Annotated in this window: 44 protein-coding genes, 1 tRNA gene and 11 pseudogenes (1 of these 56 running past the window's edge); 25 read left to right on the forward strand and 31 right to left on the reverse strand. The window is 57.2% G+C overall.

Features of this window, described 5'->3' with window-relative positions:
* The 11 genes from GHO41_RS07955 to GHO41_RS08005 all read left to right on the forward strand — a co-directional run.
* The coding region (locus GHO41_RS07955) for a DUF3438 family protein (protein WP_153433335.1) at positions 1-393 on the forward strand (393 nt) is incomplete at its 5' end.
* The gene (locus GHO41_RS07960; RefSeq protein WP_153326757.1) at positions 383-1,819 is read left to right on the forward strand and encodes a TIGR03752 family integrating conjugative element protein; all 1,437 of its coding nucleotides are present in this window, start codon (positions 383-385) and stop codon (positions 1,817-1,819) included. The genes GHO41_RS07955 and GHO41_RS07960, both read left to right, overlap by 11 nt.
* Positions 1,800-2,234 (forward strand): TIGR03751 family conjugal transfer lipoprotein, encoded by a 435-nt coding sequence (locus GHO41_RS07965; protein ID WP_028622321.1) that lies wholly within the window; start codon positions 1,800-1,802, stop codon positions 2,232-2,234. Before GHO41_RS07960 ends, GHO41_RS07965 begins: the two co-directional genes overlap by 20 nt.
* A complete protein-coding gene (locus tag GHO41_RS07970) occupies positions 2,234-5,098 on the forward strand; it encodes a conjugative transfer ATPase (RefSeq protein ID WP_153326759.1) in 2,865 nt (954 codons plus the stop codon). The genes GHO41_RS07965 and GHO41_RS07970 overlap by 1 nt, the downstream gene beginning before the upstream one ends.
* A 16-nt stretch (positions 5,099-5,114) precedes the next feature.
* On the forward strand, positions 5,115-5,858 hold the full coding sequence (locus GHO41_RS07975) for a thioredoxin domain-containing protein (protein WP_153326761.1): 744 nt from the start codon (positions 5,115-5,117) through the stop codon (positions 5,856-5,858).
* 193 nt (positions 5,859-6,051) lie between these two features.
* Positions 6,052-6,531, forward strand: coding sequence for a DNA repair protein RadC (gene radC / locus GHO41_RS07980; protein WP_228392643.1), 480 nt, complete (start codon positions 6,052-6,054; stop codon positions 6,529-6,531).
* Between the two features lie 194 nt (positions 6,532-6,725).
* Positions 6,726-7,145, forward strand: a complete 420-nt coding sequence (locus GHO41_RS07985; RefSeq protein WP_153326765.1) for a TIGR03757 family integrating conjugative element protein — start codon at positions 6,726-6,728, stop codon at positions 7,143-7,145.
* Positions 7,142-8,077, forward strand: a complete 936-nt coding sequence (locus GHO41_RS07990; RefSeq protein WP_153326767.1) for a TIGR03756 family integrating conjugative element protein — start codon at positions 7,142-7,144, stop codon at positions 8,075-8,077. The genes GHO41_RS07985 and GHO41_RS07990 overlap by 4 nt, the downstream gene beginning before the upstream one ends.
* A gap of 10 nt (positions 8,078-8,087) precedes the next feature.
* Positions 8,088-9,476, forward strand: coding sequence for an integrating conjugative element protein (locus GHO41_RS07995; RefSeq protein ID WP_153326769.1), 1,389 nt, complete (start codon positions 8,088-8,090; stop codon positions 9,474-9,476).
* Complete coding sequence (locus tag GHO41_RS08000) at positions 9,473-9,823, forward strand: hypothetical protein (RefSeq protein ID WP_153326771.1); 351 nt, start codon at positions 9,473-9,475, stop codon at positions 9,821-9,823. Before GHO41_RS07995 ends, GHO41_RS08000 begins: the two co-directional genes overlap by 4 nt.
* 15 nt (positions 9,824-9,838) lie before the next feature.
* On the forward strand, positions 9,839-11,362 hold the full coding sequence (locus GHO41_RS08005; RefSeq protein WP_153326773.1) for a conjugal transfer protein TraG N-terminal domain-containing protein: 1,524 nt from the start codon (positions 9,839-9,841) through the stop codon (positions 11,360-11,362).
* A gap of 8 nt (positions 11,363-11,370) precedes the next feature.
* Here GHO41_RS08005 and GHO41_RS08010 read toward each other — a convergent pair whose 3' ends face one another.
* Genes GHO41_RS08010 through GHO41_RS08020 form a run of 3 tightly spaced genes read right to left on the reverse strand, consistent with a single transcriptional unit; the run spans position 11,371 to position 12,538 of the window.
* Entirely contained in the window at positions 11,371-11,730 is a 360-nt protein-coding gene (locus tag GHO41_RS08010; protein ID WP_057978241.1) for a DUF3742 family protein, read from the reverse strand.
* A 29-nt stretch (positions 11,731-11,759) separates the two neighbouring features.
* Positions 11,760-12,218: a type II toxin-antitoxin system YhaV family toxin gene (locus GHO41_RS08015; RefSeq protein WP_153326775.1), complete on the reverse strand. Its 459-nt coding sequence runs from the start codon at positions 12,216-12,218 to the stop codon at positions 11,760-11,762.
* Entirely contained in the window at positions 12,218-12,538 is a 321-nt protein-coding gene (locus GHO41_RS08020) for a type II toxin-antitoxin system PrlF family antitoxin (RefSeq protein ID WP_039594001.1), read from the reverse strand. Before GHO41_RS08020 ends, GHO41_RS08015 begins: the two co-directional genes overlap by 1 nt.
* Before the next feature lie 294 nt (positions 12,539-12,832).
* Between GHO41_RS08020 and mobH the strand changes: the two genes are divergently transcribed.
* The 3 genes and pseudogenes from mobH (at position 12,833) to GHO41_RS30285 (ending at position 15,071) form a co-directional block, all read left to right on the forward strand.
* Positions 12,833-14,701 carry a MobH family relaxase gene (mobH, locus tag GHO41_RS08025; RefSeq protein WP_153326840.1) on the forward strand — a complete coding sequence of 623 codons (1,869 nt, stop codon included), beginning with the start codon at positions 12,833-12,835 and terminating at the stop codon, positions 14,699-14,701.
* Positions 14,702-14,744: 43 nt separating this feature from the next.
* Positions 14,745-15,022 (forward strand): annotated as a pseudogene (locus GHO41_RS30280) (transposase); the annotation flags it as partial.
* The gene (locus tag GHO41_RS30285; protein WP_256678701.1) at positions 15,012-15,071 is read left to right on the forward strand and encodes a LysR family transcriptional regulator; all 60 of its coding nucleotides are present in this window, start codon (positions 15,012-15,014) and stop codon (positions 15,069-15,071) included. The pseudogene GHO41_RS30280 and the gene GHO41_RS30285, both read left to right, overlap by 11 nt.
* Before the next feature lie 489 nt (positions 15,072-15,560).
* Here the strand turns inward: GHO41_RS30285 and GHO41_RS08035 are convergent, their stop codons facing one another.
* From GHO41_RS08035 to GHO41_RS08070, 8 genes are all read right to left on the reverse strand, one after another.
* On the reverse strand, positions 15,561-17,318 hold the full coding sequence (locus tag GHO41_RS08035) for an FAD-dependent monooxygenase (protein ID WP_153326780.1): 1,758 nt from the start codon (positions 17,316-17,318) through the stop codon (positions 15,561-15,563).
* Positions 17,319-17,482: 164 nt separating this feature from the next.
* Positions 17,483-18,733: a 3-(3-hydroxy-phenyl)propionate transporter MhpT gene (gene mhpT, locus GHO41_RS08040; protein WP_153326782.1), complete on the reverse strand. Its 1,251-nt coding sequence runs from the start codon at positions 18,731-18,733 to the stop codon at positions 17,483-17,485.
* Between the two features lie 183 nt (positions 18,734-18,916).
* Positions 18,917-19,936 carry a 4-hydroxy-2-oxovalerate aldolase gene (gene dmpG / locus GHO41_RS08045; protein WP_153326784.1) on the reverse strand — a complete coding sequence of 340 codons (1,020 nt, stop codon included), beginning with the start codon at positions 19,934-19,936 and terminating at the stop codon, positions 18,917-18,919.
* Positions 19,937-19,946: 10 nt separating this feature from the next.
* Positions 19,947-20,882, reverse strand: a complete 936-nt coding sequence (locus GHO41_RS08050) for an acetaldehyde dehydrogenase (acetylating) (RefSeq protein WP_153326786.1) — start codon at positions 20,880-20,882, stop codon at positions 19,947-19,949.
* A gap of 33 nt (positions 20,883-20,915) precedes the next feature.
* Complete coding sequence (gene mhpD / locus GHO41_RS08055) at positions 20,916-21,710, reverse strand: 2-keto-4-pentenoate hydratase (protein WP_153326788.1); 795 nt, start codon at positions 21,708-21,710, stop codon at positions 20,916-20,918.
* A 74-nt stretch (positions 21,711-21,784) separates the two neighbouring features.
* Positions 21,785-22,654: an alpha/beta fold hydrolase gene (locus GHO41_RS08060; RefSeq protein ID WP_153326790.1), complete on the reverse strand. Its 870-nt coding sequence runs from the start codon at positions 22,652-22,654 to the stop codon at positions 21,785-21,787.
* Between the two features lie 71 nt (positions 22,655-22,725).
* Positions 22,726-23,673 (reverse strand): 3-carboxyethylcatechol 2,3-dioxygenase, encoded by a 948-nt coding sequence (locus GHO41_RS08065; protein WP_153326792.1) that lies wholly within the window; start codon positions 23,671-23,673, stop codon positions 22,726-22,728.
* A gap of 287 nt (positions 23,674-23,960) precedes the next feature.
* On the reverse strand, positions 23,961-25,235 hold the full coding sequence (locus GHO41_RS08070; RefSeq protein ID WP_153326794.1) for an OprD family porin: 1,275 nt from the start codon (positions 25,233-25,235) through the stop codon (positions 23,961-23,963).
* 497 nt (positions 25,236-25,732) lie between these two features.
* Here GHO41_RS08070 and GHO41_RS08075 point away from each other — a divergent pair, with 497 nt between their 5' ends.
* Positions 25,733-26,410, forward strand: a complete 678-nt coding sequence (locus tag GHO41_RS08075) for a GntR family transcriptional regulator (RefSeq protein ID WP_153326796.1) — start codon at positions 25,733-25,735, stop codon at positions 26,408-26,410.
* Positions 26,411-26,698: 288 nt separating this feature from the next.
* On the opposite strand, the pseudogene GHO41_RS08080 reads toward GHO41_RS08075, so the two are convergent.
* A pseudogene (locus GHO41_RS08080) lies at positions 26,699-27,678 on the reverse strand (IS5 family transposase).
* Between the two features lie 248 nt (positions 27,679-27,926).
* On the opposite strand from GHO41_RS08080, the pseudogene GHO41_RS08085 reads away from it, so the two are divergent.
* Positions 27,927-28,331, forward strand: a pseudogene (locus GHO41_RS08085) (DDE-type integrase/transposase/recombinase); the annotation flags it as partial.
* A gap of 63 nt (positions 28,332-28,394) precedes the next feature.
* Here GHO41_RS08085 and GHO41_RS08090 read toward each other — a convergent pair.
* From GHO41_RS08090 to GHO41_RS08120, 7 genes and pseudogenes are all read right to left on the reverse strand, one after another.
* A pseudogene (locus GHO41_RS08090) lies at positions 28,395-29,146 on the reverse strand (IS5 family transposase).
* Between the two features lie 438 nt (positions 29,147-29,584).
* The gene (locus tag GHO41_RS08095) at positions 29,585-30,937 is read right to left on the reverse strand and encodes an OprD family porin (protein ID WP_153326798.1); all 1,353 of its coding nucleotides are present in this window, start codon (positions 30,935-30,937) and stop codon (positions 29,585-29,587) included.
* 119 nt (positions 30,938-31,056) lie between these two features.
* Positions 31,057-31,878: an ABC transporter ATP-binding protein gene (locus tag GHO41_RS08100; RefSeq protein ID WP_153326799.1), complete on the reverse strand. Its 822-nt coding sequence runs from the start codon at positions 31,876-31,878 to the stop codon at positions 31,057-31,059.
* An 11-nt stretch (positions 31,879-31,889) separates the two neighbouring features.
* On the reverse strand, positions 31,890-32,663 hold the full coding sequence (locus tag GHO41_RS08105; RefSeq protein ID WP_153326801.1) for an ABC transporter permease: 774 nt from the start codon (positions 32,661-32,663) through the stop codon (positions 31,890-31,892).
* Positions 32,664-32,675: 12 nt separating this feature from the next.
* Positions 32,676-33,503 carry an ABC transporter permease gene (locus GHO41_RS08110; RefSeq protein ID WP_153326803.1) on the reverse strand — a complete coding sequence of 276 codons (828 nt, stop codon included), beginning with the start codon at positions 33,501-33,503 and terminating at the stop codon, positions 32,676-32,678.
* Between the two features lie 86 nt (positions 33,504-33,589).
* A complete protein-coding gene (locus GHO41_RS08115; protein WP_153326805.1) occupies positions 33,590-34,660 on the reverse strand; it encodes an ABC transporter substrate-binding protein in 1,071 nt (356 codons plus the stop codon).
* A gap of 418 nt (positions 34,661-35,078) precedes the next feature.
* Entirely contained in the window at positions 35,079-36,194 is a 1,116-nt protein-coding gene (locus GHO41_RS08120; protein ID WP_153326808.1) for a sigma-54-dependent Fis family transcriptional regulator, read from the reverse strand.
* Between the two features lie 325 nt (positions 36,195-36,519).
* Between GHO41_RS08120 and GHO41_RS08125 the strand changes: the two genes are divergently transcribed.
* The 3 genes and pseudogenes from GHO41_RS08125 to GHO41_RS30670 form a co-directional block, all read left to right on the forward strand.
* Positions 36,520-37,893: an LLM class flavin-dependent oxidoreductase gene (locus GHO41_RS08125; RefSeq protein ID WP_153326810.1), complete on the forward strand. Its 1,374-nt coding sequence runs from the start codon at positions 36,520-36,522 to the stop codon at positions 37,891-37,893.
* A 94-nt stretch (positions 37,894-37,987) separates the two neighbouring features.
* On the forward strand, positions 37,988-38,902 hold the full coding sequence (locus tag GHO41_RS08130; RefSeq protein WP_153326812.1) for a TauD/TfdA family dioxygenase: 915 nt from the start codon (positions 37,988-37,990) through the stop codon (positions 38,900-38,902).
* Between the two features lie 131 nt (positions 38,903-39,033).
* Positions 39,034-39,129 (forward strand): annotated as a pseudogene (locus tag GHO41_RS30670) (phosphoribulokinase); the annotation flags it as partial.
* A 113-nt stretch (positions 39,130-39,242) separates the two neighbouring features.
* Here the strand turns inward: GHO41_RS30670 and GHO41_RS08135 are convergent.
* A pseudogene (locus tag GHO41_RS08135) lies at positions 39,243-39,452 on the reverse strand (type II toxin-antitoxin system YafQ family toxin); the annotation flags it as partial.
* A gap of 1,645 nt (positions 39,453-41,097) precedes the next feature.
* On the opposite strand from GHO41_RS08135, the pseudogene GHO41_RS08140 reads away from it, so the two are divergent.
* Positions 41,098-41,709 (forward strand): annotated as a pseudogene (locus GHO41_RS08140) (phage integrase N-terminal domain-containing protein); the annotation flags it as partial.
* A 39-nt stretch (positions 41,710-41,748) separates the two neighbouring features.
* Here GHO41_RS08140 and GHO41_RS08145 read toward each other — a convergent pair.
* The 5 genes and pseudogenes from GHO41_RS08145 to GHO41_RS08165 form a co-directional block, all read right to left on the reverse strand.
* Positions 41,749-42,836 (reverse strand): annotated as a pseudogene (locus GHO41_RS08145) (IS3 family transposase).
* 673 nt (positions 42,837-43,509) lie between these two features.
* Positions 43,510-44,796, reverse strand: coding sequence for an NAD(P)/FAD-dependent oxidoreductase (locus GHO41_RS08150; protein WP_153326818.1), 1,287 nt, complete (start codon positions 44,794-44,796; stop codon positions 43,510-43,512).
* Between the two features lie 309 nt (positions 44,797-45,105).
* Positions 45,106-46,551 carry a coniferyl aldehyde dehydrogenase gene (locus GHO41_RS08155; protein ID WP_153326820.1) on the reverse strand — a complete coding sequence of 482 codons (1,446 nt, stop codon included), beginning with the start codon at positions 46,549-46,551 and terminating at the stop codon, positions 45,106-45,108.
* A 76-nt stretch (positions 46,552-46,627) separates the two neighbouring features.
* Entirely contained in the window at positions 46,628-47,701 is a 1,074-nt protein-coding gene (locus GHO41_RS08160) for a zinc-binding dehydrogenase (RefSeq protein ID WP_178126482.1), read from the reverse strand.
* 185 nt (positions 47,702-47,886) lie between these two features.
* Complete coding sequence (locus tag GHO41_RS08165; RefSeq protein WP_178126483.1) at positions 47,887-48,900, reverse strand: AraC family transcriptional regulator; 1,014 nt, start codon at positions 48,898-48,900, stop codon at positions 47,887-47,889.
* 439 nt (positions 48,901-49,339) lie between these two features.
* Between GHO41_RS08165 and GHO41_RS08170 the strand changes: the two genes are divergently transcribed.
* Together GHO41_RS08170 and GHO41_RS08175 are read left to right on the forward strand one after the other, a co-directional pair.
* Positions 49,340-49,591 (forward strand): winged helix DNA-binding protein, encoded by a 252-nt coding sequence (locus GHO41_RS08170; RefSeq protein WP_228392646.1) that lies wholly within the window; start codon positions 49,340-49,342, stop codon positions 49,589-49,591.
* A gap of 104 nt (positions 49,592-49,695) precedes the next feature.
* Positions 49,696-49,955: pseudogene (locus tag GHO41_RS08175) on the forward strand (transposase); the annotation flags it as partial.
* A gap of 258 nt (positions 49,956-50,213) precedes the next feature.
* Here GHO41_RS08175 and GHO41_RS08180 read toward each other — a convergent pair.
* Positions 50,214-51,239 (reverse strand): IS110 family transposase, encoded by a 1,026-nt coding sequence (locus tag GHO41_RS08180; RefSeq protein WP_153326826.1) that lies wholly within the window; start codon positions 51,237-51,239, stop codon positions 50,214-50,216.
* Positions 51,240-51,311: 72 nt separating this feature from the next.
* Here GHO41_RS08180 and GHO41_RS30675 point away from each other — a divergent pair.
* Both GHO41_RS30675 and GHO41_RS29765 read left to right on the forward strand, forming a co-directional pair.
* Positions 51,312-52,076: pseudogene (locus tag GHO41_RS30675) on the forward strand (IS3 family transposase); the annotation flags it as partial.
* 329 nt (positions 52,077-52,405) lie between these two features.
* Positions 52,406-52,621, forward strand: coding sequence for a hypothetical protein (locus GHO41_RS29765; RefSeq protein ID WP_178126485.1), 216 nt, complete (start codon positions 52,406-52,408; stop codon positions 52,619-52,621).
* Between the two features lie 37 nt (positions 52,622-52,658).
* Here GHO41_RS29765 and GHO41_RS08200 read toward each other — a convergent pair whose 3' ends face one another.
* Positions 52,659-52,892, reverse strand: a complete 234-nt coding sequence (locus tag GHO41_RS08200) for a hypothetical protein (protein ID WP_153326609.1) — start codon at positions 52,890-52,892, stop codon at positions 52,659-52,661.
* 168 nt (positions 52,893-53,060) lie between these two features.
* Here GHO41_RS08200 and GHO41_RS08205 point away from each other — a divergent pair.
* A pseudogene (locus tag GHO41_RS08205) lies at positions 53,061-53,150 on the forward strand (IS5/IS1182 family transposase); the annotation flags it as partial.
* Between the two features lie 245 nt (positions 53,151-53,395).
* Here GHO41_RS08205 and GHO41_RS08210 read toward each other — a convergent pair.
* From GHO41_RS08210 to uvrC, 4 genes are all read right to left on the reverse strand, one after another.
* Entirely contained in the window at positions 53,396-55,207 is a 1,812-nt protein-coding gene (locus tag GHO41_RS08210) for an integrase arm-type DNA-binding domain-containing protein (RefSeq protein ID WP_153326607.1), read from the reverse strand.
* Between the two features lie 226 nt (positions 55,208-55,433).
* Positions 55,434-55,509: transfer RNA gene (locus GHO41_RS08215), tRNA-Gly, on the reverse strand.
* 66 nt (positions 55,510-55,575) lie between these two features.
* On the reverse strand, positions 55,576-56,133 hold the full coding sequence (gene pgsA, locus GHO41_RS08220; protein WP_048370021.1) for a CDP-diacylglycerol--glycerol-3-phosphate 3-phosphatidyltransferase: 558 nt from the start codon (positions 56,131-56,133) through the stop codon (positions 55,576-55,578).
* 32 nt (positions 56,134-56,165) lie between these two features.
* Positions 56,166-57,671: the 3' portion of an excinuclease ABC subunit UvrC gene (gene uvrC, locus GHO41_RS08225; protein ID WP_048370019.1), read on the reverse strand. 318 nt of this gene lie beyond the right edge of the window; only the last 1,506 of its 1,824 coding nucleotides appear in the window; the start codon falls outside the window, past its right edge; its stop codon occupies positions 56,166-56,168.

Consider the following 57,671-nt stretch of genomic DNA (forward strand, 5'->3'; position numbering starts at 1 on the left):
GTCGAATCCGTTCCTGGTGTGACGCGCGTGAACCTGCGCCGCCATCTGCCCCTAGACGCGCTGCTGCCCACCCTGCCCGTTCAGGCCAGAGCCATCGTCGCCTGGCGGCTGGATGATCTGTGGGTGACCGCCGTCAGGCTGGCCAACAGGTCGACCCGCCGGCTCGCCCTGGATCCGCGCGAACTGCAGGGTGATTTCACGACCGCAACGTTTCAGCATTCAGCCCTGGGCCCTGTCGGTACCCCGGAAGACACCTCGGTGGTTTACCTGGTGACCCGAGGGCATGGCCTGGCCGAATCTCTGTTGCCGGCAGTCAGCCCGATCAATGCGGTGCTGAACCTGCCGTCCCCCTCAACGCCAACCCCGAAGGACGGAGCGCGTCATGAAAGGTAATGGCCTGCTGAAGTGGCTGATGGTGCCCATGGCGCTCTTGCTGGTGTTCGTCGGGATCAAGCTGCTTTCTGGCGGTAACGACCAAGCCGCCCATGACGGCACTCCCCGGCTGACGCCGCAAGAGGCAAAGGCATTGGGTATCGAAGGCGATACGCCTCGCGACACCGTGGCGACGCTGGTAGGTCAGGTCAAACAACTGCGTACCGAATTGCAGGGTGCGATGGCGGACAACAAAACGCAGAAGTCTGAAAACGAGCGGTTGCGTCAGCGTGAAGGCTCAATTGACCGGCGCATCCAAAGTGCGCTGGAGACTGAACGCAACCAGTTGCGCAACGACCGTGAGCAGGTCTCCGGCGAGCGGCAGCAAGCTCAGGGCTTGCTGCAAGACCTGCAGCGCCAAATCGAAGGGCTGTCCAGTCAGCGTGGCGATGCCGACCTTCCCATCGGTCTGGGCCTGAAACCCGGGGACGGCGATGGACTCGGCAGTGACGGTATTCACTGGATTGAACCGGACGATGCCAGGCGCGATGGCAAAAGTAGCGCCTCTGGCAAGCGCGACAGCTTCAGCTTCCCCACCCGTTTCGGGCCCGCGCAGAAGACGCTGGAAGCGACCCGGGAGACCGTCGTGGAAGCTGGCAGCAAGGCGGCGGGTGTATCCACCGCGACGCCGGTTTACACCGTACCAACCAACGCGACGCTGATGGGCTCGATTGCGATGACTGCGTTGATCGGGCGTGTGCCGGTGGACGGTACGGTGAATGACCCCTACCCGTTCAAGGTCCTCATTGGTCCCGACAACCTCACCGCCAACGGCATCGACCTCCCCGAGGTGTCCGGCGCGGTGGTCAGCGGTACCGCATCAGGCGACTGGACGCTGTCCTGCGTGCGCGGCCAGATCCGCAGTGTGACGTTCGTGTTCCATGACGGCACCATCCGCACCGTGCCCGAAGAGGGCGAGCGCGGTGGCAACCAGCAGCAGGACAACAGGGGCAGCAACGCTACCCAGGAGGGCCTGGGCTGGATCAGCGATCCCTATGGCATCCCGTGCGTTTCAGGTGAACGCCGCAGCAACGCCCAGCAGTACCTCGGCAGTCAGGCGCTGATTACGGCGGCGGGTGCCGGGGCCGCATCGCTGATCAAATCGGACAATGACAGCGTCGCCGTGGTGGCCAACAACAACGGTTCGATGGGCACCGTCGGTATTACCGGCAACGAAGCGGTGGGCCGCATCCTCGCGGGCGGTGTGCAGGACATGTCGCAGTGGGTGAACAAGCTCTACGGGCAGGCCTTCGCAGCCGTCTACGTCAAGCCCGGCGCCCAGGTCGCCGTCCATCTCGAACACCCCCTCAGCATCGACTACGCCCCCAAAGGTCGTCGCGTCGATCACCGTTTAGGAGGCGCTCCCCATGCGCAGGATCTGGATTAACGGCCTGACGGTCCTCATGGTGGCCGTGGCCTTGGCCGGCTGCTCGACCAGCAAGGAAAAGATGCTGCCGCATGACGGCAACACCATGCTCGATATCTGGAACGAGGAGACCGGCGGTGCCGCGCGTGGCGGGCAGAGTGCCCAGCAGTTGCTGGACGCCCGGCAGTCGCTGCGCCGGTCACTCACGCAAGATGATGTGAACGCGGCGCCGACTGTCAACGCAAGCTATACCCGTACCGCACAGAACGAGATCTACCGGCAGTTCCACCGCCTGCCCAATCCGGACCTTGTGATGTACGTCTTCCCCCATCTGGCAGGCACTGATCCCGCTCCCGTTCCCGGGTACACGACCGTATTTCCCCTGTACCAACGAGTCCAGTACGCCATGCCCGGTGAGCGGGTTGAGGATTACTGATGCGCTGGCCATTCTCCCGCGTACCTGAGGCGGCTCAGGCAGACAGGCCAACACCGGATGCCTGGGAGCGCTATGTTGCCGAACTGCAGGCGCACGGTATTTCGGCGCCGGGCAAGCCCGGTGCAGCGCGGCGGCGTCCTGCAACACAGGCCGACGAGCAGGCGCTTTATGACGTCGCGCCCTCATTCGCTGATCTGTTGCCCTGGGTCGAATACCTGCCCGATTCAAAATGCATGCTGCTCGAAGACGGCGTCTCCGTCGCGGCATTTTTTGAATTGATGCCCGTCGGTACGGAGGGCCGTGAGGCGGCCTGGCTTGCGCAGGCGCGCGACGCCCTGGAAAACGCACTACAGGACAGTTTCGATGAACTGGATGACTCGCCCTGGGTGATGCAGCTCTACGCTCAGGACGAGACCGACTGGAACCCGTACCTTACCTCCCTGCGCAGTTATCTCCAGCCACGGGCACAGGGCAGCGCCTTCAGCGAGTTCTACCTGCGCTTTTTCGGTCACCATCTGCGGGCCGTTGCCAAACAGGGTGGCCTGTTCGAGGACCGCACAGTCACCAAGTTACCTTGGCGCGGCCAAACGCGCCGCGTCCGCCTGGTGGTGTATCGGCGTGCTGGGAGTACGCCCGCCCGACGCGGGCAATCCCCCGAGCAGGCATTGAATGTCATTTGCGACCGGCTGCTCGGCGGCCTGTCCAATGCGGGCATACGCGCCCGTCGCCTGCAGGGGGCAGATATTCATGCCTGGCTGGTGCTCTGGTTCAACCCTCGGCCGACAATGCTCGGCCCCACGTTAGAAGACCGCGAACGCTTCTACCGCCTCACGTCCTATCCGACGGAGTCCGAACCCGGCGAGCTGGAACTGGCCAGTGGTACGGATTTCGCGCAGCGCCTGTTTTTCGGCCAGCCCCGCTCTGACGTCGAAAACGGCCTGTGGTACTTCGACGACCTGCCCCACCGAACCGTTGTTGTCGACCGGTTGCGCACGCCGCCCAACACCGGGCACATCACCGGTGAAACCCCCAAGGGCGGTGATGCGATCAATGCCCTGATGGATCAGATGCCCGAAGACACGGTGATGTGCCTGACGATGGTCGTCACGCCGCAGGACATTCTTGAGGCGCACCTGAATCACCTGGCGAAAAAGGCAGTTGGTGAAACCCTGGCCTCGGAACAGGCATTGAAGGACGTCCAGCAGGCGCGCGGGCTGATTGGAAGTGCACACAAGCTGTATCGCGCCTCGCTGGCGTTCTACCTGCGGGGTCAGGACATGACAGACCTCGATACCCGCGGTCTGCAACTGGGCAACGTCCTGCTCAACGCGGGGCTGCAACCGGTACGCGAAGAGGATGAAGTCGCGCCGCTCAACAGCTACCTGCGCTGGTTGCCCTGTGTCTATGACCCGGGCAAAGACAAGCGTCAGTGGTACACGCAGCTCATGTTCGCGCAGCATGTAGCCAACCTGGCACCGACTTGGGGGCGCAGTGCCGGCACCGGCCGCCCCGGGATCACCTTCTTCAACCGTGGCGGCGGCACCATCACCTTTGATCCGTTGAACCGACTCGACCGCCAGATGAATGCACACCTGTTCCTGTTCGGCCCCACCGGTTCAGGCAAGTCGGCCACGCTCAACAACATCCTCAACCAGATCACCGCCATCTACCGGCCACGGCTGTTCATCGTGGAAGCCGGTAACAGCTTTGGCCTCTACGGTGAGTTCGCCGCGCGCCTGGGGCTGACGGTGCATCGCGTCAGGCTTTCGCCCGGTGCAGGCGTGAGCCTTGCGCCCTTCGCCGACGCCTGGCGCCTGGTCGACACGCCCAGCCAGGTCCAGACACTCGATGCCGACGCGCTCGATGAAGAATCCGCCGAGGGCGATGCCAGTGGTGACGAGCAACGTGATGTGCTGGGTGAACTGGAGATCACCGCACGATTGATGATCACCGGCGGGGAGGACAAAGAGGAAGCAAGGATGACCCGCGCCGATCGCAGCCTGATCCGTCAGTGCATCCTCGAGGCCGCCCATCGCTGCGTGATAGAAAAACGCACGGTACTGACCCGTGATATACGCAATGCGCTGCGCGAACGCGGTTGCGATTCGACGTTACCCGAGACACGTCGTACTCGTCTGCTGGAAATGGCCGATGCGATGGACATGTTTTGCCAGGGCGTCGATGGCGAGATGTTCGACAGGCCGGGTACGCCTTGGCCGGAGGCCGATATCACGGTTGTCGACCTGGCCACGTTCGCGCGCGAGGGCTACAACGCGCAGCTGTCGATTGCCTACATTTCGCTGATCAACACCGTCAACAACATCGCCGAGCGCGACCAGTTCCTCGGCCGCCCGATCATCAATGTCACCGATGAAGGCCACATCATCACCAAGAACCCGCTGCTCGCGCCCTATGTGGTCAAGATCACCAAGATGTGGCGCAAACTGGGCGCCTGGTACTGGCTGGCAACGCAGAACCTGGACGACCTGCCGAAAGCCGCCGAGCCCATGCTCAACATGATCGAGTGGTGGATTTGTCTGAGCATGCCACCCGACGAGGTGGAGAAGATTGCCCGGTTTCGTGAACTGAACGCCTCGCAGAAGGCCCTGATGCTGTCCGCACGCAAGGAAGCCGGAAAATTCACGGAGGGGGTGATTTTGTCAAAATCAATGGAGTTGCTGTTCCGTGCGGTACCGCCCAGCCTGTACCTGGCGCTGGCAATGACGGAACCCGAAGAGAAAGCCGAACGTTTTCAGTTGATGCAGCAGCACGGCATCAGTGAACTGGAAGCCGCGCTACGCGTTGCCGACCAGATCGACCGGGCGCGGGGCATCGAGCCGCTGCGCTACGACCTGTTTGATTGACGTCGAGGATTCCGCCATGCCTTCGCCCACTTTTCTCCTCTACCGTCGGTGGCCGTGCGGCGTCTGGCTGCTGGGGTGCGTGATTGCTGGCCTGCTCGCCCTCTGGCTTTGGGCCGACGAGTCGCATGAGTCAACCCACACGTCGCACGCCACCGCTGCCCAGCACCCGGCCGGCCCACCTTGGCGCTATGGACGCATGAATGCGCGCTTCACCATTGTCGAATACGCCGACCTCGAATGCCCCTACTGCAAGGCCTATGATCCCATCCTGCGGCATTGGATCGACCAGCACCCGGAGGTGAATCTGCAATGGCACCACCTGCCGCTAGCCATGCACGAGCCGGCAGCGACTCGACAGGCGCGTCTGGCCGAATGCATCGGCGAGTCCCACGGCCATGATGCATTCTGGCAAGCCATCACCTGGATCTACCAGCACACCCGCAGCGATGGCCAGGGCCTGCCGCCCGACACCGAGTACCCCGGCCAGGACCCCACCGTGCAAGCCTGCCTCGCCAGTGAGCGGCCCGACACCATCATCCAGCGGCAGGCCAACGAAGCACGCCATGGCGGCGTGAGCGCCACCCCGACCCTGCGTCTGATCGACCACTACAGCGGCCAGTCACTGACCCTGGCCGGCCCGGCCGAAGGCGACGCGTTGCTGTCAGCCTTGGACCTATTGGTGTCCAACGGTGCAGCGCCAAACGCAGCACAACTTCATCACCAAATGCCTGCCGACGTCGTCGGCGACATGCCCAGATAGCCCGCGGTCTTCAAGGCTATGGCGCGGTTTCGACCGCGTTGACTGCACGCCAGTTCGCCACGCATCCCCCGAGCGAACGGTCATCTGCGCAAGCGGTGGCGGATGCCTATCGTCACTGTCTCCGGAGGGTCCGCCCTCCAGGGACGGCTGCCTCCAATTCCTAAAGGAGGTTCCCATGTCCACATCCCTCGCCATGATCAGTGGTAATGCGTCACTCAATCCCGTCGGCACACCGGACGACGACCAAATCATCGAACAGGCGTTGGTCATCCTTGAGCAGCGAGTGTTCACTCGTGGCCCCTCGCTGCAAAGCCCGGAGGATGTGCGCAATTTCCTGCAGCTGAAAATCGCAGCACAGCCGCATGAAGTCTTTGGCGCCGTGTTCCTCGATTCGAAGCATCAGGTGTTGGCCTACGAGCCTTTGTTCCAAGGCACTATCGACAGCGCCAGCGTCTATCCACGGGTGGTGCTCAAGCGCTGCCTGGACCATAACGCCGCCGCTCTGGTGCTCTGCCACAACCACCCTTCCGGCTGCACTGAACCCAGTACGGCGGACGAAATGTTGACCCAGCGATTGAAGGAGATATTGGGACAGGTCGATATCCGTCTGCTGGATCACTTCATCATCGGGAAAGGCGATCCTTATTCGTTCGCCGAACACGGATTGATCTGATCCTCTTCGCGCCAGCTTGCTGACGCTCCAACACCCCATCGGAAGCGATGCTTTCGATGGGGCATCTGCTGTCCACGAAATACCGCGATTCATAGGCGCATGGAAACCGGGCACCTCCCATTTCCGATTGTTTGTTGTCGCGTTAAGCGCGATGCGTTGCACTACCGAGGTCATGAACCACCGGATGCTGCGCCATGTTGTGTTCTCTTTCCCCCGGCCCGATCAGGTGCCTGGCCTTGGCCATTGCGCTGTGTGCCTCTGCGGCCAGTGCAATGGATATCTGGGTCATCACCGACCGCCAACATCCCGTGCAAGGTACACCTGACCGACTGATCGAGCTGGATGCACCCGCGCGTATTGAAGCCGAACTGTCGACCGATCTTCCACGTGACGTCCAGCAAGCGTCACTCTTGATACAGCAGCGCCTCAAGCACGGCGGCCCCGCGCTGGAGCAGCGTCTGGCCAGGACCTACCAGGACGTGACCGATGCCTGGAGCCTGGGCATTACCTTCCTCCCCGCCATCGTCGTGGATCAACGCTACGTAGTTTATGGCGAGCCGGGCGTCGCCAAGGCGATCGCACGCATCGAGGCCTACCGGAGGACTCAACCATGAAGTGTGCCCGCCTCCGGCGTACCGGCATCGCCACCATTTTATTGACGACCGCATCGTCATCGTTCGCGCTCAACACCGCGACCATCGTGTCTTCCACTTTGTCCCCATCGTGCCTGGAATACCGAGTGGTAGGGATCTGCTATTGGCTGTTCTGTACGCCGTTCGGCTGCTCGGTGCGGACGTCCACCAAGGTGCGCCACTACATTCCCGATGCCGTGGTTTCGAATTACTCCAACACCGGTGAGAACCCGTGGATCGAAGTGCGGGCCATGAGCGCCCCCAACGTGACGGCCCAGGCAGGCGGCGACGGCACGACGAACCATGACAATGAAAGCAACATGGCGAAGTTCAAGAACGCCGACGTGATCGGCCATCCCGGCGGTCATGTGTTCGGCCAATTTGCCAGCACCTCAGGTTACGCCTGCAAAGGTGCCGGCACCGCGTTCATGCCATACCTGCTGAGCACGCTCGACACTGTCGCGTGGCGCTACAACATCCCCGAAATGGTGTACCCCGAAGCACTGACGCCCGGCGAGCGCGAGATCGGCACACGCAGCACGTTCAACCTGTGGGGCGCCGTCTATCCGCGCGGCGGATTTCTGCATCAGGTCGACGATTACAAGGCCGGCGCCGTGGTCGCCCAACGCGCCGGGGACATCGTCACCCGGCGGGGGCAATTGCATGTCTATCAGCCATTGCTCGCGAACTCGCAGCCTGGTTACTGGCCGGCCGGCGCGCTGGTGGAAAGCAATGCCTCGACCGGCAAGTGGCAGGAGTTGACACCGCGTCTTTCCAACCGCTGCGTGGTGTTCCCCCACAGCGAACCGCTGGCCCAGGCCCAGCAAGGTGATTATGCCTGGGCGCTTTGGCGCCCATACAGCTGTTGCGAACGCCGCGGGCAGACGTTCCTCGGCAGTACAGACTTCAACTGAGGGGAAAACAATGAAGCGTCCTGTCACCCTCTTCCAATTGCCGTTGCGGTGGCAGGTAACCCTTCTGGCCAGCGCGCTGGTGCTGGTCAGCAACCTGGTATCGGCCCAACCCGACGGTTTCCAGAACAGCGGCAGCGTGATTGGCGACGACCTCATGTATTCGATTGGTGGCGGCAGCGCGGTGTCCATGAGCCGCGCGGCCGGCATGCATTCTCTCGGTGTGGGCGCGGGCTGGAACAGCAACCTGATGTGCGGTGACATGAACATCAGCACCACAATCCAGAATCAGCTCAACGGCCTCACCAATGGCTTTCAGAACATCATGAGCAGCGTGATCCAGAACGCGACGAGCGCGGTCGCGTCGTTGCCGGCGCTGATCATTCAGCGGGCAGACCCCGGCCTCTACAACCTGTTGACCAACGGTATTCTTCAGGCCAGGCTCGATTTTGATCGTTCCAAACTGACCTGTCGCGCGATGGCCGAGAAGATGGCCGACACGGCAGGCGGACAGATGAGCTGGAGCCAGCTCGCCGAGGGCATGGCGTTGCGCCAGGCGGTGGCGAGCACTGACGCGGTGTCGGCCATCGAACAGGCGGAGACCAGCCGGGGCAAGGATGGCGTGCCTTGGGTGGGCGGCGGCAATGCTGGCGGTGCCGGCCAGCCGTCGATCAAAGTGATCGGCGATGTAACGCGTGCCGGCTACAACCTGGTCAATGCCCGCAGTGCAACCGACCCAACATCCATCGACCCGACGAGCTGTAATAGCCTGGCCTGTCAGACCTGGTCGTCGCCGCAAGCGGCCACCGACTGGGCCACACGCGTGCTCGGCGAACAGGAGCAGCGCACCTGCGAGACCTGCACCAAGACCCAAACCGTGCCAGGCGTCGGGTTGACGCCGCTGATTCAGGAGGAGTACGAGACCAAGCTGCAGCGCCTTCAGGAACTGATCACCGGCGCCCGCAACACGACCAACGAGCATCTGCGCGAGGCCGGTAGCACGTCGCTGCCGATCACCCGCGGTGTTATCGAAGCGCTGCGCGATGAACCCGACCAGGACATCCTGGCCAGACGTCTGGCCTCGGAGGTCGCGTTGTCCTCCGTACTGGAGAAAGCTCTGCTGCTGCAGCGCACACTATTGACCGGCAAGAAAGAACCCAACGTTGCGGCTAACCAGTTGGCCGTCGAAGCGGTCAATCATGAAAGCGACACGCTCGACCGCGAGATCCTTAACCTCAAAACCGAACTGGAGATCAGGCGCGAGCTGGCAAACAACTCGCCGATGACGATCATTCAGCGCCATGGCACGCGCGCGTCAGGCTCGCGTGGTATCTACGAGGGCGACCCAGTGCCGGATCGCCTCGACCAGTTACAGCGCTCCCATCCAGGAGGCACGCCATGAACGCAGCATGGCTACGGCCGCGCTGGCTCCTCAACAGCCGTGTCGCCAGGGCATTGCTATGGACGCTGCTGCTCGTTGCGCTGGCAGTGGCGGCCAACATCGCCGGCCTCTATCTGGTCGGCAGCATTGCCGGCTGGGAACGCTGGCTGGCGAACGCGGCTGGCTACTTCCTGCTGTGGCGGCTCTGCCTCTACGGGGCGACTGTCTATGGCTGGGTGTGGCTGCGCCGTCGGTTGCTGGCACGCGAATCTGATGCCTCGGCACGGCGCCGGCTGCTACGTACCGAGATCGCCGGCGTCATCACGATCATCGCACTGGAGGCCCGTCTGCTGATGCAGGCGGTCTAGCGGGAGACCTGGAACATGACGCTTTTCACTACCGACTACTTGGAGTATTACCTGACGCTGGTTGCCTGGATCGTCCACAACGGCATCTGGTCGGTGCTGGTCTCCAGCGGCGTGTTCGCCATTCCCTTTATCGCCATTATTATCCAGGAATGGCTCAAAGCACGTACTGAAGGGGCCGACGAAGGCAACAAGGGCGTACTGTCCTCGATGCGCATCGAGAACCGCATCTGGGTGGCCATCGTCGTGCTGATGTTCGCCGGCATCCCGTTTATCGATATTGACCTCGGCACGATCAAGTACGACCAGGCGCGATCGGCACAGTGCCAGGTTAATGTTCCGCAACCTACGGATACCGGCTGGTCGCAGTCATTCAGCACGCTCAACAACCAAAGTGCCAAGGTGCCGGTGTGGTGGGCATTCATGCATGCACTCTCGCGTGCGGTGACGGGGGCCTCGGTGGCAGCGATCCCGTGCGGAACAGATCTGCGGCAAATGAGGATGGAGATCAACGCCACGCGCATTGCCGACCCTGTCCTCGCGCAGGACGTGGCGGACTTTACCCACGACTGCTATGGACCCGCCAGGGCGAAATTGTTCATGAGTCGACCGGAACTGGATGAAGCACAGATGCATGACGTGACTTGGATCGGCTCCAGTTACTTCGTCAACACCAACGGTTTCTACGACACCTACCATGCTAAGACACCCCGTGATGGCTGGCCCTACGATAGCAACCGAGACGCCGGACTCGCACAGGTGCCGAGTGGCGCGGGTTATCCAACATGTCATCAGTGGTGGAGCGATGGCATTAACGGGTTGCGCACACGGCTATTGGCCCAAGTCGACCCCAGCCTGCTCAACCGAATGGCCGGATGGGCCGGATTCTTGAGTCGTGCCGAAGTGGATAACTCGGTGATCCGTGCGATCGCCTCCCCGCGCCAACAGAAGCTCAATCAGGGAACGGTTTACACCGACTATGGTGGCCAGATCGACAAGACCCTGCCGAACATCGTTACCCGCACGGCGGGCGACGTAGGTCTTGCGGTGGGAGCCATTCCTGCATTTCCGGCGATGGACGTGGTGCGTCAAGCGCTGCCGATGGTACTCGCGCTGCTGAAGATGGCCCTGGTGATTTGCATCCCGCTGGTGCTGTTGATGGGCACCTACGACCTGAAGACCGTGGTCACTGTCAGCGTGGTTCAGTTTGCGCTGTTCTTCGTCGACTTCTGGTTCCAGCTCGCTCGCTGGATCGACAGCACCATCCTCGACGCGCTCTATGGCTCGGGCTGGGGTTGGAACCGGCCCGTCACTAATTTCGATCCAGTGATGGGGTTGAACAACGCCTTTGGCGATCTGTTGCTGAACTTCGTCATGGGGACGATGTTCATTGTGCTGCCAACCTTCTGGGTGATGGCGCTATCTTGGGCGGGTATCCAAGCAGGTAACATTCTTCAGGGGCTTGTTGGCGCTACAGGAGATGCAAAAGCCGCCGGTGGAAAGGGACCCGATGCATTGATGAAGGCCGTTTCAAAGAAATGAGCGGGTAGTCAATTGTCATCATGAACGTGCGGATCGATGCGATAGCCATCATACGTGTAAAGTCCGAAGCCGGCTGGTCCGTTTTTCCACTCAGGCTCAGACGTTTCATCTAATTCTGCGTTATTTGCCACCCGGGAGATGACCACGCCGAATATCAGCAGCAAAGCCAGCCAGAACGCGGTATAGAGCAGCACAGCCAGTACCGCGAGCTTGACGCCCCAGATCAACACAGCCGCCGCTGACGTAGGCACGCCTTGCCCAATCAGCCATCCCGATACCCGCCGCTCTCTGCACACATAAGCACGCCATCTGCGGCCGAGCCAGCGGCCAAAGCGTTCTGCATTGCTGATGCGAGTTCTTGTGCTCATAGTCATCACCTGCTAAGCGCGTTGAACAATTACTCCAGTTTGCTCCAATTCTGCCGGCTGGCTGTCACCAACGCGTCCCAGTCGTCTGGCGGATTTCCACGACCCAGCATCTTCTCAAACACCGCATATGGATCGGACTTGCTCCCCGATGCACGCAGCGTTTGCTCATCGTTGACCCAAGCGTAGACAATCACTTTCGCCCTCGAGTCATAACGGAAGAATAGCCGAAACCGTCTCCCAATCTTGGCCCTTCGCCAGTGGCGGTATTCCGGCCCCAGTGTATTTCCTTGACGGTACTCATCGCGCGCCGGCTCACCGGGAACGATTTCAAGCACCAGTTGGCTCAGGGCTCGGAACAGCTTGACGTTGGCATTGGATGCAAATCCTATCGGGTCATTCTGCTCCGCGCGCTGCGCGGCGACATACAGTTTCTGCATTTGCTCGATCACACAGTCGTGGAAGAGTAGCGTCCATCCATGCCGCTGCATCAGAGCGCCACTTCGCCGTCAATCTCGTTGGTCAGATTCACGTCATGCCCAACCTGCATCAGCATGGCGTGAGCCAGTTCGTCCGGCAACCCGCGAACATGCCGACCAGCCTCGATATCGCGGGCCAACAGACTCAGAAACGCGCCGATGGCCGGATCTTCGTGCTCGGCATTCGCGCGGGTGACAACAATCTGTCCATCCTCGCCCAGGTCGAACGCTACCTTGCCGCCGGTATCGACGCCCAACGCCTGACGGATCGGCTTGGGCAGCGTGATCTGGCCCTTCGATGTGAGCGTAGCTAGTTCATGAATGGCTGGCATGGCGTGGCGTGCTCCTTGGATGACAGTTTTTCCGATGGTAAGGAATATTCCTTTCCTCGTCAAGACAGATTGGCGAGATCTTCAGACGCCGGTAGGCGGATCGCGCTTACCTCAAAAAAAAAGGACTGACCCCGTGTCGGATAGCTTGTAGAGCGACTCCCCAAGCCGAGCTACATGTAAAGGCTTCGATAAAGGTCAAAGGGCTGGGAAGGGTCAATGGAATGGGGGCAAGGGGAAAGGCTCTACCCGGAAAAGGAAAAGGCTCTCCCGTTCACCGCAACGTCAGGTGACATCATGTTTGCGCTGTTCCAACGAAAACGCTCGGCGTCGGCACCGATGGCGCCCACGGAAGCGGCTGTAAAAGGTAAGGGGCTGACGCGGCCGGAGTCGGCCGCATCGCTGCTGGCCACCCCTCGCCGGCAGAAGCTGCTGGAACACATCTGGCAACGTACTTCGCTCTCACGCAAGCAGTTCAGGTCCCTGTATTTCGCACCACTGGAACGCTACGCCGAGTTGGTCCAGCAATTCCCCGCCTCGGAAAGCCATCACCATGCCTACCCCGGCGGCATGCTCGACCACGGGCTGGAAATCGTCGCCTACGCGCTCAAGCTGCGGCAATCGCACCTTCTTCCAGCAGGCACAACACCCGAGGACCAAGCAGCACAAGCCGAAGCCTGGACAGCCGCCATTGCCTACGCAGCGCTCCTGCACGATATAGGCAAGATCGCCGTCGACCTTCATGTGGAATATGCCGACGGCAACACCTGGCACCCCTGGCACGGACCATTGTTGCATCCGTACCGCTTCCGCTATCGCAAGGAGCGTGAGTACCGGCTGCACAGTGCCGCAACCGGACTACTCTACAACCGCCTGCTTGATGGTCACATCCTGGACTGGCTCAGCGACTATCCCGCGCTGTGGTCGTCGTTACTGTATGTGCTGGCAGGCCAATATGAACATGCCGGCGTGCTCGGTGAGCTCGTAACCCAGGCCGACCGTGCCTCTGTCGCTCAGGAGTTGGGTGGCGATCCAGCCAGGGCGATGGCCGCGCCGAAACACGCACTGCAACGCAAACTGCTGGAGGGACTGCGCTTCCTGCTTAAGGAGGAGCTGAGGTTGAACCAGCCCCAAGCATCAGATGGCTGGCTGACACAGGACGCCTTATGGCTCGTCAGCAAGACCGTCTCAGACAAGCTGCGCGCGCACCTGCTTTCGCAAGGCATCGAAGGCATCCCATCGAGTAACACCGCAGTATTCAACGTTCTGCAAGATCACGGCATGCTTCAGCCAACAGCCGATGACAAGGCCATCTGGAAGGCAGTCATCACGAGTGAGGGTGGTTGGTCGCACACGTTCACCTTGCTGCGGCTGGCCCCCGCCCTGATCTGGGAAAGCGCAGAGCGCCCACCTCCATTCAGTGGCACTGTAGAGGTGGTACAGGAAGAGGCGGCGCAGGAAGAAGTTGCTTCAGCAACGTCCGGCCGCAGCACATCGCCCAGTGGCGAGGAAGTTACGGTAACCGCGACCGGAACACCTTCATCCGCACCAGTCACACCAGCCGCAACCGCAGCCCCTGCGGATGGCCTGGACGATCTACTAGAGTTGTTCAGCACACCGAATACCGCGCCAATTCTGTCGCCACCACCGGACGCCTCCCCTGAACAAGAGCCAACTCAACAAAAAACTGATGCGCCGGCTACTTCACCTGCATCTGTCATACAGGAGCAAGCCCCATGGACGCGGCCCTCAGGCGAACACTTCATGGTCTGGCTGCGCCAGCACATCGATAGCCGCAAGCTGATCATCAATGACGCGAAGGCTCTGGTACATACCGTGGCCAATACCGTGTACCTAGTGAGTCCTGGGCTGTTTCAACGTTACGCACAGGAACACCCACAGTCAGCCGTCTTCGCCAAAGAAGATAAGGTGGCAGACTGGCAGTGGGTGCAAAAGTGCTTCGAGAAGCTGGAGTTGCACCGAAAGCAGGAGAACGGCCTGAACATCTGGACCTGTGAAGTTACCGGGCCGCGCAAATCACGCAGGCTGCATGGTTACCTGCTGAATGCCCCTCTTCGGCTGTTCAATGACGTTCCTTTGAACAACCCCTATCTCACAGTGTTGCCAGCGACAAACTCTGCAGCACAGCACACGGAAACGATATGAAAGACACTCGCGTAAAACTATCCATCCCATGGTGATAGGGTCTGTTGACGTTTCGAAGCAGCGCTATCGCCAGCATAGTGCTGGTTCGGAGGCCAGTGAACACTCTGAAGCCATTGGCAAAAGCCGTGTAGGCAATACAAGCAAGATCCACTTGGCAGTCGATGCGCATGGCTTGCCTTTGGCGCTCGAAATCACTGAAAACGACATCAACGACTGCACAGTCGCCCCGAGCCGACTGCACAGCTACCGTCTGCCGAGGCGATCTCGGTGGATAGGCAGCATTTCAAAAGCGGCCCTGTCGCTGGATACGATGCAGTCAAACGTGACCCAACGCATCAAGCGCCTGGAAAGTGAGCTGGGCGTGCCGTAGTTTCATCGTCATGCGCGCGGCGTCAGCCTTACGGCTGTCGGCCTGCAACTGTTGCCCTATGCCAACCAGATTGACCAAATGCTAGATTCTCGACGACGCTACGCCCAACGGCCCGTTGAAACTGGGCGCCAGAGCGCTTTACCACTGCATTAGGTACAGGTTGATTCCTGCGGAACATCTTGCGGTCTGAAACAGACTTCTGCCTCAGACCGCAATATGTGCTCCCTGGACGCATACAGTGTTGCAGGAGCCAAAGCAGTATGTGTTTCATGTGCACATGATCGGGATCGCCTCGATTGGAATGCGTTAAGCCTGCTGTCACGACCTTGGCAGTTCCACTTGATTAGGTGATTTCAATCGCGTGTGTATTGGACGTAGATACTGACCTAGCGGTCATGGGAGCGCTCGACTGTTTGAGCGAAGAGAAAGGAGTTAGCTTGTAGCAACAGTAGAAAGGGAGCGTCATGCTTGACCTCTCCCTTCACCTAGTTAGATGTTTCTGTCGAGGATGCCTTCCAATGCACTTCGCAGTTGGTTCAGGGCGTCGCTCTCGTTCCATACTGCTTCTGTTTGCCGCCATGCGATGTAACCATCAGGCCGAACCAGAACGGCCCCTGCCTCATGGATTTCGCGGATACGCTGCCAATCTAAATAGGGATCTGCTGTACCTGGCTCACCAGTTACCACAGTCCGGAGGTATGGCAGGTTCAACTCACGGGCAGCCCTGACCCAAGCCTGCCCAGCCAAGCCAGTAACCAACGAGAACTTACCCTTACCTGTCACGTCCAGGGTAGACGTGCGCAGTCCGTTTTTGTCGACCAGCCAAGCATGTGGAATCTTAGCGCCAGGGCGTGTGGTTGCCTGTAGGAATAGCTGTTTGTCTTGAGACCATACTTCCTCACCGGCGCTCCCATCAACGACCACAGCATTTGACTCGTACCGTTGATTCAACTCAACGCCCTGTGCGTTGAACTCATAGTCCTTCAGTTCCAAAGCCTTTTGAAGAAGTTGGCGAATTTCAACACCCTCAGGCGTTGGCGCACGCATCCGCTCCAGAAGTTGCTCAATGGTATCCACACCCTGGTTCATCCGGAAGCATTCCTTGAACGGTGCGTAGTCAACTCGGGACTGGTTCGCCCTCAACACGATCTGCTTGCCCACCGGCTGGCGTTCCAAAGAATACGAGTCAAGCAGAGCCTCACCGGCGTACCCCTTCACGACATAGGCCAGTTTCCACGCAAGGTTGAAGCCGTCTTGAAGCGACGTGTTTGAGCCAAGTCCACTCGATGGTGGGTGACGGTGGACTGCATCACCGGCGCAATGAACACGCCCTTTCGAGTAATGAGTCGCATAGGCCTGATTCACATGCCAAGTCGAGTTCTTCTCAATTTCGACTTCGAGATCAGGATCACCTACAAGGGTACGGATACGCTGAAGTACGTGGTCCGAGGAAAAGTCCGGCTCACCTTGGGACATATCGAAACCCCAGCCGGCGATCCATTGGTTCCAAGGCCGCACTGCGCGCAGCAGTCCCAGGCCTATCTCGCCAAAGCCCGCTACGGGGTTAGCTATCCATTGGAGAACACTTGGTCGATGCGCAACGTAGCGGCTCAGATCAGCGTTGAAGATCACATAAGCGGTGCCAGCCCGTGACATTTCGCCTTCAATAGGGAGACCAATCTGCTCGGCAACTTTGGAACGCGCCCCATCTGCACCAACAAGGTAACGGGCCCGCACGGAGTATTCCCGCCCGTTCAATACGTCCTTGAGATTAACTGTTACTCCTTCTTCATCCTGGATATGGCTCATGTATTCGGTATTGAAGGAAAACTGTGCTCCTCGCTCAGCAGCGTGTTGCACCAAGACGGGCTCCATCATTGGCTGAACGATGTCGGCCATGGGGCAAGGGCTACCCTTGATGTAATCGCCTTTACGTGCGTCACCAGACCCCCAAGTCCGCATGCGAGCAATTTCTTCACCAACCAAGCTAGTCGCGATGATGGTGTCGCCCATTTGTTCCCACGGTGTAGCAAGCTTCCTGATGACGTCCTCGACGCCAAGATCTCGCATAGCCTCCATTGCGCGCTGATTGGTGATGTGAGCGCGCGGGGAGTTCGCGAGATAGTTGTACATGGTGATAACGCGAACCCGCACTCCATAGGTAGCAAGCGCAAGCGCAGTAGTCGCGCCCGCAGGCCCGGTACCAATCACCAGAACATCGGTATCGAACTGCTTGGAATCGTTCATTATTGTTGTCTCCATCAAGGACAAGCTTGTATTTATTGTCTGGACCGGTGGGAATTACAGCTGAAAAGCCACCGATAGCCGCGCCGAATTGACGCGTCTTTAATATTGACTTACATGCTAGCATGTAAGAATAACGCGGTAAATCCTAGTTGATCAGTTCCGACTCAGTTTCCGTTTAGTACCGCAGGCTTGATCTCAGAGCCGTAGGTCGGTTGATCTTTAACAATTTTTTTCGCAGCAGATAGGTAGCAGAGGGCAGCTGCCGCTACGACGATGCCTGGCGCGCAGGCGAGAAAAATGCCAGCGGTTCCAGTGCCTAATGCGAGCATTTTGCCAACCACCAGCGGGCCGCTCATTGCACCAATCCTGCCGATTGCGACGGCACTACCGACTCCGGTGGCTCGTCCAATCGCCGGGTAATACAACGGCGCCAGCGCATACAGAACACTTTGCCCACCAGTAGTGAATATTCCGGCAATAAAGCCAGCTACGAGCATCGCGGGTACGGAGATCGAAAAGTACAGCCCAGCCAATGCAGACAGAATGCCAATGTAGATCACCAGCGACATGACCCACGCCGGAACCCTATCCATAAGCGCCCCTAAAAACAGTGTTCCGACTGCAGCACCGATCTGCATCGAAAGCACCACCCAACTGGCATCTGCTTTGGTAAAACCCTGAGCAATGAGCAGGCTGGGCAGCCAATTGATTAGGATGTACGTCACCATTAGGGTGAAAAAGAAGCTGATCCACAGCAGCAGTGTAGGCTTGGCGCTGCCACCTTTGAACAAGAGCTCGGACACCTTAACGTCGCCCCCAGCTGCCTTCGCAAAGGCCTGAGATTCAGGAAGATAAAAACCTAGCAACGGTACGATCAACAGCGGGATCACTCCACCAATGTAAAAAACCAGGTGCCAGCCAACACCAAAATCGTTGACACCTACCAACGCTGCACCCGCAGCCCCCAAAGGAACACCGCAATACATCATGCTGACTGCTGTACCACGGATTTTTGGGCCGGCCACTTCGGAGGTAAGGGCGATCAAATTTGGAAGAGATGCTCCCAAACCTACGCCCGTTAAGAACCTTGCAATAATGAGACTGTTGTAGTCCCAAGCTAGGGCAGTGGCCAAGGAGAAGAGCCCAAACAACCCAACGGATGCCATCAGTACACGCTTGCGCCCAAAGCGGTCGGCAAGCCGACCTCCAATGAAAGCACCAGGAAGCATTCCAAGCACGCCTGCGCTAAATACCCAGCCCATATGCAGCTTGTCGATTGTGAACGCCGACATCATGCCTTGAGCTGCAATGCCAGGCGCTTGTAAATCAAGCCCCTCCATGAGCGCAACCAGGAAGCACAGGCCAATGGTTGCGATGAGGCGAGCACGTGTAGTGCGGATATCTGGGGCGCTCATTGGACGTCCCCCTGTCCAGCGAAAACGCACTCAGTAACAATTGATGCAAGATCTCGTGTTTGGGGTATCTTGCAGATGAGCAGCAGCTTGCTCACCGATGAAGCGTGATTAGTATTCATCGTGTTGATCCGTTGTTATTGTTTTAAGTGGTTTCGTGAATGGCCGCTCGGCGCGGCCATCTGATCAGCGTTTGAGCAGATCCAGCGCCACATCGACGATCATGTCTTCCTGGCCGCCCACCATGCGCCGTTTGCCCAGTTCGACGAGGATGTCGAGGGTCTTCAGGCCGTACTTGGCCGCGGCGATTTCGGCGTGGCGCAGGAAGCTTGAGTAGACCCCGGCATAGCCCAACGCCAAGGTTTCGCGGTCGACCCGCACCGGCCGGTCCTGCAATGGGCGCACGATGTCGTCAGCTGCATCCATCAGCGTGTACAGGTCGGTGCCGTGGTTCCAGCCCAGGCGTTCGGCGGCGGCGATGAACACTTCCAGCGGTGCGTTGCCGGCGCCGGCGCCCATGCCCGCAAGGCTGGCGTCGATGCGGTCGCAGCCTTCCTCGACCGCGGTGATCGAGTTGGCCACGCCGAGCGATAGGTTGTGGTGGGCGTGCATGCCGGTTTCGGTTTCCGGCTTGAGCACGGCTTTGAACGCGCGGAAACGGTCACGAATGTCCTGCATGTTCATGGCGCCACCGGAGTCAGCCATGTACACGCAGGTCGCACCGTAGCTTTCCATCAACTTGGCCTGGGCTGCCAGCTGTTCGGCCGGGATCATGTGGCTCATCATCAGGAAGCCGACGGTGTCCATGCCCAGTTCGCGGGCGTATTCGATGTGCTGTTTCGAGACATCGGCCTCGGTGCAATGGGTGGCGATGCGCACCACCCGGGCCCCGGCGTTGTAGGCCGCTTTCAGGTCATGCACGGTGCCAATGCCGGGCAGCAGCAAGGTGGTGATCTTGGCGCGAGTGATGACATCGGCGGCCGCCTCGATCCATTCCAGATCGGTGTGCGCGGCGAAGCCGTAGTTGAAGCTCGACCCTTGCAAGCCATCGCCATGGGCGACTTCGATCGAGTCGACCTTGGCCTTGTCCAAAGCGCGGGCGATGTCCTGCACGTTCTGCAGCGAGTACTGATGGCGAACCGCGTGGCTGCCATCGCGCAGAGTCACGTCGGAGATGTAGAGTTTTTTGCCGGGATTGAAAGTCATGTCGGTTTCCTCAGGCGTTGAGCATCGACTGCGCCATGCGCTCGGCGGTGGCCAAGGCAGCGGACGTCATGATGTCGAGGTTGCCGGCATACGCTGGCAGGTAATGGGCGGCGCCTTCGACTTCGAGGAACACCGAGGTCTTCAGACCCGAAAATTTTCCAAGGCCTGGAATGTTCAATGGTGCGTCTTCAGGGATGACGTCGAACTGCACTTTTTGCTTCAGGCGGTAGCCCGGCACATAGGCCTGCACGGCGGCCGCCATCTCGACAATCGAGGCCTCAACCAGCGCCTGGTCGGCCGCTTCAGACAGCACAAACACCGTGTCGCGCATCATCAGCGGCGGCTCTGCGGGGTTCATCACAATGATTGCCTTGCCACGTGCAGCACCACCTACAGCCTCGATGGCTTTAGAAGTGGTTTCAGTGAATTCATCGATGTTGGCTCGCGTACCTGGCCCAGCTGATTTACTGGCAATAGATGCCACAATTTCTGCGTAGTGAACTTTTGCAACACGGGATACCGCCGCGACCATAGGGATGGTGGCTTGGCCACCACACGTCACCATGTTCACATTGAGCGCGGTCAGATTCTGCTCGAGGTTCACCACTGGAATGCAATAAGGGCCAATGGCTGCCGGCGTTAAATCGATCAGCCGAATGCCTGACTTGATGCGACGGAGGAAAGCATCATTCTTCACGTGCGCACTGGCGCTGGTCGCGTCAAATACGAAATCAATATCAGCAAACACTGGCAGGCGAGTGAGCCCCTCAACCCCCTCGTGGGTTATCTCGACTCCAAGGCGTGCGGCTCGTGCCAAACCGTCTGAGTTCGGATCGATACCCACCATTGCCCCCATCTCGAGGTGCTTGGCATTGCGCATGATTTTGATCATCAGGTCGGTACCGATATTCCCGGAGCCGATGATCGCGACTTTAAATTTTTTCATGGCTTTGTTCTCATTGTGGTTGCAACTAACCCATCACTCAGGACTGAATTCAACGGCTACCTTGCCGATGCCGCTAATGTCGGCCTCGAAACGGTCACCTGCGGCTACCGGCACCATTGGCCCCAATGCCCCCGTCAAGATGATGTCACCGGCTTTAAGGGGCTCACCTAACTCAGCCATGGTGCGTGCAAGCCAGACGGCTGCGTTAAGAGGGTGACCAAGACATTGAGCACCGCTGCCCGCAGATACCTCTTCACCGTTTCGAGTCATTTGCATGGCAGCCTCTCGCAGGTCGACCCCGTCGAGACGGCGAGCTGGCCCGCCAAGGACGAAGCAGCCACTCGAGGCGTTGTCGGCAACGGTATCTACAAATCGGATGTTCCAGCCTTGGACGCGGCTGCCAACGATTTCAAGGGCGGGCAGAACCCATCCCGTAGCCGCCATGACATCAGCAAAGGAAGTGTCTGTACGAGGCAGGTCTGCCTCTAGGATCAGAGCAATTTCAGCTTCAATCTTTGGCTGCAAAACGCTGTTGATCGGGACGATTTCGTTATCACCAAAACACATGTCAGCGAAGAGCGTTCCGAAGTCTGGCTCATCCACACCCAGTTGCTGCTGTACCTTTTTGTTGGTCAGGCCAATCTTTCTTCCAACGACCCGCCGTCCAGCAGCACAGCCGTGTGCCACGTTAAGTCGTTGGATTGCGTATGCCGCCGTACGGTTGTCCTCGCCGATAAACTCGCGCAAAGGAGGCACCGCTTCACCGGTGCTGTCCGCCTCACGCAAGGAGCGGGCGAGATCTTCAACAAGTTGCTTTTCGGTGCTCATGATTACCTCATATCGCAGTGCCCGACGCGGCTATTGGTGCGGTCATGCCGGGCGAATGATTTGGGTGCTGACGATCAGTGCGTCAGGAAATCAAGCACCATGCGGTTGAACTTGTCCGCGTGCTCCCACTGCGCCCAGTGGCCGCAAGCGTTGAAGACGTGTAGCTCCGAATTGGGAATACCGGCAATAAGGCGCAACCCCGTGTCCAGTGGCACGAACCGGTCATTGCGTCCCCAGATCACCAGTGTTTGAGCTTTGATTTCTGATAGACGATGGCCAAAGTCGGGAAACTGCTTGGGGTTGGCCTCCACGCTCTTCACGAAGTTTTCAAGGTGCTCGCGCTGGCTCAGCATATTATCCAGCCGCCCTTGGAAGAGCTCCTCAGTGAGAGCGCTGCTGTCGTACACGAAGACAGTCATCATCTTTTTGAGGTTTTCGATGTTCGGATCGCGATAGACACTGCCAATCAACTTGATGCCCTCAGTTGGCATCGGTACGAAGGAACTTACGCCCCCAGTGCCGCCTCCCATCAAGACCAACTTGCCGACCCGTTCCGGGTTGTCCAAAGCAAATGCGACAGCAGTATGTCCACCCATGGAGTTGCCAACGAGATGCACTCGATCCAAGCCCATTGCATTAACGAAGCCTTTGAGGGCATTGGCGTTTAGATTGGAACGCGAACCGGTACTCACCACAGGATCGCTTTTGCTCCAACCAGGGCAGTCCATGAGAATCACGCGATAGCCTGCATCAACGAACGTATCAATGTTGCGATTGAAGTTCGCCCAGCCGCTCGCACCTGGGCCCGAACCGTGAAGCATGATGATTGTTTCGGAACCTGCGCCGATATCGTTGTAATGCAGTTGGAGATCGAGCTCACCCTCCTGCACGCGAACGAATTTGCTGGTACCAGCTTCGGTGAATTTGCTTTGTACGGATGTCATGAGTCATTCCTTCATTTCAGTTTGAAGAGCGGAAAGCCGAAATTAGCTAGCGCTGCTCGTTGCTTAGTTGCTTAGTTGCTTAGTTGCTTAGCGCTCAATGCACCGAACCCGGTAATCCACTCTGGAATGGGGCGGTAATATCTGTGGCTCGTCTGGTAGGGGCCATAAGCGGAAAGCGCAGCAAAGGCTGCGACCCACGCCTTGACTTCGTGTGTGGATTTGCCAGCCAGCTCAGAGAGCTCGTCATTACCCTGCGTATCCAACTCCTTGATATGGCCGGATTGGAGGATGTCGAGAAAATACTTATCCCACTTTGGATTCAGAGGGTGGAGAGTCTCCTGGTCTTCGACAAAGCGGTGGGCCGCGTCGATCACGCGTTGAGTGCGTGCATCTCGCTCACCAGCTGGCAAATAGCGCCCGCTTCCTAGTAGGCGATCCTTGAGCAGCGGATTGGCAGTCGACAGTTCCGGCACCGGGGGCTGATGAGAAAGGCCACCGGATCCAAGCAGTAACACTCGCTTGTTTAAGCCCTGCGCAAACTTCCCGATCGCCTCGCCCAGCAGTCGGACTCGATTGAAGCTAGGCAGAGGCTTGGCCACGCAATTGATAAAGACGGGGATCGTCGGATAACGATCCAACCCTCCCAGCAATAACTCGAGGGGTTGAGCAAATCCGTGGTCGACCTGCATGCGATAGGAAACGGCAGCATCTACACCTTCGCTCAGCACCGCGTTAGCACATTGCTCGGCTAGGTCAGTCGGCACGGATATCACCCCGGCAGCCGATCCAAAGTCACCCACGGCTTCTGCGGCAATGCCAATACAAAATGAAGGCATCACATCGTAGAAGAATCCGTTGTAGTGGTCTGGGGCGAACAAGATGACCAGTTCTGGATTGAACTGCGCAATCCGCTCACGAGCCGATGCAACGGAAGCATCAATCTCGGCAAGCACTTGTGGTGAGGGATCGACCAGGCCGACCAGAGGGGTGTGCGAGAGGCAATGCAGAAGAACACTCATGTCCATTCACCTTGTTTATGCGCTAGAAAGCGTTCGAAACGCTCCCGGTGCACACAGCGACGGCTTGGGGATGGAGCTGCGCCTGCTGGCTGCATCCGTCCGCTTTACCTGAGGCAAAACCTTCAGGTGAGGCACGTCGTTATGCGTACGCTTTTGTAATTGGTGAAACCATCATGCTATCTCGCATGCTAGCATGCAAGTGTATTTTATGATGCTTCACTCGGCCCTCTCCGCCATGTGAGGTGTTTGAATTTCCCTATCCGGCACACGGCGGCTTTAGCAACGCCTTACCAAAGGCTGATCGTGTAATCGATATTGATCCGAGTTTCGTTGTCGTCCCGGAAGCTGGCCGCACTTGAAAAATCGTTTCGATAGATCGAGTTTCGGGCTCTTACAGACAGCCCTTTAAGCTGCCCTTGAAACGCATATGAAAGCTCCAAATACCGCTCGCTCTCGGTCAAACCATCACCTCCGAGCGTCGGCAATTCGATGTTTGTCCCCTTGATGTATCGCGCTGTGGCCTTGAGTCCAGGAACACCCAATGCAGCGAAGTCGTAGCTGTACAGCGCCTGCCAGGAACGCTCCTTTGGGTTGAGAAATTCGGAACTGAGGAAACCCTCGCTGACCACCAAGGGCTCGGTACCGGCCAGGTATGGCATAGCGGTGTCACCATCAAGCCGCATATATCCCGCCCCAAAGGTTTGAGCGCCAAGGGAGTAGTTGAACATGACGCCCGTATTGTCATTATCGACATGTCCCGCCTTAGCGGAGCCGCTCTCTCCGGTATGGTAATAACGAAAATCCGTCTTGAGCTTTCCTTCACCAATGTCTAGGAAATGCTCAAACCCACCATAATTCTTTCTGTAAATATTATCTAAACTTGCATAGTAATATTTCAGGGTCAGCGCCGGCGTTAATTGGTAATCACCACCCGCAAACACAAACTTATCTGACTCTGCAGTAGCCAAAAAACGTCGATTTGGCGAAGCTACTGCCATGGGCTGATAGTTCGTCGAATCGCGGTAATTTATACGATCTAGATAGCCGACGTGGAGGCTTAATTTTTCGATATCGCTGGATCGTAGATACGCGCCGCGAAACGTTTGCGGTAGCAATCGTGTAGGGCTAGCGAACGCGATGGGCAAGAACGTCGAAATCGTACCGAGCTGAAGTTCGGTTTTAGATATCTTAGTTTTGGCTGTAAGCCCAAGCTCCGAATACTCGTCAGCGGCGCGCCCCGATTGAGGGTCTCTGGGCAGGAGCCCAGTCCCCGACCGATCAGGTGATGAGTCAAGTTTTATGCCTACCATGCCGATTGCATCAAGCCCGAAACCGACCAATCCTGGTGTGAATCCTGAGGTGAATTTTAGGATCCCGCCCTGCGCCCATTCTCTCGCAGCGTTCTGGGGAGTTGCACCCTTGTAGTCTCTATCGAAATAATAATTTCGAAATGTCATCGTCGCTTTGCTATCAGCCAGGAACCCTTCGGCAGAACTCCCACCTGAAACTAGCAAAGCCATAGGAAGAACTAGACCGCCCACCTTGGTGCTTGCACGCGACATATCAATGCTCTCATTTTATTTTTGTAGGATGTAGCGTTCAACAATCAAACATGCGCACGCTATTGCACGACTGTTAGTCCTGAATGGACAAGCCATGAACCAGTTGAAACTAGCTTTAAAACTTAAGTTGCCGAGGCTGACCGCTGGACTTAGTTTAAGTTGCGCCCAAGTGGACTAGAGGAGCTGGAAGTCGAATGACGGGTTTGATGAGACCGCTCGAACTGGGTCTGATGCATTTGCAGTTGTGCAACTGGTCTGACGCATGGGACAGAGGTCATAGCGTGTCTCCGAGCAAGTGCGGCTTTGTGCCGCTATTTTAATTTCTACCTGCATGCTAGCATGCAGGATCGGCTTGTCAAACAATTTTAGTCATCGCTTCTCGGTGGTGAGTGCGGTTACGATGAGTGGAAATCAGCCTTGTAGATGAACGCTCTGCCCACTAAAGTGACTCGTCCGATCTACGCCTCCTGGTGCCACTTTTCTCATCCCGAAGACCTATGCAAACGCCCAACAAAAAAGTAGTGATCTATCAAGAAATTCTGCAGCGTCTTTTGACTAGGCGGTATCTCTTCGGAGAGAAAATCCTCGTCAAAGAAATCGGGGAGTCCACTGGAGTCAGCCGGCAGCCCATCATGACGGCCCTTAATAGCCTTCAAGAGCGGGGCTTCGTGCAAATCATCGCCCAAGTTGGGTGCCAGGTGGTTCAGCCTAGCGCAGACGAAGTGGCTGACTTCTATAAAATGTTTGCCAGCACAGAGGGATTGATCGCTAGCCTCGCAGCAGAGCGAGGTACCCCTGGGGAAGTCGCCCGCATGAACGAGCTGAACGAGAAGATTGCCAATATCAATCCCTCCCACAGTGATGCGTCGGATAGCTACCGCAATCTCAATGTCGAGTTTCACCGGCTGCTTCATGCAATGGCACACTCTCCCATCGTCTCGACCCGACAACTGGCGAACTTCGAGCTTTCCGATTTTTTCATCGTACAAAGTTGTGGCTTCAGCGCTCATTTGAAGGTGGTCACCGATGAGCACGACGAAATCATTGCCGCTCTTTCGACCAGAAATGCAGAGGCTGCCAAGAAAGCGGCCATGGATCACATCGAGAGTGTATCTCGCCACGTTATCGAGGCGTTGCAAGCCCCAGAAAATACAGAGCTGACCGCCACTGCCTGAAGCCGTAATGGTAACGGATATCAAAGCGGTAGTGCTGCCTCGATCCAGACAGAATCCCCCGTCGGCCCAATTTTCACGTTCGTCTCGTGCAGCCACGTCAATACCACGCCAGTGGCTTAGTCGAAGGAATAGAATAGCTGTGGGCCGACGGCGAATTTCTCTAAGGAAGCTCCGATCAACGTGTCGTAACCGCACGGCAGGTTGAAAATCCCGTGCCATTCCGCGCCATTTACCGCGAAACGTCCCGTGCGCACCGCTTTGGTGGGCTTTTCAGCCCATCTTTCCGTGTTACACGCGTAACTCACCCATACCCATCAGTTGTTTTCGAGCCATCCACAGGTTTGACAGAGCAAACAGCGTAGTTAACTGAGCGGTGTTCTTCATCAGGCCGCGAAAGCGTACTTTCACATAGCCAAACTGGCGCTTGATTACCCGGAAAGGATGTTCAACCTTGGCCCGCGTCTGCGCTTTGCAATATTCGATCTTGCGCTTGGCCTTATAGAGCAGGCCGCGTTTATTGAGCTTGGAATAGGTGCTACGCCGCGCGGCGATCTGCCAGAGCACTTCACGATTTTCGTGCTCCTTACGCTTTTCGACACCGGTGTAATCGGCATCGGCGTACACCGCGTTTTCCTCGCCATGCAGTAGTTCGGCAACCTGGGTGACATCGGCTACATTAGCCGCCGTGCCGTGAACGTGGTGAACCAGCCCCGACTCAACATCAGCCCAGATATGCGCCTTCATGCCAAAGAAATGCGGATTACCTTTTTTGGTTTGGTGCATCTCTGGATCGCGTTTACCTTCCTCGTTTTTAGTCGAGCTGGGCGCGTGAATAATCGTGGCATCGACGATGGTGCCCTGGCGCAGCGAGAGGCCTTTTTCCTGCAAATAACCATTGATGACCGCCAGGATCGCAGGCGCCAATTTATGCTTTTCCAGCAAGTGCCGGAAATTCATGATCGTAGTGTCTTCAGGGGTCGGCGCGCTGAGGGTCAGACGAGCGGACTGGCGCATAGGCGTGAATTCATACGGTGCTTCTTCCATGGCCGGGTCGCTCAGCGAGAACCAGTTTGCAGCAGGTGAATGCGCAGCATGGTCTCCAGTGGATACGGCTGACGACCACCGCCAGCTTTCGGGTAATAAGGCTCGATCAACCCCAGCAAGCCACTCCAAGGCACGACCTGATCCATCTCGGCGAGGAACCGTTCGCGACGCGTTTGCTTGCGCTTGCCGGCGTATTCGAAGTCGGAAAAGCTCATCTGGCTCATGAAGGGCGCGGATCAGGTGATGAGGCTGTATTTCAGCACATTCAAGGACTTGTTCGGGGATTCCCTAAGCGATTCCCGGCACAGAAACTATCGCCGTCAATGTAATCACCGGAAAATTGCTGGTGTAGTAACCCGCTATGCCGACTGCAGCTTTGGTATCTACGGTACCTGACCTATCAAGCTCCTGCAGACCTATTGAGGGCAGGCGGCGCCTTTAGTTTCTTCGGGAAGAAATACACGGCGAGCCAGTTGGGTGGGCGCTATCAGGAAAACCGGATGCAGACTTGGTGATCAAGGCGTTGGATATGGCCTATGAACAGCGTGGAAAGCCTCAAGGACTGCTGTTTCATTCCGACAGGGGGGGGCAATATGGTAGTCGTCAGTTTCGCCAGTGTCTGTGGCGGTACCGCATACGTCAGAGCATGAGTCGCCGGGGCAATTGCTACGACAACTCGCCGATGGAGCGTGTCTTCCGAAGCTTGAAAACGGAGTGGATACCATCGGTGGGATACGTATCGGCTCAGCAGGCCCAACGGGATATCAGCCATTATTTGATGCACCGCTACAACTGGATACGGCCTCATCAATTCAATGGCGGGCTAACGCCCGCTCAGGCCGAGAAAAAACTTAACGTCGTGTCCGGGATTAGTTGACCACTACAAAACTGTCGCAGACAGCTTGCACCCTCCTTTCGAGCGTCTAGGAGCCGTTCTCAATCAGGCCAGCCATATGACGACTGAGATAAGGCTCAGCATCGACTGGTAGTTTCTTGCCAGTCGCTCATATCTGGTTGCGATACGGCGGTACTGCTTCAATTTCTGGAAAAAACGCTCCACCAGATTATGTGCCTTGTAGATATGTCGATCCAGCTTTCGAGGCTTCAGGCGATTCCCTATTGAGGGAATGACGGCTTCAGCCCCATTGCGCTGTATCAACTCCACTAAGGAGTCTGAGTCGTAGCCTTTGTCTGCCAATACCGCTTCGGGCGTAGAACCTTCGATCAGCGCTTCGGCTTGGCCATATTCAGAGGCTTGTCCCGGCGTCAGCAGCAGGCGTACCGGGTTCCCCAGAGCATCGACGGCCGCATGAATCTTGGTGCTCAGTCCGCCTCTGAACTTGCCCATGGCTTCGGCGTCCGGGCATGTTTTTTTGCCGCACCATGCTGATGAACGCGCACTATGCTGCCATCCACCATCAGGTGTTCCAAGTCAGCGTCAGCCGTAAGCGATGCCATGATCTGTAACCAAACGCCCTTGCGTGACCAGCGGTTATAACGCACATAGACCCGATGCCAGTGACCGTAGGTTTCAGGTAGATCCCGCTAGGGCGCGCCAGTTCGGGCAATCCAGAGTACCGCCTCTATAAACAAACGGTTATCGCGGGCGGTCACGCCTCGGTCGCTGGCTTTACCCGGCAGAAGTTCCTTGATGCGCTCCCATTGATCGTCACGCAGCCTATAGCGGCTCATCAGTTACCCCAAATAGCTCAAGGGTATCGAATGGCTCTACTTGGCTAAAATGAGAACGGCCCCTAGTGATCCGCCTTACGCCCAATTGAGGTGTAGCTCAAGTCGACGTCAGGCCGATCCATTACGCACTTATTTGTTCTCTGCGCTGGTTCACCTCGACCGTGATGCACCAGTTCTTCATGCATGAATGCTCAGCTGTTGCTGGAAGTAATCCGGCTCGGCGTCATCCATGACGACGAGCGAGAGGATGCAAGCGTACTTCCCCTTTATGAATGCATATATTCTTTTTACTCATGCAATCTGAATGAGCAATAGGCTATATGGAAACGTAATTTATTTGTGAGTCGGCGTGAATTCACAGACTTTTTCCACGGATAAAAACCGGACACCCTCACAGGCGCCCGGTTTTTATCATGCTATCACTCAAACAAATCCAGCCTAAAACAGCGCCAGCGCGTAGCTAAGGATGATGCGGTTTTCGTCAATGTTGCGTTGAGTGGCGAGGCTGCTGCGCAGTGAGGCGTTCATCCAGGCCAGACCCAGCCCCTGGAGTGGGCCGCTCTGTACTGCGTAGGCTATGCGGAAGTCGCGTTCCCACTCACCTTCGCTCTGGGATTGGCCAGCAACTGCAATGTTGCTGCCTTTGTTGTAGGTCAACCCTAGCGTCAGGCCGGGCGCGCCGAAGGCTGCGAAATCGTAGCTGTAGCTGCCCAGCCAGGTGCGTTGCTCGGGGCGCAGGAAGCTGCCGATCATGCGGCCACCAACGTCGTAGCTGCTGACGCCGTCGCCCTGATTGATCCGTGCATGTTCACTGAGGCCATGGTTTTCCTGATAGCCCAGACTGAAGGCATGGCCGTCGACTTTCCAGGTGAAGTTCGCGCTCAATAAGGTGCTGTCCACTTTCCCTTTGTCCGGGTCGCTGGCCAGGCGCGCGTCGGTAATCTGATAGCCCTCCGCGCGACCGGCCGCGCTGGCATTGTGGCCATCGGCGATGCTGCGAAAATAGCGCAGGTCGGAGAGTAGCGTGCCAACCGGCAGCGTCAGGGTGTGTGTCAGGCCGAGGAAGTGTTGTGCGTAAAACTCTTTGAGGTTGCCGTAGTAGTACTGCAACAAGAGCGTTTTGCCGAGGCGGTAGTCGGCACCACCGTAATAGAACTTGTTGCTGAATTTCCCCGTTTCTCTATCGTTCGCACCGGCCACCGACATACTTTGAGCATCGCTGGAGGCGCGGCCTTGAGCGTGTTCCAGTTGGCCTCCGATTAAGGTCAGGTTGTCGAGCTCGTTGGAGGTGATTTGCCCGCCGGTGAAGGTCTGCGGCAGCATGCGCCCGTCATTGAAGACCACCACCGGTAGTCTGGGTTGCAATGTGCCAAACCGTGCTTCGGTTTTAGACAGGCGCAGCTTGCCGGTCAGCCCTACGCTGCCAAACTCATCGACGGCACTCCCGTCGCTGTCCTGTGGGAATAGCTGCCCGGGGTTGCGGCTGCGGCCTGCTTTGGTGACGCGGCCCCCGGAGTCCAGTTTGATGCCCAGCCGACCGAGTACATCGACACCGACACCGACGGTGCCCTCGGTGTAACCCGATTCGTAGTTAAAGAGAAAGCCCTGACCCCATTCCTCTGTCTTGGACGGGGAGGCTTCGCCGCTACGGTTGTCTTGGTTGAAGTAGAAGTTGCGCAAGCTCAGGCTGGCTTTGCTGTTTTCGATAAATTCGTTGGCGGACGACAGTTGCGTGTAATGCAGACCCACGGTGCCCGCTACAACGGCCAAGGCCAGTGTAGACGTGTTCATTTTACGTGATGCTCCAAAGTGTATTGCGGAAAAATCGCCTGTGCGGGCGTTTCGTGGTCGAGTGAGCGGTCACAGGCGCAGGGGGAGATGCCGGTTGAGGGCGGTGTTCGGGTCAGGCGTTACCAGGCGATGGAAAAGGTGCGGAAGGCACGACTTTCATTGGGATCCGGCACGATAAGCGCGTCGTCGTGATGGCTGAAGTCCTGCAGGATTTCATTGCGCAAAGCGGTTAGCCGATGGTCATCGCGCCGCCTTGGGTGCGGTAAATCCACCTCAACAATGCGTTTGATACGCCCCGGCTTTGGCTGCATGACGATCACCCGATCACCGAGAAATACCGCTTCGTCAACATCGTGGGTGACCAGCACGGTGGTAATGCCCTCGGCGAGCCAAATGCGCGCCAGCTCTTCTTGCAGTTGGCTGCGGGTCAGCGCATCCAGCGCCCCGAAAGGTTCATCCAGGAGCAGGATTTTTGGGCGATTGACCAGGCCGCGGGCAATCGCTACGCGCTGGCTCATGCCTCCCGACAGCTGGCTGGGATAGGTCTCGGCAAAAGCGCCCAGGCCCACCAGCGCCAGATGTATATGCACCTGTGCCAGACGTTCGGCCTTGCTCAGGGGCGAGTTGGCGAGGGCCAATAGCACGTTGTCTGTCACGTTCAGCCAAGGAAACAGCCGGTGATCCTGAAACACGATGCCACGCTCAGGGTCGGTGCCGTGAATGGGTTGGCCATCGAGCAGTAATTGCCCGCTGTTGGCTTGATCCAGCCCGACCAGCAGGCGCAGCAGGGTGGATTTGCCACAGCCGCTGCCACCCACGATGCTGACGAACTCACCTTGGCGAATATTCAAACTGATGTCCTGAAGAACGTTTAACTCGCCTTCCTTCAAGGGAAAGCGTTTGTTGACGTTATCCAGCGATAGAAATACAGGTGCGTTCATGGCTGTGATCCTCAGTGGCGAGTGCGCCAGTGCAATGTGCGGGATTCGATCCAGTTGGCGAGACGGTTGAACAGCAAGCCAATGCTGCCGACCACGACCAGACCATAGATCACCTGATCCATCTGGAAGTGTTCGCGGCCATCAATCATGGTGTTGCCAATGCCCGGGCCGGCAGAGAAGAAGTATTCCGCGCCGATGGTGGCCAGCCATGCGTAGATCAAGCCCAAGTGCAAACCCGTGAAAATGGCTGGTGCAGCGCAGGGCAGAATTAACCGGCAAAGCTTCTGCCAACGGGTCAGCCCAAGCGCTTGGGCGACTTCTAGAAGCTCCTTGCGGGTGCTGCGAATCCCTTCGAAGCTATTGAGGGCCACGGGGTAAAACACTGCCAGGGCGATAAAGGCCACCTTGGCCGGTTCGCCGAAGCCAAACCACACGGAGAGCAGTGGAATCCAGGCGAACAGGGCAATCTGCTTGAGGGTATGAAAAGTCGGCCCGAGCAGGCGATCGGCCAGTCGGGACAGGCCCAGCCAGCCACCGAACAGCACGCCGAGCACTGCTCCCAAGGCAAAGCCGATCAGGTTGCGTTGCAAGCTGGCGGTCAGGTTGTGCCAGAGTTCGCCGTTGCTGGCCGCGAGCCAGGCGCTGTCGACCACCTTCAGCGGGCTGGCGACGATGCGCGTATCGACCCACTGCCGATCGGTGGCCAGCCACCAAAGCAGGATCAGGGCGACAGGCACTACCCAGCCGCGCAGATCCAGACGGCGTTTGCTTGAAGAGGTGGTCATGGAGGAATCCTTTTAGAAGGCTTGGCGCTGCCAGCGTTGCAAGCGGGTTTCAATCAGGGCCAGTCCCTTATCCAGAAGCAGACCCACCAGGCCGATCACCAGCATGGTGACGATCACCAGATCGAGCTGGAACATCTGTCGGCCGTCGACCATCAGGTAGCCAATGCCTTCGCTGGAGGCCAGCATCTCTACGGTGACCAGCGCGACCCAGCCTTTGGTCAAGGCAAAGCGCAGGCCGGTGAAGAGGCTTGGCAGGGCGCCGGGAATAATCACTTTGCTCAGGCGCTGGAGCAGGTTGAAGCGGTAGACCTGCGCCACTTCCAGGTAGCTGGCAGGAATGTTTCGAATCCCGGCGAAGGTATTGATGGTCATGGGCACGAGCACGGCCTTGGCGATGACCAAGTATTTGAGGGTTTCATCGATACCCACCAGCATCATCAGCAGCGGGATCCAGCCCAGTACCGGAACCTGGCTGATCGCCTGAAACAGCGGCAGTAAATAAGCCTCGGCCTGCCGCGAAAGCCCCATCAACAGGCCCAAAGCCAGGCCTGCAATGACGCCGAGCACGACGCCGACCAGCACGCGACCCAGACTGATCGACAGCTCAGACGCCAGATCGCCACTGAGCGTCAGTTCGACAAAGGTATTCCAGACTCGCGTTGGCGGCGGCAGGATCTGCGGTGAGACCCATTGCCATACACCGGCCAGATGCCACAACAGCAACAGACCGGCTGGCACCAGCAGCGCGACGGCGACGTGATTGAACCAGGTCAGGGATAACGACAAGCGTGGCCAGATCGGTCGCGGTTGTGCCGCGGTGAAAGCTTTACTGGTGCTCATGGAGCGGCCCTCCGGGCAAGAAACAGAATCCGGTTATTGGGTATAGGGTTATTCGTTACTCACCCAAAGTCTGGAGATACCTATGCTCATTTAGGGATAGGTTGGTTATTGGCGTCGTAACTCGGCCACAGAGCTTGAAAACCGAGCTGCTCAATAGCGGTGTCGACGTATTTGGGCTCGATCCACTGGTCGACGTCGATGTCGCCACGAATCAGACGCAGCGCTTTGGCTTCGGTGACTGTGGCGCGATACCGGGCAATGAAGAACGGGTCGATGCGCGGCGAATAGTTGCGCACAAAAGATTTGCCCGTATGGATCTCGCGCAGCGTCTCAATCGAGGTGCCTGATTTGGCCCACATCGCCAGGGCGCTTTCACGATTATTCGGATCCGCGGCCCACGCGGCAGCTTTGACCAGACCGTTAACGACCTTCTGTACAACGTGCGGATGTTCACGTTCGAATTCCCCGCGCACCAGTACGTGGGCCTGGCGAGTCAGGTTGTCGTTCACCTGCGCCGAGTCGTAAATGATTCGCCCCAAGCCCCGGTTTTGCAGTTCAAAAGCTTCCGGCCCGTACCAGCCAGCGTCGATGTCCTTGGAGGCCAGCGCGGCCGAAGCGGTGGCGGTGTCCATGTTGAGAAACCGAAAGTCACGTTCGTTGAAGCCTTCATGCCCCAAGGTGCGAAGGGTGGCCAGGTGCAGATTGGTGCCCTTGAAAAGCGCCACTCGCTTGCCCTTAAGGTCTTTCAGGGCTTTGGCTGGCGAGTCCACTGGCACCACAAGGTAGGTGGAGTTCAGCAGTCGGTCGGTAGCGAGCAGGCGGGTGTCCAGACCGCCCGCCTTGCCAATCGTCGCAGGCAGGTCACCCTGCATGGAAAAATCCAGTTGTTGATTGGCCAGCGCTTCGTTGACCGCTGGGCCAGCCCCTTTGAAGTAATGCCACTCGACCTGAATATTGTCGGCCTTGAGTTCATCTTCGATGGTGTGGAGCTGATGAGCCAGCTCCGAGGTGTTATCGACGGAGTAGGGAACGCCGCCCTTGCCAACAGTGGCCATGCCGAAGTGGATCACCTGAGGGTTTGGCGCGTCGGCAAGTGCTACGGATAAGTTGCTGCCAAGAAGGGCGACCAGCAACGACGTGAGTAGGGTGTGCTTCATTGCGTGGATTCCTTGGTTTTAGGATCAATAACCGCGCGAACAGCGCTTGGCTGAAAAAGGTATTGCAGGCTTTATGCCAATAAGTAGTAGAAGGTCTGGGTAATTGTGCTTATCGGGTATATAGAACGTTAGCGCTCCGCAGGACTGGACCGCAGCTGGGGTCGACAACAATGGATGTCTCGGTCATACGTGGCCCGCAGGTCGCGGTACTGTTGCAAAGAGCGCAGCGTCGCAGGGCTTCTGTCGCATATCCCACAGTTCGGGCTGTGGGGCGCAAGGGGGAAAACTGGCGCAGGTCTATCGTGGGAGCCAGCTTGCTGGCGATGGCATCTATTGGGTGTATCTGAGACACCGCCCCCTTGAATCACTGGCAAGCCAACGCCCTCAGGTTTTGAGTCCAAAATGACTGGCTTCAAACTCAGCCCCTGCTGTTACCACGAACACCCTGCGCGGGTGGCATCAGGTCATGTCGTTTCATCAGGGTGCGTAGCGCATGACGGCTGATCCCCAGCCGCAGCGCGCTGTGTACTTGATTGTGGTGGTGATGGCGCAGGGTTTCTTCAAGCAACATGGCCCCCCACTGAGTCCACAGATGGTCATCGTCATGCAAGGTCAGCAAATCGTGGATCTGACTGTGTATGTTCTGCCAGATAAGAGCGGCGGATGTATCGGACTGTCGGACTTGGCTACCCGCCGGGGGCTGAGGTTCAACCCGGGTGCGAGCCCGGCGACGTTCGCTCAAATGCAAATGCTCGACGTCTAGCACGCTTTCACCGGTTTGCAAGGCGGCTGACAGCAGTACGTTTTCCAGCTCGCGGATATTGCCCGGCCAGGCATAACCTTGCAGCGCCTGTTGTGCCGTTGGGCTGAGGCTCACCACTGACCGGTGTTGCTCGCGCGCAAACTGAACCAGAAAATGCTCTGCCAGCGGCAGAATGTCTCCCGGGCGTTCACGCAAGGGCGGAATCTGCAGGGTGACGAGGTTCAGGCGATAGTACAGATCCTCGCGGAACTGCCCGCAGGCTATTGCCGAATGCAAGTCCACGTGGGTGGCGGTAACCACTCGAACGTCTATCGGAATTGGCTGGCGTCCACCGACGCGCACGACTTCTTTTTCTTGCAGTACGCGCAGCAGCTTGACCTGTAGTGACAAGGGCAAATCGCCGATCTCGTCAAGAAACAGGGTGCCTCCTTGCGCCGCCTCGAACCAGCCTTGCCGACGACCATTGGCACCAGTAAAGGCGCCGGCTTCGTGCCCGAAGAGCTCGCTCTCGGCGAGGTTTTCGTTGATGGCTGCCCCGTTGACTGCCACGAATGGGCCTTGGCGGCCGCTGCATTGATGCAGGTGTCGGGCCAGCAATTCCTTGCCGGTTCCCGTTTCGCCCTGAATCAACACAGGCACGCTGCTGGCCGCGACTCGCTCGGTCTGGCTTTTTAATAATTGCGAGCGCGGATCGGCGAACAGCAAAGCTTTGGCGCGAATTTCCTCACGGTGATTTTCGTGAGGGGCCAATGTGAGTACGGAAGCATTCATCAAGCATCCTCTATCCCTGAAGGTGGCAGAGAACTATAGAGAGGCTTCAATATATTTAAAAGTAATCTAATAAAATCTATATATTCGATTTTATTATATAGAGTCGTATAAAAAACAAGCTGTTTTTTTGGATAGCGCTGAGCCAGACGCCACAGTTGAGCTCAAAAAATGTTGGATTTCTTACAGGAAATTTTGCCCTTTAGATAAAAATCCTTATTAAACAGCCGGTTATATCTATGGCATGGCTTCTGCAATGTTAGGGAAACGTGTCGTTGAGTGTTCGAACAAGACGTCGCTAATCCCTGTCGTTTTTGAGAGTGTCCACATGAGCAAGCGTCAACTCAGTTTGAATGCTTTTTTAATGAGTACTGGTCATCACATTGCAGCTTGGCGTCACCCCGATGTGCCGAAGGGTGCCGAGTTGGACTTCAAGCAATACCTGCGTGTGGCCCAACTGGCCGAAGCGGCCAAATTTGATGCGGTGTTTGTCGCCGATGGCGTTGCTGTGGGTAAGTCCAGCAATGCCGGTAGTACTGGCCGTTACGACACGGTGGGCAAAACCGCACGCGGCTCGTATTTGGAGCCCTTTACCTTGCTTTCGGCGTTGGCTGCCACCACCGACAAGATTGGTCTGATCGCCACGGTCAGCACCAGCTTTAACGAACCCTACAACCTGGCGCGAAAATTCGCTTCGCTGGACTGGATTTCGAACGGCCGCGCCGGATGGAATCAGGTCACTTCCGGAAATGATGACGAGGCACAGAATTTCAGCCGTGACAGTCATCTGGATCACGCCCTGCGCTATGAACGTGCCGACGAGTTCCTTGATGTGGTCAAGGGGCTCTGGGACAGCTGGGAGGATGACGCTTTTATTCGGGACAAGGACGGCGGTCAGTTCTTCGATCCGGCCAAACTGCACGAGTTAAATCATCAGGGCGAACACTTTCAGGTCAAGGGCCCGTTGAACGTGGCTCGTCCGCCTCAGGGCTATCCGGTGCTGGTGCAGGCGGGCTCTTCAGAGGCCGGAAAGGACATCGCAGCGCGCACGGCGGAGGTTATTTTTACCGCACACCAGAACCTGGAAAATGCCCAGGCTTTTTATGCTGACGTCAAAGGTCGTCTGGCCCGTTACGGCCGCAGCCCAGATGAGTTGAAGATTCTCCCCGGCATCTTGCCGATCGTGGGTCGCACCGAAGAAGAAGCCCAGGCCAAGTATCAAAAACTGCAGGCGCTGGTTCATCCACAAGTGGGGCTGTCATTGCTGTCCGGGATGATCGGCGCCGACCTGTCAGCCTACGACATCGACGGCCCGGTGCCGCGGGATCTGCCGGAAACCAACGGCAGCAAGAGCCGTCAGAGCTTGCTGCTGGATCTGGCCGAACGCGACAACCTGAGTATCCGCGAGCTGTATCTGCGTATCGCCGGGGCACGTGGACATTGGGTTGTGGTTGGCTCCTACCTGCAGGTAGCCGATCAGATTCAGGAATGGTTCGAAAAAGGCGCCGCCGATGGTTTCAATGTCATGCCGCCTTGGCTATCGGGCGGACTGGAAAATTTTATCGAGCTTGTGGTGCCTGAACTGCGCCGCCGCGGACTGTTTCGTAGCGAGTACAGCGGCAGCACCCTGCGCGAGCATCTGGGGCTAGCACGCCCGGAAAACCAATACGTCCTGCGACGTGAGCAACGAGTCGTTAGCTGAGCGGTAAGCAGCACTGCGTGATCTCGAAAACGTTATCCATCCTTGATCAATCTGTCGTGAAAATTGGCGGCTAGTCCTGCCAGGAGGATCCACTATGAGCTTGACTATTGAGCCGGTAACCGGCCGCATTGGAGCCATTATCAGCGGCGTTCGCTTGCCTGATCTGGATAACGCCCAGTTCGCCGAACTGCACCGGGCGCTGCTCACTCACAAGGTATTGTTCTTGCGCGACCAGCACTTGAACGATGCTGAGCAGGAAGCCTTTGGTCGTCTCTTCGGCGACCTGGTGGTGCACCCCACCACGCCGTCGGAGGCGAATACAGCCGGTATTCTTGAAGTGGATTCGCAGCGTTCGCGGGCCAACTCCTGGCACACCGACATCACTTTTGTGACGGACTACCCGAAGATCACCATCTTGCGCGGTGAAGTGATTCCCGACGTCGGCGGCGACACCGTGTTTGCCAACACCGTCAGCGCCTATCAGGAACTGCCCCTGATACTGCAGCAACTGGCTGACAGCCTCTGGGCCGTGCATACCAATACCTACGATTACATTGCCCCCAAACAAATTGAAGCGGTGGCTACCCAGCGCTTCCGCGAGCAGTTCACCTCCACAGTGTATGAGACGGAGCATCCATTGGTGCGGGTGCATCCTGAAACAGGGGAAAAATCCCTGCTGCTCGGCCATTTTGCGCAGAAGCTGGTTGGTCTCAATATTCAGGATTCGCGGGCGTTGCTGGAGCGGTTCCAGGCGCACATCGTCAAATTGGAAAACACTGCGCGCTGGCGCTGGAGCCAGGGCGATGTGGTGCTGTGGGACAACCGTGCGACCCAGCACATCGCCGTCGACGATTATGGTAATGAGAGGCGCGTCGTGCGTCGTACCACAATCCATGGCGAAATCCCGGTGTCGGTTAACGGCCAGAGCAGTCGGGCAATCAAGCCCTCGGCGCATACGCGTACGCCTTTGACCGAGACAGACAAGCCGGGACTCAAGAAGGCCAGTTAGGGTAAGGCTAGCCAGCAGGCGACACGGTTTGTCTGAAGCGCCGAGGTGTTGCCATCGCTGGCAAGCCAGCTCCCACGAGTAGTTCCTGGAATGTTGACTCACACAATCTACTAATGAAATGGCTACCCCCGCCACCCGAAATTAAGGCTCTGTTCAGTAACGCGCTCGACCCAGCGCGGGCTGTCGAGTTACGTGACAAGATGCTGGCAGCAGGCCTGCCTATCTGAGTCCTGTCATTTGCAGCTAATGCTGGTTTGCAGGAGCGGACAGTCGCAGTTAATCCTGGTCGAAGAGGGCCTTGATTGCAGGTCGGAGCAGGTTCAAATGCAGGCCGTTACAACTACTTCTCGAAAAGGTCAGCGTGGGTTCCTGTTCGAACGAAGACGATTTGCTCTTGTTTGCTTTCAACAGCCAGACGGTAAATCAGCAGGAAATCTCCGCCGACATGGCACTCCCGAAAGCCCACGCAGTTGCCTTTTAACGGATAGTCTAACCATTCAGGCGCTAAAGCCCCGTCCTTGGCGACCAGCAGCATCATGACTTCCTTGAGCCGGTTAAGATCACCGCAGCAATTCGCTTACCTACAAAGGACGCGTTGACCCCTAACGTCTCTCCTGACTGGTTGAACGTATCAAGGTGCCGGCTACTTTCCTGGCGACGATGCAACAGTTTTCATTTTTAGTAGCACGGCATACTCCACAGGACGAGACAGGCTATGGCTACTAATGGCCCAGAGTGTGTAAAAACGCTTCGTCAAAATTGAAGTGCGCGCGTTTACGTTAAATCTGAAATTTATCGACACGTCAGCAGATGCGCGATTTCTAGTCCGGTTTTGAGTACCTGTCGCGTTCGAAAACGTTTTTACACAGCCTCGGCCGAACGGAGCCGGTCAGGGCCACGAAGCATGCTAGTCAAATCCGATGTAAATCACTGGTCAGGCCGAATGCAAATGGGTGGGCAAGTCTGTGCAATTACTCAGCTCAGTCATTATCGAGCTTTTTCGGTTTGCCCGGACTGCTTGAGATGACGAGGCAATTGAAGAAAGCCTTAGCCCGATCCACTCTCTGCCACGGGCTTGCGCGATCTCTTCACCGGCTTAGGACAAACAAACTTCGATAGGTAGGCTGTTGGCGCTGATGCGGTTTTGACCCAAGCTGCCGGAATTGATTAACCCGCCTGAATGCCCAGCAAACGATCGCCCTGCGTGGGATTTCCGAAACTGCCTATGGGGCAGACGAAATCAGCAGCCTGAGTCAAAACCGCATCAGCGCCAACAGGTTGCACTCCGCTGCGGCTTAAGCGCCCGCCATTACCCCCCCACTACCCGCGAACTCTACCTCACTGCCGACCACTTTTTTGGATGCCACCGCATGCAAGGTGCCTGTGCAGGAGTGGCAGGGACGCCATGCCCCTCTGCGCGGGCAGCCGACAAGGCCGAAGGCCGCGTCAGTGCCGCAGGCCGGGGATAAGCATGCGCCTGCCGCAGCGTCTTTTGCTATTACACGACACCGATGCCACGACATGGGCCGTCACTGCACTCCGCAGTGACGGCCCCGCGCAATGCAGCAACAATACGACGTCGCGCAGATCGTATTTACGTTGGCGCTACGTGATGATGCTCTTGCACACTGAAACTGCAATGACCTACCGGCGGGCCTAAACACCGGAACCCCTGGTGCAGGGCAGAAAGCACTACTTCGTGCGAATCACTTCGCCGATGCCGTACCCACTCGGTTGCCCAGAGCGCAGGTTCCTGCAAGCGCTGAGCTCGCATTGAGCGGAACTCTCCCGGACACACCTTGGCTCATCACTGTGCGTCGACCCTACCCATGGGGAGCCTGCTTTATCCTCGGCATGTCCAGTACTGCCAACGTCAACCTACCGCCCAACGGGGCGCCGCTTCGTCCCCGCAATGGCTACCGGCGCAATGCCTGGTACAGCCCTGCCCGTCCATTTCCCACTCACTGTCACAGGAGGTCTTCATTACCAGCGAATCGCATCTTTTTCATCTGTTCATTAGCAACTCCCCTGCCCGGCCTTCCCACAGGAAGCAAGGCAGATGCCTCATTTGAGGCCACAGGTGATCTGAGCACCTGGCCCTCGCCCTTCGGGGATCTCGCCTTGGCGAGTTGGCAATAACACTCACCGGATTTCAACTCAGCACCATATACAGAGGACATTGGCAGGAGGTCTGGATGGACGATCTCACCTACACGCTACGCCAACTCTGCCAACGCAACCGTGATGGCAGCCATGCTACCCAGGCCGACCGGCAACGCGGTCTGACACTGGTCGCCCGCCAATTGCGCGAAGCGGGGTTCAGGCAAATGCGTGCGCCCTCACTCAAGGGCAAACATGTCGAGGCACTGGTTGAGCGCAGGCAAGCTGAGGGCTTGTCGGTAGGGACACTCAAGAACCGTCTGGCGCATCTGCGTTGGTGGGCCGAGAAGATCGGTAAAGCGGGTATCATTCCGTCCGACAACACCCAGCTCGGCATTCCTGAGCGGCGTTATGTGACCAACGAAAACAAGGCCCGGGAGTTGGGCGATGCACTGGATAAGGTGAATGATCCCTACGTGCGCATGAGCCTGACGTTGCAAGCTGCATTTGGATTAAGGCGCGAGGAAGCCATCAAGTTTCAACCCCGCTATGCCGACCGAGGCGATCACATTGCCCTCAAGGGTTCATGGACCAGGGGTGGACGCGAGCGCACGGTCTTGATCACCACCCCCGAACAACGCGCGGTGCTTGACCAAACGCATCAATTGGCAGGGGCTGGATCACTGATCCCAGCGCACAAGACGTTCGGTAATCCCCCCATTTCTAATACACGTCAGAAATAGAGGTCAGGCCACCAGGGCCAACTTCTGTTTAGGTGTGATACCGCCGAGGGCCATATTCGGGCGTTCGTGATTGTATGTCCAGATCCAGTGCGTGCCGTAATTCTGAACTTCCGCTCTCGATTCAAACAAGTAATGCTCCAGCCAGTCGTAACGTACTGTGCGGTTATAGCGCTCGACGTAAACGTTTTGTTGCGGGTTGCCCGGCTGAATATATTCCAAACGGACGCCCCGTTTTTCAGCCCAATCCGTGAGTTTGGCACTGATAAATTCCGGGCCGTTGTCACTTCGAATGACTTGTGGCTTCCCGCGCCATTCAATCACCCGATTCAGCGCTCGCACCACACGTTCAGCCGGAAGCGAAAAATCAATTTCCATACCCAGGGCTTCACGGTTGAAGTCGTCGATCAGATTGAAAACCCGAAAGTTGCGCCCGTCCGCCAATTGATCATGCATGAAATCCATCGACCAGCACTGGTTGCTGCCCCCAGGAACAGCCAGCGGCTCGGGCTTCTCGCGCACGATACGTTTGCGCGGTTTGATACGCAGATTCAGTTCCAGCTCACGGTAAATCCGATACACCCGCTTGTGGTTCCAGCGATAGCCTTTGACGTTGCGCAGGTACAGAAAGCATAAGCCGAAGCCCCAATTTCGCTGATTATGGGTAAGGCGTATTAAATGATCGGCAATCTCGGCGTTTTCAGGCGCCAAACGCGGCTGATAGCGGTAGCACGTGAGGCTGATCTCGAAGGCCAGACACGCCAGCCTGATGCTGCACCGACCTGAACGAACCACTTCCTGCACCATCTCTCGTCGCCAAGATGGCTTCACCACTTTTTTGCCATGGCTTCCTGGATGATTTCGGCTTTGAGACGCTCTTCGGCGTACATTTTTTAAGCCGACGGTTCTCTTCCTCCAGCTCGCGCAAGCGGCGCCATCAACGAAGCATCCATACCACCGAATTTGGTGCGCCACTTATAGAACGTGCCCGAACTGATGCCATTTTCTCGGCACAGCTCTGGCGCAGGGGTTCCAGCCTCTGCTTGCTTGAGGATAGCCATGATTTGACTGTCTGAAAAACGCGATGTCTTCACGCAAAATTTCCTTGATCCGGTCAGGAGAAAATTCTACTTCTGATGCGTACTTTTTTCAGGGGGGATTACCTGGAACGACGCCCCCCCTTCGTGAGCTCTACCTTATGATAAAGACGCCCCAAAGCCGCTTCAGATGATTGCGTACATCTTTCGTACATAGACTTCGCTATCCCATTGAGACGGTGCATCCTGAACCACTAATACCGTATCACCCTTCTCTACCCTGACTCGGTCAGTCGGCCCCATTGCCCAGCACAACGGCTCCATCCAGTATATGCATCCACTCGTGACACTTGTGAGGCCATAAAATGCGGCTATAGGGGCGCCGAATTCTACATCCCGATCTTGACCGCAGGCACAGCATCGAAGATACCTTTCGAACCCCAATTCGGCATGGTTCTGGTCAATACTTGGATCGATGTTCAAACAGATTTGCGGTGCCCCCCCGGCGCGCCGGCTGTTTGTCTTTTGCGCATAACCGCTGGCTTTCTGCAATTTGGTCACTATAGGATCAATAACTGGTTACCGTCGTCGTCCATGGGTGCGTCGAATTGGAAAGGCCTGGCGTATAAGACAGTCATGGCACGAAATTGTACTGCGCTTGACAGGCGATTACCGCCCGCCCGTGACCAGCTACAGCGGCGACTGAGTGCGCAACTCAACTCGCCTTGCGTCAATCGAGGCGTATCCTCGGTTGCACAACCCTGTTCAGTATGTCGCTAAGCCAGATCAGGCTACCGCGACGCAGTCCGTTCAGGCCAAACTGGTGCTGGCGGTAGAGCATGGCGTGCCCGATCTGCGCCACCCACCCACGAATAAGCGTGGCCGGAAGCATCCCGCGGCGAGCCATTGTCCCATAAGCGCCATAGCCACCCAGCGACACCAGAGCACCGAGGTCATGGAACTCGAAGGACTTGATCGGCTGCCCACGTAGGAACCGGGGAAGGTTTTGACACAAATGACTTGCTTGTTGATGCGCCACTTGGGCGGTGGGGGCCAGCGGCCTGTCATTGCCGGGCAGGGTTAAGCTGGCACAGTCGCCCAACGCAAACACACGGTCATCGTCGATAAGCTGCAACGTCGGACGGGTCACCAATTGTCCGGTGCGTGCTCGTTGGAGGCCGTCGATGCCATCGAGCACGGCGGGGGCGCGAACGCCCGCCGCCCACACCTTGAGCATGGCATTGACTCTTTCACCGCCTTTCAGCATGAATCCGTCAGCATCAACGCCGATAACCGTAGTGTCGGTCCTGATATCGACGCCGAGCTCATGCAGCTTTGCAGAGGCCAGCGTCGAGACCGCTTCGGGGAAGCCACCAAGAATTCGCGGACTGGTTTCGATGAGCGTAAGCCGTAACCGCGCTGGCTGGGCGGCGGCGCCATATGTCGAGCCGATCTCGACGAGCTGGCTGATTTCGGCCGCCAATTCAACGCCCGTAGCTCCCCCACCGACGATGGCTATATCGATGGTGCCACCGGACATGGCCGCGTGCAGAACTTCGCCACGCAGACGCTGGTTGAATGTCTCCGCCTGGCACAGATCGTCGATGAAAAAGCAGTTTCCGCTGACGCCCTGGATCCCGAAATCGTTGGCTCTGCTGCCCATCGCCAGCACCAGAATATCGTAGTCGAAGCGCCGGGGCTCCAGAGGTTCGGCGCTTAGCGTCGGGGGCTTGATTTCGATGAAGCGTCGCGCGCGGTCGAGGGTGCTCAGCTCGCCGGGCATGAAGTTGAAATGATTGCGCTTGGCCTGGGCGAAGAAAGGAATGCCCTGCTGGTGTGCGTTGGCCGTGCCAGCGGCGAAGGTATGCAGCATCGGCTTCCACACATGCAACGAGCTGCGATCAATCAACGTAACCTGCGCTTTCCCCTGCTTGCCCATCTTGTTGCCGAAATAGGTTGCCACTTCCAAGCCGGCGACGCCGCCGCCGACGATAACTATACGTGGGATTTGCTTCATCAAGATCACTCTATTCCAGTTAGCCAAATGGCAATCGTTCGGTACCTAGGCGAGCAATCCCGCCAGGACGGATGCGCCAGCCAAGGCGCGCGGATCGCAAGGGGCTGACGAGTCGGAAAACCGAAAATGCATATGTGCCCGGGCAGCCGCTATTGGAGTACCCAGGTAAAGCTTGTGCAATACGGAGGATCAAATTCGTCCCTGACGATTTCAGGGTCACGTTGTGGCATCCCGCACGGGCTGGTTGCTCAACGCTGTCCGATGGACTGCCTTCTCATAACAATCCATCGGGTGGCACCGCGGGGAGTTTCAGCCGCCGAGCATTGCGGCAATCGAGTCCCGTGTCGTCTCGGAATAGGGCGCGCGCATCAGCAGGTTGGATTCCCCACCCGAACTTTGGCTAAAGACCGGTTTTGCATGGCTGAAGGTACGGAAGCCGTGAATGCCGTGGTAGGCACCCATTCCCGAAGCGCCAACGCCGCCAAAGGGCAAATCCTCGATGAACACGTGGGTCATCGCGTCGTTGACCACGAGCGCGCCGGAAGTGGTGCGCTCGACCACCTGCCGACGCTCTGCGGCATCCTCACCGAAGTAGTAGACAGCCAGCGGCCGGGAATGCGCATTGATATAGCCAATGATCTCGTTAAAGTCGCTGTAGGTCTTGACAGGCAAAATTGGGCCGAAGATTTCTTCCTGAAGCACCTGCATCTCGTCGGTAGCCCCCAAGACGAGCGTAGGTGCGATCTTGCGTCGCTCGCGGTCGTCTAGGTCCTCGCCGGCCGGATTGATTTCGACTAGGAGAGCGCCCTTCTCGCGCGCGTCGGCCAAATAGCCCTGCAGTCGGTCGTAGTTGCGGGGATTGATGATCGAGGTGAAATCCGGATTGTCTTTTAGCGTCGGGTACATCTGGCCAACTACACGCGTCGCCTCAGTAACGAATGCATCAACGGATTCTACTGGCAGCAACACGTAGTCGGGCGACAAGCAGATCTGCCCGGCATTGAAGGTCTTTACTGTCAACACCCGCTCGACTACCGTGCGCAGATTGGCGGTGCGCGACACGATGACGGGAGATTTACCGCCCAGCTCCAGCGTCACCGGCACCAGGTTGTCCGCCGCAGCGCGCATGATATGCCGCGCGACGGAGGTACTACCGGTAAAGATCAAATGATCGAAGGGCTGCGCGGAGAAGGCGGCGCCCACATCGGCACCGCCAAGGATCACCGCAAACTCCTCCTCGGCGAAGTATCGCGGGACCAGCTCGGCAAGTAGTGCCGAGACCTTTGGCGTAAGCTCTGAAGGCTTGAGCATGATGCGGTTGCCGGCGGCGAAGGCACCTGCCACAGGGCCGAACGCCAGCGTGACCGGAAAGTTCCAGGGGCTAACGATCCCCACCACGCCCAGCGGCTGATATTCGACGCGCGCGTCGGTTCCCTCGAACGGAGCCTGCAGCAACTCAGGCTGCATCCATTCCCGGAGGTGCTCACGGCTGTGTCTCAGGGCCGTCACGGCACTGCCGATATCCGCGAGCAGTGTTTGCTCACGGCTGCGGTTGCCAAAGTCGGCAGAGGCGGCATCGGCCAGCGCCGTACGGTTTTCTAGCAGAAGGTTGATCGCGCGGGTGATGCGATCGATCCGCACGTCGGCACTGGGATGTTCGGATGCCAGCAGGGCCGCTCTCTGACGGCCGAGCACTGCACCGATCTGTGCCGCTGCCGTCTGTGCGAGCGTAGCGGATTGAGGTGAAACTGCCATCGGTAATCTCCTGCATGAAGTGGATGGCCTCGCTGGCTATCTTCGGATAGGTCCAGTAGGCAAAGTAATGGGCGTATCAGTCGTGCGTTAGGACGATTCGACCGTCGACCTTCCCTGCCTTAAGCTGGGTGATCGCATCGTTGACTTGATGAACGGGCATGGCGACGGCAGGAATCGGCTTCACCTTTCCAGCTCGGACATAACTCATCAGTTCGTTTAGTTCGTCGACACTGCCGACAAACGAGCCGCGAAGGTTGAGCTGCTTGATGGAAAGGATCGGCAACGGCACGCGCAATTCGCCACCGAACATGCCTACGACTACGAGTTCACCATTGATTTTCAACAGACCGATCGCCAAATCAGCAGTGTCGGTCGAACCGACGAAATCGATGACTCCTGCCAGCCCACCCGTGGCGTCGAGTAGCGTCTGTGCAGCCTCGGGGGCTTTACTGTTGATGATTAGATCCGCGCCAAACTCATCTCTGGCGACTCCCAGTCGCTGGTCGTTGACGTCGATGGCGGCAACCTTCCGAAAGCCCATGGCCTTGGCAACAGCCAGCGCCATCATACCGACGCCTCCGACGCCGATGATGCCGATCCAGTCTTCGCGTAGTCTTTCTACTTTCTTCAAAGCGGAATACGACGTCAGCCCAGAGCAGGCATAGGAGCCGGCAAGGAGCGGATCCACGCCAGTAGCATCGATCAGAAACCGGGCGTCCGGTACGATCAGGTGGTCTGCCTGCCCTCCGGGTTGTTGCATGCCGATCACCTGCGGCTGCGCGCATTGATGGTCCTGGCCGTTGTTGCATAACTCGCAATGGCCGCAGCCTATCCAGGGATAGACGATGACTGCTCGGCCCAGGTCGGCAGAATCCAGGCCGGAATCGGCCCCGAAATCGACAATTTCCCCAGACGGCTCATGACCTAGGACGAAGGGTGGCGTGACGCCCAGGTCACTCAATGCAAGGCTGTTTCCTGCGCCGAGATTGAGGTGTCCTTCGTGAAAGTGGAGATCGCTGTGGCACAGCCCGCAGGCACGGATGCGCACGCGCACCTGTTTGCCCGTAGGCGGCGAAAGCAGGGAGGTGCGCTCGACCAAAGGGGAACCGAACTCGATCACAGTCTGGGCTTTTACCAACTGGATGTTCATAGATACTGTACGACGCTCGCGCATCGCCTCCAAAGTTATGACGCACTAAAAAGCCGGTAATTCGAGCATGTCGAACCGGCACTATGTCGCTAAATCGATAGGAGAGCCGTCCGTACAATATAAGGTCGATGTCGCAGAGGAACTCTCCCTAGCATGCAAATGCGTTAGCCATCCCATGCAAGGTTTCATTTCGAGTTGCGGTGCATTTCTCGGTAGACCCGCGGCGTCAAGCCAAAATGCTTCCTGAATAGCCGGCTGAAGTGGGCGATATCGGAGAAACCGACATCCAAGCCGAGCTCCGTTAAAGTCTTATGACTCAACGCGGGGTTGGCCAGCGCGCGACGGAACGCATCCAATCGGTAACGCAGGATCAGCCTCTGCGGTGTCTGTTCTGCTGCCTGCAGCGCGTTGTATAACGTGCGCCGGGAAACTTGGAGAGCCTGCGCCAGGCTATCCACGGTAAGTTCCGGATCGTGATAGTGATTGCGCACCTGTTCTTGCGCTCGCAGCAGCAGGATGTGGCTCGTTTTATTGGCCGCTATAGGAAGCAATGGCTCGATGGCCCGAGAGACTGCAGACCCCATCAGTAGGGCAATCGACTCTCCGAAACTGCTCAAGTCGTCAAGGCCAGGGTCGATTCCCCCATCCAGACAAAGCCGCATCGACTGCATAGCAAGTAATGCATTACCGCGTATCGGCTGCACGGCGGTGGTCTCGTGCTCAACGAAGCGTTGCCACGGCCAGACATCGCGTACCGGCAGAGCCAGGGCTAGACACTCGGCCCCGTCATCAGAATCGATTCTGTAAGGAGTGGTAGGGTCGTAAAGCGTCCAAGTACCCGCTTTCAACGCGACTTCGCGTGCACCCTGGCTCAGCAGGCTTAGCCCTGCGATCATGAATAGTACCTTCAAGTACTTACTGTCACGCTGATCGACTTTCCGGCGATGGCTGATGGCGATGAGACCGCCCGGAGAAAAGGCGGCGAAACTCAACACGGCAATCCGCTGAAAACGGACATTCATCTGAAAGTGTTCGGACCTCCTTCCAGCGCGAGCATTAAGAGTTATCGGCACTAGCACATCCGATAGAATCTCCTGCCAATCGGCGGCACGTTTGGCGTCGTGAAAGCTATGTCGCTGGATCGGAATACTAGCGGGTAGTTGCACATCGATCGGAGCAGGCACGCGGGAATCTTTCATGTCACAGTACATAGCATCTTCTCCATTGATTCCCACGTAATGCCACGGTTCGTCTAGCTTTCATCATCTGCGACAGCTTAGACTCCCCCCGATGGCCATCAGCACCGCTATGCCGTATCACACGAGAAGAGTTCAGCCCTACTGCATACGATCCATCGCACTAACCTCTCTGCGTCGATGCAATCGTCGTTCATGGAGCGGTGTTTTGTGGTTAGACCAGCACAAGTACTGCGTGAACTGTCGTCCCGCATAACCACTCCGCTTGATTAAATGGCACGTCATGCATATTATTTGATGATACATCGTATGGGACGCAAGCCGTTGAAAATCGGCCAGTGGGCTGACCTTGGGGGACGGCTTCCAGCCGTGGGGCAATCATCGAAACGAGTGCTAGGCCGGCGTCTCTGCGACGGGGGCTTGTCGGACGCAACCAACGGCGCTGCCCATTCTCGAAATGCTTCGTATGGGTAAAAATCTGATGCGCCAGCGCGAACTGGCGCAGCTGTTGGGACTGAAGGACTCAGCAGTAGTCAGAGTGCTGGACACTCTCAAAAACGGCGGTTTCCTGCGTCTGCTGCAAGACCCTACAGATCGGCGGGCGAAGCGGTTGGAGCTGACCGACGAGGGGCGGGTCTTGGGCCAACGCATCGAGAGGATCGCCGGTCTGCTTTGGCAAGAATTTCTTGGCTAGTTGAATCCCGCCGATGTCGAGATCATGCTGAAGATGCTCATGTAGTGGTCTAATGAAACCGGACACCCATTTAGGCGAGAATGCTCGCCAGATCGAGGTGTCAGATGACCAAACAACGCCGCTCCTTTACTCCTGAATTCAAGCGCGAGGCTGCCGACCTTGTGCTCAAACAAAACTACAGCTACATCGAAGCCAGCCGTTCACTCGGTATTGGTGAGTCTGCATTGCGCCGCTGGGTTGACCAGATTCAGAAAGAACATAAAGGCGTCACCCCGCAGAGCAAGGCACTGACTCCGGAACAGCAAAAAATTCAGGAGCTGGAAGCACGGATTGCTCGGCTTGGCGAGAGAAATCAATACTAAAATCTATGGTCACCCCCTTTTTTGCAATGCTGATTAACGGGCGAAGTGGTTGGTTTGCTTAAATCTATCCGGCGTCTATAGGAGGCATGCCCCGCGCCATGATGAGAGTCGCGCCTGACGATCCTGAAAAGGCTAACGGCTTTTTGCAGAGCCGATTTTTAGAGCAGGTTCTTCGCCAGGCCGGTGGGCCGTTCACGTCATCCATTGTTCAGCTATCGCAAAACCTGAAGGTGGTTCGTGGTACTAGAACAGCAGCTGAGTCAGATAGCCATGGCATCTGTCCCTGCGTTGAATACTCGATGACCGACTGAGATCGCCCAAGCGATCCGAGCTAGTTTGTTGGCCAAGGCACAGGCCACCACGTTCGAGTGCCGTCGTATCAGCAGCGAGCGAACCCAATCTGCCAATGCGCCGTGCTGGTTCTTTAATTGCTGAAGATAAACTCGAGCACACTGAACCAATAATCGCCTGAGATTTTTGTCGCCGCGCTTGCTGATTCCTAGCAAATTAGCTTTTCCCCCGGTGCTGTATTGCCTGGGTACCAAGCCAATGGAGGCAGCGAAGTCACGACTACTTGCGTATTGCTTGCCATCGCCCATTTCCACAGCCAGCAGGCTGTCGGTGATCGGGCCGACGCATGGCATGCTCAGTAAACGACTGCCCAGATCATCGTCAGCCAGTTGGCGAGCCAGATCCTTATCCAGATCCTTGATTTGGGTGTCCAGGTAGTTGAAGTGTTCGCGCAAACGATCCAAGAGGGTCGTGAGTCGAGTGGGCAGCTCATGTTCAGTCAGGATGACAGGCAGACGCTTCATGATGGCCAATCCTCTGGGTAGGCTGATCCCGAACTCCAACAGGAAACCATGCATCTGGTTCACAATTTTGGTGCGGTCTCGCACCAGTGATTCACGTATACGATGCAAAACTGAAAGCGTCTGCTGGGCCTCGGTCTTAGGTGAAACGAAACGCATAGAAGGGCGTGATGCCGCTTCGCAGATGGCCTCTGCATCGACAAAATCGTTTTTGTTGCCCTTGACGTAAGGGCGGACGAACTGCGGGGAAATTAGTTTGGCTTCATGACCCATAACCATTAGCTCGCGAGCAACGAAATGCGCTCCCGCACAGGCCTCCATCGCCACGGTACACGCCGGAAGGTTGCTGAAAAACCGAATAATCTGCTGACGTGACAGTTTTTTGCGAAACACTTCCCGGCCTGCCTTATCCTGACCGTGCAGATGAAAACTGTGTTTGCCGAGATCGACCCCGACCATTGCTAACTCGCTCATGATAATTTCCTCCGAAACGTACCCCCAAGGAAAGTCTAGCCTTCACAGTATGTGGGGGTGACCATCTCATTAGGCTACCGCGCTCTTGATGTCGGAAGATCTCGAGCGTTCGCGCTGATCCATCAGCTAAGGGTCCATGAACCTGTTGACTGCTTGTGCGAGGTGTTCGAAATCACCCGTTCGACGTACTACGCCCATCGCCTGAGGCGGCGATCTCCGGGTGTTGAGAGGATTCGATTGCGTAGTCGCGTCAGTGAGCTGTTCTCGCAAAGTCGCAGCTCTGCGGGCAGTCGCAGCATCCTGTCGCCGATGCGTGAAGACGGTGAGCAACTCGGTCGATTCAAAGTGCGTAGCTTGATGCGGGAGCTTGATTTAGTCAGCAAACAACCCGGCTCCCATGCCTACAAACGAGCAACAGTAGAAAGACTGGATATCCCGAACACATTGAACCGCGAGTTCGACGTGCCAGCGCCCAATCAAGTCTGGTGCGGCGATATCACCTACATTTGGGCGCAAGGCTTGTCTTCCAAAGAAATCCAGCGCTGTTTAAAGCGCTATATCATCAGGGAGCTATACCCTTTGATCCTGGCGGATTTAGCCGATTCGGCTCGATCTTGTTGACATAGGAGCGTCAACGCACCGATGGAGCGCGTATTTCGCAGCTTGAAAACAGAATGGATACCGACCGTGGGCTATCGAACTGCGCAGGAAGCACAGCGCGATATCAGCCATTTTTTGATGCATCGCTACAACTGGATTCGGCCTCATCAATTCAACGATGGGTTGGCTCCAGCGCGGGCCGAGGAAAAACTTAACGTCGTGTCCGGGATTAGTTGACCACTACAGTCGGCCTAGTGCATGTCGAGTGAAGAGGAAAATTTTTCTATGCAAACTGCCCACACCGTCCTGATTCTGTTGATACTGGTGGGCATCTCAAAGTTGGTGGCTAGGGTGATCCCGATTCCGTTGCCCTTGGTGCAGATAGCGGCGGGGCTACTCTGGCCTGCCCTCCCCCTGGGCTTTCACGTGGAATCCGCACCGAAGAGTTCAGATGGGCTGCAAACAAGCTTCGGTGGATTGCTGGGCGCCTCAACACGGCCAGCAGTGAAGATGATGTCCAGGCTGTGATGCGGATTATCGGCGCTTGCGAGACAGACGAAGAGCGGATGAACGGCTTCGCCCGCGATGCAAAGGCGGGAAAGATCGCACGGGAAAAGCTAGTCCGCAACAAACTGAGGAGGATCCTACCCTCTCATACCAGCCAACGGAAAGTCCGCGCCATGAAAGTGCAGATAAGCGAAAAGGTGGCGCGGAGGTTTCGGAATGAGAGTTTGGTCGAGCTGAAGCGCGGCCTGGACGATGAGATCGTCGCGCCGAATTGATAAGCGAGGCTGTTTCTCGAGCCATTTCACTCCAACCTCAGGGAACGAGCAGTGCCTCATGAATTTCAATGGCAGGAATATCAACGAGCTTGCGCTTTTCGGCAAGCCTGCCCCTCATCCTATTCACATCGAAAATCTGGCCCTGCTCCATAAGCGTTAAAACCAGCGCTCTGGAAATCCGATAATGACCGCATGACGGGCAGTCGCGCTCTTCAAATTCGCCGCCAACCTGGATGCTTTCAGCGCTTCCGGCACAAATGAGACAGCTCATGGGCCCCCACCTTATTATTTTTATGAGGATAAAGCCTGTCAGGTTCTGATTGCCAACCCTCGAGCACGACTGACCTTCATTCTGCCAACTGGCTCACCCTTCTCCTATTGAATAACCCAACTGTCGCATTCGGTCACGGAGAGCGACGCCTACCCGAGGTAGTCGTCACGTCCAGTGGCCTCTCGATTCGACAAGTTCAAGAGAAATTATGAACGTATGATGGCCACAGCTTGCGCCTTCCTTTGGTTACCTATGTAAACGGCAACAGACCCTAATGTGGCTGACAAAGCAAAGCCCTGACGGTTCGTGGCCGTCAGGGCTTCTAATCCCTCAAGCATCTCAACATGGCGGAATGTAAAAAAATGATAGCAAGCTAACGATAAAATGTCGAGACTCGCAGTCATTATATCGTTTCGACTACAAAGTTCAGCTATGCAGCCACGGGCGCTGTATTTAGTTTCCCAGCCAACCCTTAAGACCCGGAACTCGTGACTGATCCTTTTCTATGCACTTTGAAGAGAGGCGTTCTCCCTACTCTTCAAAGTAAAGCACGCAGCCATAACAGCCTCATGGAAATTCGCTGACGTAACGGCCTCAATCGGCGTGCGGCCATCCAGTACTCCATGGGGATTCAGTAATGCTCGGTAAATCACCCAGAAATCAGCGTCCTGCGAATGCTTCAGCACAGCTTGCACAAGCTTATGTTTCAGCGGATCTAGGTGCCAATCTGGAACGCGCTGCCCCTGGTTACCCAGGCTCAACGCAAGCACTCTTCTGGCCTGAATCTCATAGCTGATCCACCTGCGTGATTTTCCGGCCATCTCAGCGAACACCGCAGCTGGCAGGTTATGCGGGGCATTGAACATCTCCAGCATTTCCATTCGCTCTCGCTGTATCTCCGAAAGCCCAGGCGCTAGTCCTGAAACAGCCGATATGCGTTGAGCGGCTGCAGGCAGCGTCGGCGTCGCCCCCAGGATGGGAGCGCGCGTCGCGGTAGGGACCACTTCGTCAAAACCTCCCGCCAACTGCGGAACACCTTCTAGGTGAATGGTGATCGGCATGCTAGCCGCTTCAACCTGGCACTGCTCGAAGAGATCCAGTCTATCGGCCCAATCCTGCATCATCCTGCGGCGCTGCTCGACATACTCGGCATGGTTGTACGCTGCGCTCACTTTATCAGGATCGGCGTGCGAGAGTTGTGCATCGACCCAGACCTTCGGGTAGCCAATTTCATTGAGCGCAGTAGAGATAGTGCCTCTGATGCCATGACCCGTCAGTTGATCCTTATACCCCATCCGTTTCAGCGCGAGATTGAGCGTGTTCTCGCTGATGCGCTTTTTCAAGTCACTGTAGTGAGCAAACAGGTATCGCTGCGCAGGCCTCACTTGATCCAGCAGGTGGCGAACGACCTCTATAGCCTGCACCGACAGCGGCACGATGTAGGGTGGGATATCACCGGGACGCTTGCCCTCCTTGCGCAGTTCAAGCTGCAGCTGCTTCACCACTTCAGGGGGGATGATCCAGAGGCCCTTATCGAGGTGGAACTGATCCGGCGTCGCCAGCCGCAGCTCCCCTGTACGCACTCCAGTAAAAAGCAGCAATCGAAGGCCAAGCTGGGTCTGCAGCTTACCGGGATACTTGCGTAGTATTTGGAGCATGGCCGGGAGCTCGGGCATGCGCAGGAATGGATTGTGGCGCACAGGCGGCTGGGGCAGTGCGACGACGTCCAGATCGAACGCAGGATTCAGCGGTAACCCGGGGACGATGATCAATGCGTAACGGAACATCTGCCGGAACCAGGTACGGACCTTTTCGGCGGTAGTGAGCGCTTTTCTGCGTTCGATCCTAGCAACGACCTCCAGCAGGTCGGGGCGTTGGATCTCATAAATTGACCGCCTTCCAAGAGCAGGAAGAACGTCCTTGGCAAAGATGCGCTGGATCTGTGAGAGCGTGCTCTGTCGTCCTTCCTTGAGGACAAGCCTACGATGCTCGACCCACTTGTCGAACACTGCCTTGAACGTGCTCTCGTCCGCGAGACGGACAGACTGCCGCTTCTGCTTACGGTGTGTTCGGGGATTGATGCCCTTGGCCAAAAGAGCTCGGGCCTCGTCGCGTAGGGTACGCGCTTCCCGGAGGCTGACCTCAGGGTAAGTGCCCAGCGACATGCGTTTCTGCTTACCGGCCCAGTAGTAGCGGTAGTGCCACGACTTGCCGCCTTCAGGTGCGATCGCCAAGGATAGCCCATCAAGGTCGCCGAGGGTGTAGGGCTTTCCGGTTGCTTTTGCTTGCCGGACAGCCAGATCTGAAAGTGCCATGCTCTAGCTCCTGAACTCTTGGTCAGAACTAGATACTTGTCGCGTAGGCCTCGCTCCTCCAGCAACAATCCGGAAACCGCCACGCCCGTATTGATGGACTTAAAAATGGACTTAAAAGTCGTGGCTGTTAGTGGTTTTCGGCGGAACTAACTGGAACGAAAAAAGGACCCGAAGGTCCTGATTTCAACGACTTACAGACTTCAATGGACGTCTGCAGATCATAATATGGAGCGGGAAACGAGACTCGAACTCGCGACCCCGACCTTGGCAAGGTCGTGCTCTACCAACTGAGCTATTCCCGCGTTTTGGTGTTGCGCATTCTATAGGTTTCCAAGAATGCGTCAACCCCTTGATTCAAAAAGTTTTATTTATTTTGTCGAGGTGGTCTTCAAATGCGGCCAGGCAGCCCGCAAGTATTGAACCATCGACCACAACGTCAACCCCGCCGCGACCATCAGTAACCCATAACCGATCAGGACCCAGAAGCTAAAGTCTGACGGGTTGGCCAGCAAGATGACCAACGCCAGCATTTGCGCCGCTGTTTTCCATTTGCCCATGTTCGACACGGCAACCTGGGCGCGCGCCCCCAGCTCTGCCATCCACTCGCGCAAGGCCGAGATGACAATTTCACGACCTATGATCACCGCTGCCGGCAAGGTCAGCCAGAAGTTGTGATGTTCTTGCACCAGCAACACCAGCGCGACCGCCACCATCAATTTGTCGGCAACCGGGTCCAGAAAGGCGCCGAACGGTGTGCTTTGTTCCAGTCGGCGGGCCAGATAACCATCCAGCCAGTCCGTTGCCGCGGCAAAAGCGAACACAGAGCTTGCAGCGGCATAACTCCAGCTGTACGGGAGGTAAAACAACAGAATAAAGAACGGAATCAGAAGAACGCGTAGAACGGTGATCAAATTAGGGATATTCATCGGCACAACTGGCTACGAGGTGAGGGAGCATTCTACTCGCTGTGCAGGTTTGCATAAATCAACTCAGCGAGCTTTTTACTGATACCGGGTGCTTTGGCAATTTCTTCGATGCTGGCACGAGACAGCTCTTGTAATCCACCAAAATGTTTCAGCAGGTCACGGCGACGGGTTGGCCCCACCCCCGCAATCCCTTCCAGAGTAGAGGTGTTACGGGTTTTACCACGTCGCGCACGGTGCCCGGTAATGGCAAAACGATGGGCCTCGTCGCGGATCTGCTGGATCAAATGTAGCGCCGGCGAATCACCTTTCAAGGTGAATTCATGGGCTGCATCGTTCAGGTACAGGGTTTCAAAGCCCGCCTTGCGCGTCGTACCTTTGGCCACGCCGAGCAAAATCAGGTCTGGTACGGCCAACTCGTTGAGCACGTCACGAGCCATCGAAAGCTGCCCCTTGCCCCCGTCGACCAAGAGGATATCGGGCAGCTTGCCCTCGCCTTCCTTGAGCCGACTGAAACGGCGCATCAAGGCCTGGTGCATGGCGGCATAGTCATCGCCCGGGGTCACACCTTCGATGTTAAAACGCCGGTAGTCGGATTTGATCGGGCCTTCCGGGCCAAATACCACGCAAGAGGCAACGGTGGCTTCGCCGCTGGAGTGGCTGATGTCGTAGCATTCCAGCCGTTGGGGGATTTCGTCGAGCTTCAAGACTTGCGCCAGCGCTTCAAAGCGCGCCGCAACATGCAGACGGTTGGCCAGACGTGCGCTCAGCGCCTGCTCAGCGTTGGTCACGGCCAATTGCTGCCAGCGCGCACGGGTACCGCGCACGCGATAACTGATGGCCATCTCGCGCCCGCGCAGGGCTTCAATCGCCTCGCTGATAGCAGCAAAGCTCTCGTGTTCGACGTTAACAATCAGCTCACTCGGCAAATCGCGCTCCGGGCTGCTGATGTAGTACTGCCCGAGGAACGCGGCCATGACTTCGGCCACTTCTTCCTCGATTCCCACCTGCGGGAAGAAGTTTTTGCTGCCCAACACGCGACCACCGCGCACATTGATCAAATGCACGCAGGCACCGCCCGGGTTGACGAAGGCCGCGACGATATCCACATCGCCAGTGCCACCTTCCATGCTTTGCTGGTCCTGAACCCGACGCAATAACGAGATCTGATCGCGTATTTCGGCTGCCCGCTCAAAATCGAGGGTACTGGCGGCCTGCTCCATCTCGTTACCGAGTTCTTCCGTCAACGCACTGCTGCGCCCCTCAAGGAACATCACCGAGTGGCGCACATCCTGGGCATAGACCTCTGGCTCAACCAGACCGACACACGGTCCCTTGCAACGCTTTATCTGGTACTGCAAGCACGGCCGGGTGCGGTTCTTGAAATAGCTGTCTTCACACTGACGGACCATGAAGGTTTTCTGCAACAGGCTCAAACTTTCACGGATCGCCCCCGCGCTGGGGTAAGGCCCGAAATATTTGCCCTTCTGCTTCTTGGCACCGCGATGAATGCTCAGGCGCGGGTATTGACCATCCGACAG

The sequence above is a fragment of the Pseudomonas sp. FSL R10-0399 genome, from assembly GCF_009600165.1.
Lineage (GTDB): Bacteria > Pseudomonadota > Gammaproteobacteria > Pseudomonadales > Pseudomonadaceae > Aquipseudomonas > Aquipseudomonas helleri.

Coding starts and splice junctions, on each gene's coding strand:
- GHO41_RS08020 (WP_039594001.1), bottom strand. CDS start 12,538: ATGCCAGCCATTCATGAACTAGCTACGCTCACATCGAAGGGCCAGATC.
- GHO41_RS08060 (WP_153326790.1), bottom strand. CDS start 22,654: ATGACATCCGTACAAAGCAAATTCACCGAAGCTGGTACCAGCAAATTC.
- GHO41_RS08210 (WP_153326607.1), bottom strand. CDS start 55,207: ATGGCACTTTCAGATCTGGCTGTCCGGCAAGCAAAAGCAACCGGAAAG.
- GHO41_RS08160 (WP_178126482.1), bottom strand. CDS start 47,701: ATGAACATCCAGTTGGTAAAAGCCCAGACTGTGATCGAGTTCGGTTCC.
- GHO41_RS08105 (WP_153326801.1), bottom strand. CDS start 32,663: ATGACCACCTCTTCAAGCAAACGCCGTCTGGATCTGCGCGGCTGGGTA.
- GHO41_RS08070 (WP_153326794.1), bottom strand. CDS start 25,235: ATGTCGCGTGCAAGCACCAAGGTGGGCGGTCTAGTTCTTCCTATGGCT.
- radC (WP_228392643.1), top strand. CDS start 6,052: ATGATCAGTGGTAATGCGTCACTCAATCCCGTCGGCACACCGGACGAC.
- GHO41_RS08035 (WP_153326780.1), bottom strand. CDS start 17,318: ATGAACGATTCCAAGCAGTTCGATACCGATGTTCTGGTGATTGGTACC.
- GHO41_RS08130 (WP_153326812.1), top strand. CDS start 37,988: ATGAGCTTGACTATTGAGCCGGTAACCGGCCGCATTGGAGCCATTATC.
- GHO41_RS07970 (WP_153326759.1), top strand. CDS start 2,234: ATGCGCTGGCCATTCTCCCGCGTACCTGAGGCGGCTCAGGCAGACAGG.
- GHO41_RS08115 (WP_153326805.1), bottom strand. CDS start 34,660: ATGAAGCACACCCTACTCACGTCGTTGCTGGTCGCCCTTCTTGGCAGC.
- GHO41_RS08165 (WP_178126483.1), bottom strand. CDS start 48,900: ATGAAAGATTCCCGCGTGCCTGCTCCGATCGATGTGCAACTACCCGCT.
- GHO41_RS07990 (WP_153326767.1), top strand. CDS start 7,142: ATGAAGTGTGCCCGCCTCCGGCGTACCGGCATCGCCACCATTTTATTG.
- GHO41_RS08180 (WP_153326826.1), bottom strand. CDS start 51,239: ATGAGCGAGTTAGCAATGGTCGGGGTCGATCTCGGCAAACACAGTTTT.
- GHO41_RS08125 (WP_153326810.1), top strand. CDS start 36,520: ATGAGCAAGCGTCAACTCAGTTTGAATGCTTTTTTAATGAGTACTGGT.
- GHO41_RS07975 (WP_153326761.1), top strand. CDS start 5,115: ATGCCTTCGCCCACTTTTCTCCTCTACCGTCGGTGGCCGTGCGGCGTC.
- GHO41_RS08075 (WP_153326796.1), top strand. CDS start 25,733: ATGCAAACGCCCAACAAAAAAGTAGTGATCTATCAAGAAATTCTGCAG.
- mhpT (WP_153326782.1), bottom strand. CDS start 18,733: ATGAGCGCCCCAGATATCCGCACTACACGTGCTCGCCTCATCGCAACC.
- GHO41_RS08100 (WP_153326799.1), bottom strand. CDS start 31,878: ATGAACGCACCTGTATTTCTATCGCTGGATAACGTCAACAAACGCTTT.
- pgsA (WP_048370021.1), bottom strand. CDS start 56,133: ATGAATATCCCTAATTTGATCACCGTTCTACGCGTTCTTCTGATTCCG.
- GHO41_RS07995 (WP_153326769.1), top strand. CDS start 8,088: ATGAAGCGTCCTGTCACCCTCTTCCAATTGCCGTTGCGGTGGCAGGTA.
- GHO41_RS08110 (WP_153326803.1), bottom strand. CDS start 33,503: ATGAGCACCAGTAAAGCTTTCACCGCGGCACAACCGCGACCGATCTGG.
- GHO41_RS08015 (WP_153326775.1), bottom strand. CDS start 12,218: ATGCAGCGGCATGGATGGACGCTACTCTTCCACGACTGTGTGATCGAG.
- GHO41_RS07965 (WP_028622321.1), top strand. CDS start 1,800: ATGCGCAGGATCTGGATTAACGGCCTGACGGTCCTCATGGTGGCCGTG.
- GHO41_RS29765 (WP_178126485.1), top strand. CDS start 52,406: ATGAACGGCTTCGCCCGCGATGCAAAGGCGGGAAAGATCGCACGGGAA.
- mobH (WP_153326840.1), top strand. CDS start 12,833: ATGTTTGCGCTGTTCCAACGAAAACGCTCGGCGTCGGCACCGATGGCG.
- GHO41_RS08120 (WP_153326808.1), bottom strand. CDS start 36,194: ATGAATGCTTCCGTACTCACATTGGCCCCTCACGAAAATCACCGTGAG.
- GHO41_RS08065 (WP_153326792.1), bottom strand. CDS start 23,673: ATGAGTGTTCTTCTGCATTGCCTCTCGCACACCCCTCTGGTCGGCCTG.
- GHO41_RS08005 (WP_153326773.1), top strand. CDS start 9,839: ATGACGCTTTTCACTACCGACTACTTGGAGTATTACCTGACGCTGGTT.
- mhpD (WP_153326788.1), bottom strand. CDS start 21,710: ATGAGCACCGAAAAGCAACTTGTTGAAGATCTCGCCCGCTCCTTGCGT.
- GHO41_RS08095 (WP_153326798.1), bottom strand. CDS start 30,937: ATGAACACGTCTACACTGGCCTTGGCCGTTGTAGCGGGCACCGTGGGT.
- GHO41_RS08150 (WP_153326818.1), bottom strand. CDS start 44,796: ATGAAGCAAATCCCACGTATAGTTATCGTCGGCGGCGGCGTCGCCGGC.
- dmpG (WP_153326784.1), bottom strand. CDS start 19,936: ATGACTTTCAATCCCGGCAAAAAACTCTACATCTCCGACGTGACTCTG.
- GHO41_RS08010 (WP_057978241.1), bottom strand. CDS start 11,730: ATGAGCACAAGAACTCGCATCAGCAATGCAGAACGCTTTGGCCGCTGG.
- GHO41_RS08050 (WP_153326786.1), bottom strand. CDS start 20,882: ATGAAAAAATTTAAAGTCGCGATCATCGGCTCCGGGAATATCGGTACC.
- GHO41_RS07985 (WP_153326765.1), top strand. CDS start 6,726: ATGTTGTGTTCTCTTTCCCCCGGCCCGATCAGGTGCCTGGCCTTGGCC.
- GHO41_RS07960 (WP_153326757.1), top strand. CDS start 383: ATGAAAGGTAATGGCCTGCTGAAGTGGCTGATGGTGCCCATGGCGCTC.
- GHO41_RS08155 (WP_153326820.1), bottom strand. CDS start 46,551: ATGGCAGTTTCACCTCAATCCGCTACGCTCGCACAGACGGCAGCGGCA.
- GHO41_RS08000 (WP_153326771.1), top strand. CDS start 9,473: ATGAACGCAGCATGGCTACGGCCGCGCTGGCTCCTCAACAGCCGTGTC.
- GHO41_RS08200 (WP_153326609.1), bottom strand. CDS start 52,892: ATGAGCTGTCTCATTTGTGCCGGAAGCGCTGAAAGCATCCAGGTTGGC.